The following is a 57,671-nucleotide window of genomic DNA, read 5'->3' as shown; positions in this document are numbered from 1 at the left end:
ACCGGTGATTAACGGTATGGTCTTTGTCCATCTTTCTCGTCCAGAACTTTCTATCGTAGAACATACTCCCAACGTCCATCATTTCTTTAGTAAACGTGGCACTAATGCCCCTCTCATCATTCCCGACCAACAAATGGAGGATTTTCGCTTCATGGTTGACCTTTCCGATACTTCTATATTAATGGTCAATGAACCGATTGCTCCGGGAACTATGGTAACTGTGGCAAAAGGAAGTATGCAGGGTATTCGTGGCGAAATGGTGAAATACGAAAGTAAATATTACATAGCTGTAAGATTGCAGGAATTGGGATGCGCATTGGTTAGTGTGCCGGTGAGCTATGTGAGACGCGGATGATAAGAATATTGTATTCGTTATATTCTTGGATCACTACACTGTATAAAGTGTGGATAATGATTTTAACAATGTTAAGGCTAAAAATCTATAATGCAACTTAAGGGGCGTATAAAGTTAACTTTAAATTTGGAGGATGTTAACTTTGTAGGCACAATCAAGTTAACTTTAACGTCTTGTTAAAGTTAACTTGATTATTCCCAATAAATTAATGTGAAATAAGGTGCTTTCACCTTTTCAAGATAGTGAATCTCTTTATTCATACTATAAATATATGTGGTATGGTCATGAAATTAAATAATTATCGTTTAACTTTCTTGGAAGAACCTACTGATGAACAGTTACACACTTTAAATGAAATAAGTAGCCATTACTGTACGTGAGGGGGCTCGTTGAGTCCAAAAGGAGATTGCAGACAGGGTATATGTTTATAACAATTCAATATAAGATCAGACGTCTCAATATTGTTTCGCATAATAAACGGAGTTCTTTTCAAACAATATGTATGAAGAAATACCTGATTAGGCAAATTCTTACTAAAATAAATTAGTGGTTAATGTTTTGTTTTGCGGTCATATCCTAGTAAAAATCAATTCTTGCATTTGAAATGAATGTGATAATTACTTATTAGGAAGTTCCAATATTTGGGTATATTTCTAAATCAAATTAGGAAGTTATGAACGAATCCAGACTATATGAGAAGAATCATGCAGTGAACGAATCAGCAGTGATATCTGAATCACTTTGTCGTAGTATGGATGATTTTATTGTATCTTTATCCAAAGATCTGATGCGGAATTGTTCGTCTCGCTATTGAGAAGCAATATACAGTTCGTCGTATTCCAAATTCACAAGTTGACGAGATAATCAATCAATAGATAGATGTGGTGTAAATACTCTTTTTCTCTGTTATAAAGGATTTTCTTTTGTTATTTATTATGATATTTCTCAAAATGAAGTTTTGAATGTTTTGGTCTTGGTTAGTCGTCAATCTTAGGAGTAATGTATCAAAGAATCACAGAGTTATAACGTATAGTATAATTGATATAAAATGAAGATTTTTGTGTTGTCATATAATTTTATTATGGAATGTTCCATATACATCTGTGTTTACTGAACGTTTTTTTATAAATACTAATACATTTTTCTTCCATAATTAACAGAAATGGATAACTTATAATGGTTGAAAATTCTCGTACATCCAAGAGCCTTAAAAATGTGAAAGTAGCTCTTATCTTTTATTTCATTAATTTGGTTTTGTCTTTTTTCTCTCGCAAATTTTTTTTAGACTATTTGGGAGCAGAAATATTGGGATTGAACACTACGGCTCAAAACCTATTAGGCTTTTTAAACTTGGCAGAATTGGGGATTGGTGGCGCGGTGTCTTATGCTCTTTATAAACCTCTTTTCTTAAATGATCTCCGTTCAATTAATGAAATTGTATCAATACAAGGATGGCTTTATCGGCGTATTGCAGTAATCATAACTATTGCGGCCTGTGTATTAATGTGTTTTTTTCCATTGATTTTTGAGAAAGCTAAAGTGCCTTTATGGTATACATATGCTTCATTTTGTGTGTGCTTATTCAGCGCCTTGCTTGGATATGTATTCAATTATAAACAGATAGTTTTAACCGCAGACCAAAAGGAGTATAAAATAACATTAAACATACAGGGTATCAAAGTAGTGAAAGTTATTATTCAATTATTATCTATAATTTATTTGGCTAATGGTTATGTCTATTGGTTAGTACTTGAGTTTCTGATGTCTGTTATCACCACTGTTGTTATTGAATATGTATTGAGATGTGAGTATCCATGGTTGTGTCCACAGCCTCGAATAGGAGGCGTGATGCGCAAGAAACACATAAATATTATAAAGAAAACCAAACAAATCTTTTTCCATAAGATAGGTTCTTTTGCATTTTCTCAATCTAGCTCTATTATTATTTATGCATACGCTTCACTTTCATTAGTGGCTATCTATGGTAATTATATGTTAGTAGCTACTGGGCTTCAAATGTTAGTAAGTTCTATTTTTAATAGTGTTAATGCTGGTATTGGTAATTTGGTAGCTGAAAATGACAGAGAACGTGCTATTTCTGTTTTTGATGAATTATTTTCGCTCCGTTTCTACATTGTAGCGGTAGTATGCTATGGCTTTTATATGCTGGTTGGCTCTTTTATATCCTTGTGGATTGGTGAGGAGTATGTATTGGATCATACTACCTTGTTACTAATTACTGCAGTCCTTTTTATTGATTTAGTACGTAATATTATAGATTCTTTTAACAATGCATACGGCCTTTTTCAAGATGTATGGGCGACTTTAGCAGAAGCCTGTATCAATATCGGCTGTTCCATTTGGTTTGGTTCTATATGGGGATTACCAGGTATTTTGACAGGTGTGTTATTGAGTCTAATACTTGTCGTTTTTTTATGGAAGCCTTATTTCTTGTTTGGGTGGGGATTTAAGATTTCCGTATGGCATTATTGGAAACTCTATTTTAAGTGTTTTGTTTCAGGGATGTTCGTGGCATGGATCAGTGCATTTTTGATATCTGTGTTACCGATAACTGCAGACCAAGATTTCACGACATGGATATTATGTGTTATTTTGGACACAGTTTTTTTTGGAATAACGTTGTTGGTTATTTTGTGTAGTATTAATCATTCAATGCGGCAAAGTATGGATCGAATATTGAACTTTTTTTTCTTAAAATAATAATCTATGAGAATTTTAGTAGACTTAACTTATATTGGAGAAGATGTTAGGAGTGGAATAGACACTTATTCTATACGCTTAATACGAGGGTGGATTGATTCGGCTGAGACTAATAAGCAGCATTTTAGCTTTATTGTTACTACTAATAATGTACATTCAATTAGGAATATATACCCTGAATTAGATTATATTATTTTAAATATGTGTTCTTTATGTTATTTTTCTAAATTGTCAACATTGATTAATCGATGTAGATGGCACAAATTAGTTAATAACTCCAATGCTGATAGAGTGTTTGTTCCTTTTCCTACTATTTTATCTTCTGGAAAAGTTAAGATAAGAAAAATTGTGACAATTCATGATTTGCAAGCAATGAAAATTTATAAAGGAATAAAGAAAATGCAACAATGGTGGATACTTAAGCAAGCGATCTTGACTTCTGATAAAATTATAGCAATTTCAAATTATACAAAAAAAGATATTTATAAATATTGCAAAAAAGTAGATTTTAATAAAGTCAGAGTAATTTATAACTCTGTAATTGTTGCTCCTAAGGCTTTGTCTATTGATGAAACTCTTACTCCTAATTATATTTTATATGTAAATTCTTTGACAGAACTTAAGAATATAAAGACCTTACTTTTAGCATTTAATGAACTTAAAAGTTTCATTACCAATGATTTATTGATAGTCGGTAAAAAGACATCGTATTGGGTAGCGGAAATTGTACCTTTGATAAAACAATTAGGTATTCAAGATCGAGTAATACATATTTCAAGGTATTTATCCGATGAGGAATTAAGTTTGTTATATAAGAAAGCCATAGTTTTTGTATCCCCTTCACAGCATGAAGGTTTTGGATACACACCTATTGAAGCAGCAATATGTGGTACTCCGGTAATTTGTACGGAAGCAGCAGCTTTACCTGAAGTCACTATGGGATTAGTAAATTATTATACTTTCCCGTTAAATTATATGCAATTAAAAGATAAGATAATGGAGATACTGAAAAATAAACCTTCTCAGGAGTTATTAAAAAATATATCTTGTACTTTTCAGAAAAGGTATGATAATATACAACAGTCTAAATGTGTATGTGCATATTTGGTAGAAGATATGTGTGAAGAATTCTAATATACTATACTTGTAAAGATATAAGATGATGAATAAAAAGATACGTCCGATTGCTATTTTTTTACCACAATTTTATCCTACTGCAGAGAATGATGAATGGTGGGGAATGGGATTTACAGAATGGACAAATGTAACGAAAGCTCGCCCTCGTTTTTTAGGGCATTACCAGCCACATCTTCCTGCTGATTTGGGGTTTTATGATTTAAGATTGGCTGAGGTTAAAGAATTACAAGCTAAAATGGCTCGAGAATATGGCATTTCAGCTTTCTGTTATTATCACTATTGGTTTAATGGGAGGCGTATTTTAGAGAAACCTATGGAGGATATTTTGAAAACGGGAAAACCCGATTTGCCATTTATGTTTTGTTGGGCTAATGAAAATTGGACAAAAGGATGGAGCAATAAACCTGATGATATATTGTTACAGCAGGATTATTCTTTGGAGGATGATAAAAATCATATTGCATATTTATTAAATGTCTTTAAAGATCCAAGATACTTAAGGATTGATAATAAACCAGTAATAGCGATCTATCGTTCTACATTAATTCCTGATGTTTCTGCAACGCTAAAGTTATGGCGAGATGAAGCAAAAAAGGAAGGAATTGAATTATATATTTGTAGATTTGAATCTTATGGGGTTAGTGGGGAGGAATATTTAGATGCAGGTTTCGATGCTGCAATAGAGTTTCAACCGCATGCTATGAATTCCAATTCATATATGAAGAACAGAAATATTCTTCCTCGTATGATTAATAAATTGGCAAGAAGATACTTAAAACAGAATTTATTACCAATTATTCTGTCTTATCCATCGTATGTCCGCTTTATGTGTAAACAATCTCAACCTACATATAAACGATACCCTTGTGTTATGCCTTCCTGGGACAATGCTCCACGTAAAAAAGGCTTTTTTTTAGCTTTTAAAGGGAGTACTCCAACTCTTTATTATAAGTGGCTAAAATCTGTTGTCAGCAATTTTGTTCCATATAGCAAGGATGAAAATTTGCTATTTATTAATGCATGGAATGAATGGGCAGAAGGTGCTCATTTAGAACCTGATCAAAAATGGGGAAGAGCTTATTTGGAAATGACTAAAAAAGTACTACAGGATGAAAATATTATTTGATCTTATATCTATCCAAAAATATCATAGCGGAGGAGGGGAATATGTAAAAAAAGTTCTTGATGAATTACTATCTAAAAGTGGCAATGTTATATTTGGACTATTTAATTCAAGACTTTCTTTTTTGGATAAGGACTTAGAGAACCTTAGAACAAAAATTCAGCTATTGGATATTAGTAAAAATACAATTTCAGAGTATGTTAGACTTTATGAGGTTGATATCTTGTTTGTTGGTATTATACAACGTTATATAGCATATAATCTTGAAAATATAGAGTGTAGAATTGTTTGCGTAATGCATGATATTGGTGATATGGAGTTTTTGGATAATAGAATACACTTTCTATCTCAATGCTCATTAAAGAACTATTTACGTTTAAGTGTGGATTATTGGTTTCCTCGCATAAAATATTCTACATTGCGTAGGACCATAAGTCGTTATCAAAAAATAGAATCATTTTTGCTGCAAGATAATGTTACTATAATTACCGTATCTCAATATACAGCAAACTCGATAAAATATTATTTTCCTAAAATAGGCAATAAGAAACATATTAATATTTTATATCCACCATCTAAACAATATATCCGAAAGAATATTATTGATAATAGTAAAATAGATATGATTTTAGCTTCAGGTAAAAAATATATATTATTTGTAAATGCAAATAGAGAAAACAAGAATTTTAATATTGTATTGAAATGTTTCAATAGAGTAAAAGAAATTTTTCCTGATATGCTACTAGTGGTAACAGGAAAAAATAGAGATATATCAAATAAGGATATTATTGGCTTAAACTATGTATCTACATCTGACATTGAAAACTTATATATGCATGCATGGGCTTTGATTTATCCATCATTGACTGAGGGTTTTGGATATCCTCCCATTGAGGCTATGAAATATGGAACGCCTGTTATTTCTTCTAATGTTTGTTCTATGCCAGAAATTTTGGACGATGCAGCTTTATACTGTTCTCCTTTTTATGTAAACGATTTATTTTATCGTATTAGACTTTTAGAGGAAAGATATCAATGGTATAAATTGAAAAGTGAAGAACAATATCAGAAGATATTAAAAAGACAAAAAGAGGATTTACATATACTTATTGACATGATTAGTAATTGAATTGTAATTACATCTTATAGTTTCTTAAGGATGATTTTAACAAAAGAAAATTCATGTGCTGTTATTGTGACATTTAATCCAGATTCTCTATTTGAAGAAGCAATTAAACGTCATATAGAATTATTCGGTTTTATTATTGTAGTAGATAATAATTCTAGTGACTTATCTTTTCTAAAGCATTGTATAGTAGATACTGTCTTGTTAAAAAAAAATATGGGAATTGCATATGCTCTTAATATTGGAATAAGAAGAGCACTATCTTCAGGATATAAGTGGATTTTTACATTTGATCAAGATAGTATTCCTATTCGTAATTTTTTATATTATTATAATGAAGTTTTTAGAGTTCTACCTGAAGACTTGGCAACTAATATTGGTTTAATATCTACAAAACATGTTCCTAATGTTCCCTTTTTATTAGATTCTAATTTGAAATTTAAACGCACTTGTTCTTTAATTACATCTGGCATGTTTCATAATGGAAGAGTTTTTGAAAGAGTGGGATGGTATGATGAGAAAATGTTTATAGATGGAGTGGATTTTGAATTTGCTTTGCGGTGTTCAGTTGCAGGTTTTGATACTATACGTATCCAAAATCCTATTTTGCAGCATAAATTGGGAGATCCGCAAAACAAATCTGTTATGTGGGGACTTTTCAATATAAAGACAACAAATCATAATGCAACAAGAAGATATTATATAATGAGAAATCATATATATATATTTAAGAAGTACGTATTTAAAAGACCTCTTTGGATTTTTAAGAAGAGTCTCTTTTGTGGAATTGATTTGATTGTTATGCTATTGGCTGATGATGATAAATGGGATAAAATTAAAAAAACATTAAAAGGGTTAGTAGATGGCTTTGTATTATAAGCGGAATATATTTTCAATAGGAATGTTGAAAAGATTTATTGGGGGAGCTCTGTTTTTTTATATGGTTTGTTTCCCTGGTTGTTATATGTTGTCTAAACTGCCTTTCATAATTTTACTATTGTGTATCTTTGTCTACAGGGTGATATGTAAGAAATTTAACATTTCAAAACCAGTTCTACTTATAGTATCTATAATTTGGATTAAAGGAGTATATGGCATCTTTATAGGAATTTTACATTCAAATGGTTATGTGTTAAATGTTGTTCCTATTAATTTGTTTTGGCCAGTGGTATACCTTGTTTATATATCTTTGGTAGACAACGAAAAGGAGTATTTGAATTTAGCTAAAATTTTGATTTACTCACACATATTTATAGTAATTTATATTTCGCTGTATATGCTATTCCAGTGGTTTGGATATTCTTTTATAGAGATTTATCCTGATGATTTGATTTTTAGTATATACAGCAATCAGAGCCATTTAACAGCTGGATATATTAATGCCCTTGTTTTTACAACCCCTATGCTTGTTATCTTTTTAATGACAAATTATAATTTAGGTTTTCCTCGTATACTATTGCTGGTATTACTATTGTTAACGTTTGTAGTTTTAATAATTTCAGGCAGGCGTATGTATATGCTAACTTGTATGATAGCGCCTTTTTTCCCTTTATTTCATAGAAAAATGTTAGGTAAATTAACTTATAGAAGAACCTTAAAATCTGTAATATATTTGCTGGTAATAGGAGGGATCACCTGTATGATATTACTTTCCTTTGTTTCTTTTGATGGATATATTGAACGTTTTGAACGTGCTTTTGATTCAGTTGAGGAACCTATTAAATTTAAACAGTTATCTATGCTCTTAAAGGAGTTTATGAATGCTCCATTATTAGGTAATGGCTTGGGTGCTATTCTCTATGAGCCTGCAAGATACGCTCTTAGTTCTTCCTTTGAACTTGGCTATGTTTTTGATTTAGTTACGTTAGGAATTATAGGGTGTATAATTTACTATATTGGAATTATATTGATATTATACTCTATAATAAAGGTGGTAAAGAAAAACCATAATGTAGTTTTATATTCATATTATGTAGGTTTGATAATTTTTCTTATAGGCCAGGCTACCAATCCTTTTTTGTCATCTTATGATTTTATGTGGCCTTTGTATATTGGGTTAATAGGAGTAAATATTGATATGCTAAAATGTTAAAGATTTAATATTAATTCGATACTATAATGAATATTCTTTTACTTGCTATTAACTACAATGCAGAAGAAGCATTGATGGACTATTTGTCTTCTGTAGGGAAATCTTTGGGTGAAGTAAATAATATTTCTCTAAAAATAATAATTGCAGATAATTCTAATATTCCATTAGAGTTATCTTGTTTTTCTGAGGCATTAGATATACATTATGTATTTACAGGAAAAAATATGGGATATTTAGGAGCTGTATCATATGCTATAAAGAAGGAACAAATAGTGTTAACAGAGTATGACTATTTTATAATATCCAATGTCGATATAATGATGGATGTGTCTTTTTTTAAGGTGTTTTCTACGCTTAGCATTGATAGTCATGTTGCATGGATCGCGAATGGAATATGGTCTAATGAGGAAAAAAGAGATCGAAATCCTAAAATATTAGAGCGATATACAAAGAAAAGACTCAATATAATATTATTGCTTTATAAATATCCAATTTTAGATTGGATATATATGAATACATTATATAGGAGAAAATCTTCAAATGTTGAATTTTGCCAGGGAACAGAAATTTATGCTGGTCATGGTTCATTTATGATATTAACTAAAAATTTTATTTCTAAATATGAAGAAATAGTATATCCAATATTTTTATTTGGTGAGGAAATATACTTAGCTGAACTTATTAAAAATATTGGAATGAAAGTATGTTATTATCCACAGCTAAGAGTATTTGATAATGAACATGTGTCTACAAGTAAGATGAAAAAGAAGTTTTATTATAAATGTAATAGGGAAGCAATAGAATATTTAATAAAAACATTTTATGAATAAGGTAGAAGTATTTGTTTATGGTCTTGTTAGAAAGTATCCGTTAATAAAAAAGATTATAAAGATTTTGTATCAAGGATTTTTTGATTTGCTACCTAGAAAAAAGAATATGTTTTCTGGAGATTACTCTTATAAAGAGGGCTTCTTTTTTGGTTTTCATGATATATCTCCTTTTAATGAAGATGAAACAATGATTCTAGCACACAAGCTTCCATTTGATTTATATATGCCTAATATTGGAGACAAAATGGAAATTGGTTATATTGATTTTAAAAATGGGAAATTAGGAGATTTTCATAAGATAACTGAAACTACAACTTGGAATTACCATAAAGGGTGTCGGCTTCAATGGTTAGATAGTGAACATATTATATATAATACAGAGAAGGAAGGTAAACTTGTTGCAGAAATTACCTCTCTTTCTACAGGAGAATCAAGATGTATTAATTATCCTATTGATTCTATATATAATTCAGAGACTGAATCATTCGCGACTTCATTTTGTTATGAACGATTAAATCGTTGTATGCCTGGATATGGGTATTCTGTTTTTAATAGTGATACACTTGAAGCTTATCCAAAGGATGATGGTCTTTTTTTAGTAGATTTAAAATCAGGGGAAAAGAAAATACTTGTATCGTTATACGAATTGGCTATGAAAGTAGGTAGTAGATATTTAGAAAGTTATTCTCATTTTGTGACTCATACTGAGTTTTCAAAAGATGGTAATTATATATCTTTCTTATATAGATGTGTACCAATTGGGAGTGAAGGCAAAGATTTACATAAAACCTTTATTGTAGTTTATGATCTACAAAGCTCTGTCTATATTGTCCTGCCAACTCAAGAATCTGGTTCACATTATGTTTGGAATTATAAAAATGAAATTATTGCATCTTGTATATTAAATGGCAAAAATTGTCATGTATTGTATAATTTGAATACTTTGGATGATTATAAAATTATTGCAGAAAATATGCTTAATTCGGATGGACACCAAACGTTCATTTCCGACAGCATATTTATAACGGATACTTATCCTGATAAATATAGAATGACAAAACTATACAAAGTGAATATCTGTAACAATGTGGTTGAACTGATAGCAAGTATATATTCTCCTAAGCAATTTCAAACTAGAGATGTGTTCAGGCATATTGCTTGTGACCTGCATCCCCGTGTTTCTCCCCAAGGGCAGTATGTATCTTTTGACTCTGCAACAACGGGAAAACGTTCTTTGTTTGTAATGGCACTCGATAAATGATTAGTTGGCTATATGTAAAATAGGGCTCTAAAACAGAGATTCTGTGATTTTAATAAAATATCTTTTTACTTATACTATTAAGATAATATTATATAGATCTTTAATTGATAGGCGAATAAGAATAGTTAATAAACTAAATGTTGTGATTTTATACATATTATCAATATATAAGATATGAATATAGCAATTGTCGGCACTGGTTATGTGGGCTTGGTGTCGGGTACCTGTTTTGCAGAAATGGGTGCAAAAGTGACTTGTGTCGATATAGACCAAAAGAAGATAGAAAAACTTCAAGCGGGAGAGATGCCTATTTATGAACCAGGATTAGAAGAATTGGTGAAACGTAATGTAGGATATGGGCGATTAAGGTTTACTACTGATCTAACTTCTGTACTTGATGAGGTAGAAATAGTGTTCAGTGCTGTCGGTACCCCACCGGATGAAGATGGATCGGCTGATTTAAAATATGTATTGGCTGTAGCTCGACAATTTGGTCAAAATATTAATAAGTATACTATTTTAGTAACAAAATCTACTGTTCCGGTAGGTACTGCACAAAAAGTAAAAGCTGTTATTCAAGAGGAATTGGATAAGCGTGGGATAAATATACCTTTTGATGTAGCTTCTAATCCTGAATTTTTGAAAGAGGGAGCTGCGATTAAAGATTTTATGAGTCCGGATCGTGTGGTTGTAGGTACTGAAAGTAAGCGTGCTGAAGAGGTAATGACGAAACTTTATCAGCCTTTCTTACTTCAGAATTTTCGTGTGATTTTTATGGATATTCCCAGTGCTGAGATGACAAAGTATGCAGCCAATGCTATGTTGGCCACTCGCATTTCATTTATGAATGATATTGCGAATCTGTGTGAACTGGTGGGAGCAAATGTACATAATGTGCGTCGTGGAATAGGCACAGATACGCGTATAGGGGCTAAGTTCTTGTATGCTGGTTGTGGCTATGGAGGTTCTTGCTTTCCTAAAGATGTAAAGGCCTTAGTACATACTGGTATAGATCATGGTTATCGTATGCGAGTGATTGAAGCGGTGGAAGAAGTGAATGAAAGTCAAAAAGAAACTGTATTTAAGAAATTGCAAAAGATGATGCCGAAAGGTGAAACCTTGCAGGGTAAGATTATCGCAGTACTTGGTTTGGCTTTTAAACCCGAGACGGATGATATGCGCGAAGCACCGGCATTGGTTGTGATTGATAAATTGTTGAAAGCAGGTGCAAAGGTTCGTGTTTTTGATCCTATTGCTATGACGGAATGCAAGCGTCGAATAGGTGATATTGTTACTTATACTGATAATATTTATGATTGTGTAGATGGTGCTTATGCTATGCTTTTGATGACTGAGTGGCGACAATTTCGTTTACCTTCGTGGAATGTGATGAAGAAAGTTATGACTGGAAATATCATAGTGGACGGTCGTAATATTTACCATCGCGAAGAACTTGAAACGGAGGGATTTGTGTATACTGCTATTGGTGAATAGTTATAATCAATGAAAGTAAGATAGTTTTTCATAGGTTTTGGATGCCATTAATTTTTTTATGATAATTTGTATATGGAAGACTACGGTTTAGTTTCAATCATTACTCCTACGTGGAATTGTGCAGTATTTATTTGTGAAACAATTAAGAGCATAGAGGCTCAAACATATACTAACTGGGAACTTCTCATTCAGGATGATTGCTCTACGGATGGAACGGATAAAGTGATAGCTCCGATAGTCGATAGAGATATCCGCATTAAATATGAATGTAATCTACAGAATAGTGGTGCAGCTATTACTCGTAATAATGCATTGAGAAGAGCTAAGGGGCGTTGGATTGCCTTTTTGGATAGCGATGATGTGTGGTTACCAGAGAAGTTAGAGAGACAGTTGAAGTTTATGGTGGAGAATGATTATGCGTTCACTTATCATGAATATACGGAGATAACAGAAGAAGGAAAGGAACTTGGGGTATATGTGAGCGGACTTAGAAAAGTGAATGCTCTTGATATGTTTGCTTGTTGTTGGCCCGGGTGCCTATCTGTAATGTATGATGCTGAGAGAATAGGGCTTATTCAGATTAAAAATGTACAGAAGAATAATGATACAGCTATGTGGTTAAAAGTGATAAAAAAAACTCCATGTTATTTGTTAAAAGAAAATTTGGGCTGTTATCGCAGACGTAAAGGAAGTATTACTCCCCCAACATTGAATAAGCGTATTTGGGCTCATTATCCGTTATTTCGTGTAGCTGAAGATATGAATCCAATAAATGCTACTTTTTGGACATTGGCGAATGTAGTGGGCAATGCTTGCAAAAAAATATTCTATGTAAAAAAATATTGTCCGCTTTCGTATGATGTACACAATGTTTCCTGCCATATGGATAAGTGATTTGTGCTTATCTTATTCTGTTTATGATACCAAGTTTCATAAACGGAATTTTATTATTCCAGTAATATAAACTTATTAATCATGAAAATACCATTTTCTCCTCCTTACATTGATGACACTGTCATCAATGAAGTGGTTGATTCCTTGCGCTCCGGTTGGATAACCTCCGGGCCTAAAGTAAAAGCTCTAGAAGAAGAAATCAAGTCTTTCTCCGGTGCAAAAGAAGTACTTTGTGTCAATTCCTGGACTTCGGGAGCCATTATGATGCTTCGTTGGCTGGGAGTAAAAGCGGGTGATGAAGTTATAGTTCCGGCTTATACATATAGTGCTACGGCATTAGCTGTGTTGCATGCAGGCGCCAAGCCTGTAATGGTAGATTCGGGTACAGATTTCAATATCTCGGTGGATGCTGTTCGCAAAGCGATTACTCCACATACAAAAGCGATTATTCCTGTGGATATTGCAGGTTTTCCTTGTGACTACGATAACATTATGCAGTTGGTAAGCACACCTGAAGTACAAGGGATATTTAAGGCTGAGAGCCCGGTACAAGAAAAGCTGGGACGCATCCTTGTAATGAATGATGCGGCTCATTCATTGGGGGCATATTACAGTAGGAATCAGCGTACCGGCTGTGAAACGGATATTGCTATTTTCTCTCTTCATGCCGTAAAGAATGTGACGACTGCCGAAGGTGGTGCTATATGTTTGAACTTACCTGTACCTTTTGATAATGGAGAGTTATATAAAGAACTTCGTATGATGAGTCTGAATTGCCAGACTAAGGATGCTTTTTCCAAATCAAAAGCCGGTGGCTGGCGTTATGATATTGTAGGCTTGGGTATGAAAATCAATATGGCTGATGTGAATGCAGCTATTGGGCTTGCGCAGATACGAGAATATCCGAAGCTGTTGGAAGAAAGAAAAAGAGTATTCAATACATATACCAAAGCTTTTGCAAACTGTGATTGGGCTATTGTTCCGCCTTCGATAGAAGGGGAGAAAGAGAGTTCTTATCATATCTATGCCTTGCGTATCAAAGGTTTTGCAGAAGAACAGCGTGACCGGATGATTGACGAAATAGCCAAAAACGAAGTGGCTGTGAATGTACATTTTATCCCGATGCCTATGTTATCATTCTTTAATTCTTTGGGATATGATATAAAGAATTATCCTCAAGCTTACGAAAACTTTAAGGGAGAAATCTCTTTACCCATATATCCGCAACTGAACGAAGAAAAGCTGGCTTTTATCGTGGATACAGTGAAAGCGGCATATCATAAAGTGGCAGGTGGCAAAATAGTAGAGTGACACGATTGCAAGGCTATGATTCGTTTTTTTGATATTCTTTTTTCTTTTTTGGGAATACTTCTGTTGTCTCCGGTTTTTCTTATTCTTTATCTATCAATCTGTTTGGAAAGTAGAGGAGGAGGGTTCTATCGTCAATTACGTGTAGGACGCTATGGAGAGGACTTCTATGTTTATAAGTTTCGTTCAATGCGTATAGGGGCTGATAAACAAGGATTGATTACTGTAGGAGGCAGGGACTCGCGAATAACCCGTATCGGTTACTTTATACGGAAGTATAAGCTGGATGAGTTACCTCAACTATTTAATGTTCTGAAAGGAGATATGAGCCTGGTAGGGCCACGTCCTGAGGTACGCAAGTATGTTGACCTCTATACGGAAGAACAACGTGAGGTATTGTCTGTGCGACCGGGAATAACGGATTATGCTTCGATAGAATATGTTGATGAGAATACGATATTGGGACAAGCGGATGATGCGGATAAAGCTTATGTAGAGTTGATAATGCCTGATAAAATTAAGTATAATATGAAGTATATCAACAATCATTCTCTGAAAGAATATTTCAAGATAATTTTCTTGACATTCTGGAGCATTGCACGTTGATTGAGTTTGATTGAAAGATGATATCTCTCATTTAATTTTGAAATTTTAAAGGAACTCTCGGTTGCTGAATACAGCCGGGAGTTTTTTTTACTCTATTGTTCCTTTTACAATCCTTTTGTAAAGGATATGTATTGATACGTTGGCAATTTTATTGGAATAACCGTTCTTTGGCGACGTTAAACCAATAAAAAAACAACAAAATTTATGGCAGTAGTAGCTTATTTAAGAGTAAGTACAGAAAAGCAATTTTTGGAAAACCAGAGAGAGGAAATTACACGTTTCGCAGAGAGAAACGGTATGAGTATTGACAAGTGGTACACAGAAACAGTTAGTGGGAGTGTAAGTAGTAAAGAACGTAAATTATCAGGGCTTTTGGACAAAATGCGCCCCGGCGATTCTTTAATTGTTACGGAAATATCAAGGCTGAGCCGTACATTACTTGAAATTATGACAATCCTTAATTCGTGCATAAAAAAGGAAGTGATATTGTATAGTACGAAGGAGGGGTATGTGTTTCAGAATGATATCAATAGTAAAGTCTTGGGATTTGCATTCGGTTTGATGGCTGAGATTGAACGTAATTTGATTTCGATGCGGACTAAGGAGGCATTAGCCCGTAGAAAACAGGAAGGAAAACGGTTGGGGCGTAAAAAGGGATATATGCCCAAAATGAGAATACTTGCCGAGAATAAGAGAGAATTGTTGAAGAAGCGGAGAAGAGGAACATCCTGTTCTGAACTCGCCCGGCAAATGGGAGTGTCCAGAACAACTATGTTCCGCTTCTTGCAACATAAAAGGTAAGTCGGTAGTTGCCTGACCGGAATATACTGTAATCCACCGCAGATTGCACAGATTGCCACAGACCGATTTAAGGACTACTGATGATAGTGCTGAATATATGGTCTGCATAAATCTGTGTAATCTGTTGTGGATTATGTGTTTTGAATTCCCCGCTTGTGCAAGTTCCTTAGCTCAAAGGACAGCATGATGCGGAAGAATCCTATAATGAGGAATGCAAATGAAATCATATAGACTGCATAGATAGCCCCTACTGCCGGCTGCCACAGAATAATAAGCGAGCATATAATGGCAAGAATGCCGAATGCGATATACCAGCCCCAATCCTTTGTTCCATACCTTTTTAGGTCCATGGCGTAACCTGCCGATGAAAATCCCCTAAACATCAGCCAGAAGGCAATGATAAACGGGATGACTTCCATACTCAATAGCGGATAGGCTATCAGATAGAATCCTAAAATCATATCAATGATACCTCCTGCGAGATACCATCCCCAACTGGATACTCTTTGGCGGTTACTTACCGCAAAGGAAATTTCCAACAGACCGCTAACCAGCATAGAAACACTGAATAAGATACTTAATGCCTCATATCCGCTAAAGGGAGAGAACATTAAACTTAAAGCCACTACAACATACAAGATACCGAGAATAAGTGAAATCCACCAGTTCTTTACCTCCTGCTTCAGTTCATCAAAAATTGTTTTCATGTGAATCTTAATTTAAAAATGATTATTACAAGTTCGTTGGGGAGATAACAATCTGCGGATTGAAAAGTTTTATTGAACTTTTTATGCGGTCTGTTTGTTACTATACCATATAAATTGATAAAACTATGGCTACAACAAAATTTAAAGGACAACCGGTGAAAGTGATCGGTGAGTTTATAAAAGTGGGAGCAGTTGCTCCGGATTTCGAGTTAGTAAAAACTGATTTGTCTTCTTTCGCATTGAAAGAGCTGAATGGCAAGAATGTAATCCTTAATATTTTCCCAAGTTTGGATACCGGCGTATGCGCTACTTCCGTGCGCAAATTCAATAAATTGGCTGCCGGTTTGCCGGATACGGTAGTATTGGCTATTTCAAAGGATTTGCCTTTTGCGCATGCACGTTTTTGTACGACGGAAGGTATTGAGAATGTAATTCCATTGTCCGATTTCCGTTTCTCGGATTTCGATGAAAACTATGGTGTACGTATGGCAGACGGACCATTGAGCGGTTTGTTGGCCCGTGCAGTGATAGTTGTCGGCAAGGATGGAAAGATTGCCTATACAGAACTTGTTCCGGAAATTACGCAAGAACCGGATTATGATAAAGCAATTGCAGCGGTAAAGTAAGCCCAAAAGGCTTACTTTACCGCTTTTTCTGTTTTACTCCTTTATAGATGAGGAAACCTATAATCAATACTGCCACCGCTATAATAACATAACCGATTTCATGGCTGTATTTCGTTGCTAATACATAGACATCATTGGTGGTCTTTATGTCTGTAAACCGATATATAAAATAACCCAGCAGAGCCAGTATTGTATTCCATATCCCGGCGCCCAGTGTGGTATAAAGCAAGAATGGCCCTAACTTCATGCCTGCCAGTCCTGCCGGAATACTGATGAGCTGCCGTACTGCGGGAATGAGACGTCCGAAGAATGTGGATGCAGCGCCATGCTTTCTAAAATACTCTTCGGCGTGGTGCACTTTCTCTTCATCAATAAGGCACATATGGCCGAAGCGGCTATTGGCAAATTTATAGACGATGGGACGTCCTAACCAGCGTGCAAGGTAATAATTGATAAGTGCGCCGAGGTCTGCACCGATTGTTGCGAAAATAACGACAAGAAAAATGTTCATACTGTCATCGGTCATTGCTTTCCATGCAGCCGGTGGCACTATGACTTCCGAGGGGAATGGGATAAACGAGCTTTCAATAGTCATGAAGATAGTGACTACCCAATAATTCAGATTCTCTAATACCCATTTAATGAGCTCTGCTGATGATTCCATATTCTATACTTGTGATTAATGGTTTGTTTACATTTTTATTGTAGTGCATTCAGGATATTCTTCATAGCTTTAGCCAAATCCTTTTGTTCTTCACTTTCCAGCAGTTTCTCTATTTCCTTTAAATCTTCCAATTGGAACGGACGTTTGCAGAGTTGGTTGTATTTCTGGAAATTTTCTTTATCCTTAAGCAATAAATACAGGGCGGCCAGCTTTTCGTTGATGTTCTCAAACAGGGGATCTAACTCGCTGACGTGTTCAAAAGCCAGTCGGGCATAACTCAATTGCCCGAGTTCCAAACTATATATGCCAATTTCATTCCAAGTATCGGCATACGGTGCATACTCCAAAGCCAGGGCCCATTTCTTTACGGCTTTGTCAATATCGCCGTCTTCCATATACATACGCCCTTCAATCAGATACGGGTCTATATCTTCCGGATCTATTTCGTGGGATTTCTTGAAATACTGAGCGGCTTTGCGCTTCTTTCCTAATTTGTAGAGACACAACGCAGCGTGTGCATACAGAGAAGGCAGCACCATAGAATCGGCATCTTTACTTTGTATGGCCAGTTCAATATGTTGGTATCCTTCTGCCCAATGTCCTTTGGATATCTCGTTCAGCCCGATGAACATCTGAAGGAACTCGGGATTGATAGCCTTGTATTTCTCGGCTAAAGTGTAGTTTTCCAGTGCACTCTCTTCGTTGCCCAGCTGATAGAAAGCATGGCCTTTCATTATATAGGCATCGGCAAACTCTTCATCTGCCACGGTTGCATAATCGCAGGCCTCGATAGCCTTATCAAATTGCTGTTGCTCGAAATAGCAGCGTGCCAACCCGAACCAATAAGGGGCTGAATAAGGATTTTTATCTATCAGTTTATTATAGAACGTCTCGGCTTTCTCGTTCAATCCTTGCGCATGAAAACAGTCGGCTGTGGCGGCAAGAAACGCTTCTTCTTCGGCATACCTTTCCAATCCGGTGTCCAGCCATGACAGCGCTTTGTCCGGATAGCCCATATCGATATACATATAGGCTACATCTACAATATTGGCCAAATCCTCTTTATCCTCTATGGTGTCGAGAAGTTGTTCGGCTTCCTCTGTTTTACCTTCACCCAGAAGGATATTTGCTTTGAGCACCTTTACTTCCGAAGAATAATCTTCGGAGATTCGGTCTATAATCTGCTTGGCTTTATCCCTGTCCTGCGCATCTATGAGGAGATAGGCTTGCTCCACCAATAGAGGAGTACTGTCGGGATGTATGTTTAGACCGTATTCTACGACTTCGACAGCTTGTTCGTCTTTTCCACGCATGGCATACCAGTCAGCGAGGTCGGCTAAATCGTCTGCGTCCAGATAGATAGGTTTGTTGTCAGCTTTCGCAGCCTCATATTGTTCTGCAAGTTCTTGTAACTCCTTGTCTCTTCCGGACAGCAGGTTCTTTTTACTCATTAATTCTTTTAACTCCTTATATATTTAAGTAAGTGTTGCAATTTAATTTATATCAAGAGTATCTGTCATTCAGAGCGTAGCGAAGAATCTCTTCTCCGCGTGTACATCAAGAGAGCAGATTCTTCGCTACGCTCTGAATGACAGATGGTATAAGCTGATTATACTTATTCACTTATTTGTTGATTTTACCCCAAGTATCTTTCAAACCTACCGTGCGGTTGAATACCATTTTCTCCGGTGTAGAGTCGCGGTCTACATTGAAGTAACCGATGCGCTGGAACTGCAAGTAGGAGAGGGGCTTCATACCGGCGGCATATTTTTCGATATAGCAGCATGGCAATACGTTCAGAGAATCCGGATTTATCATCTCCTTCATGGCTGTCAGTGCGTCGCAGTTCTTTTCTTCACGAATAGCGGCCAACTCGTCACGCGGATTTTCCACTTTCCACAAACGGTCGTACAGGCGGACTTCGGCTTGCAGGCAGTGTGCGCAGCTCACCCAGTGAATTGTGCCTTTTACTTTACGGCTTGCTCCGGGCATGCCGCTTTTGCTGTCGGGATCATATTCGCAGTATACTTCTGTGATTTCTCCGGCATCATTTTTCTTGCAACCGGTACACTTCACGATGTATGCGCTCTTGAGGCGGACTTCCTGTCCGGGTGTCATGCGGAAGTATTTCTTCGGAGCATCTTCCATGAAGTCGTCGCGTTCTATCCACAACTCACGGCTGAACTCAATGTTGTGGCTGCCTTCTTCCGGACGTTCCGGGTTGTTGACAGCTTCCATTTCCTCAACCTGCCCTTCCGGATAGTTGGTGATGATGAGCTTCACCGGATTCAGTACGGCGGATATACGGGTGGCACGGGCGTTCAGGTCTTCGCGTACGGCGCTTTCCAGCAACGCAAATTCGTTGAGGGCGTCATAAGTGGTGTAACCGATTTTATCAATGAACTTATGAATGGACTCCGGTGAGTAACCGCGACGGCGGAAACCGCAGATAGTCGGCATACGGGGATCATCCCAACCGTTGACAAGGCCTTCTTTTACCAAAGTCAGCAGGTTGCGCTTGCTCATGAGCGTATAGCTCAGATTGAGCTTATTGAATTCGTACTGATGAGGACGGTGGTCGTTCAAATCCTTTCCTTCTTTGACCCAGTCTACGAAGAGGTCGTACAAGGGACGGTGGGGGACAAACTCCAGCGTGCACAGAGAGTGGGTCACACCTTCAAAGTAGTCACTCTGTCCGTGAGCGAAGTCGTACATCGGGTAAGCCTTCCATGTAGTGCCTGTACGGTGGTGCGGATGTTTCACTACACGATAGATGATAGGGTCGCGGAAGTGCATATTGGGGCTTGCCATGTCAATCTTGGCACGGAGCACCATGGCGCCTTCTTCAATCTCTCCGGTGTTCATTTTTTGGAACAAGTCGAGAGTCTCTTCAATGGGGCGGTTGCGATATGGGCTTTCCACACCGGGCTGGGTAGGCGTACCCTTTTGAGCGGCAATCTGTTCGGATGTCTGTTCGTCGATATAGGCTTTGCCTTCTTTGATGAGGCGGATGGCGAAGTCCCACAACTGTTGGAAATAGTCGGAGGCATAGTATTCGTTACCCCACCGGTAGCCCAACCATTGAATATCTTCCTTGATGGCTTCTACGTACTCCACATCTTCTTTGGTAGGGTTGGTGTCATCGAAACGCAGGTTGCAGATACCGCCATGCGCGGCAGCGATGCCAAAGTCCAGGCAAATGGCCTTGGCATGTCCGATGTGAAGGTAACCGTTAGGTTCCGGCGGGAAGCGTGTCTGTACTTTTCCGTCATTTTTACCTTCTTTCAAATCGTTCTCTACTATTTGTTCAATGAAGTTCAGGCTCTTCTTTTCGCTTGTTTCTTCCCTCTTAATTTCTGCCATAATGCTATTGTTATTCGTATAGTGGCGCAAAGATAGCGCAAAATAATGAAGAATGAATAATGAAGAATGAAGAATTTCTCACCCCTTATTCTTCGTTCTTCATTCTTCATTATTCATTTACAGGAATGTATCCGCTCTTTTTGATAATTTCTTGACCAGTGGGCGACAATACGAACTGTAAAAGCGGATCTGTGAGACCGGCGTTTTTCTTATTGTAATAATAGTATAGCGGACGCACGATGGGATAGGTTTTATTGATGGCGTTTTCCAGCGTGGGAGTGGCAAAGTGCTTATCATCGTACGATACGGCAAGGGTCTTGATGCGGGGAGATACGTAGGCGAGTCCTACATATCCGATAGCTCCGCGCGTTTGGCTGACAGACTGTATGATGGCTCCGGTGGCAGGCATAGAAAGGCTGCTGCTCATATAATTCTTGTTTTTCAGTACGCTTTCCTTAAAGAATTCGTATGTGCCCGAAGAGGTTTCGCGCGAGTAGACCACTATCTTTCGGTCGTCTCCGCCTACTTGCTTCCAGTTGGTGATTTTGCCACGGAAAATATCTTCCAGCTGCTTGCGGGTGAGTTGTTCTATCGGGTTGGAGGGATGTACTACAACCGCCAGTGCATCGTAGGCTATGGGTACTTCCACCAGTTCCTCACCGGCGGCTTTCGCTTTCATTTTCTCACTGAATTTGATGCTTCTGGAAGCCATTGCTATATCAGTCGTCTTATCCAGCAGGGCGGAAATGCCTACTCCGGTTCCGCCGCCGGTGACGGTGACGCGTGCATTGGGATTCAATGTCATAAAGCGTTCGGCTGTTTGTTGCGCGATGGGGAGAACGGTGTCGCTGCCTTTGATGCGCTGGCCTTGAACGTCGGTGGCGGCAAGTGCCAGCACGAGGATAGTCGGAAATAAATGCTTCATCATAATTGTTGCTTTTTTTATCTTGCTGCAAATTAAAACAACGCATATTACAATATTGTTACATACACCGGGTTCTTGTTCGTTGTAACACGTTTGTAATATGTTTGAAACATTTCTTTCAAACGATAGTCACACTGCCTTAATATCTACCCCGTTTCTTTGTACGCAGAAAAAATAGGCAATATGAAAAAAGTTTTTGAAAAGATAGTAGAGGGCATATTGGCTTGTAGCGGCTTTGTAACAAGTCTTACGATTGTGCTTATCGTCTTATTCCTCTTTTCCGAAGCGGTGGGGCTGTTCAATAGCCGGGTAATCGAAGAAGGATACGTATTGGCATTAAATAAAGACAATAAGGTAAATGAACTTACTCCGGTTCAGATAAAAGATTTGTTTGATGAAGAGATAACAAACTGGCGGGAAGTCGGTGGGGAGAATCTCCCTATCCGGCTTTTTCGTTTGGAGGATGTTACACAGTACTATACGGAAGAACAGTTGGGAGCGTCTTATGAGAATGCAGGAGCTTGCATTACGGATTTGGTGGAACGTACGCCGGGCATCGTGGCGTTTGTGCCGCAACAGTTCATTGTCCGCCCCGACTCCGTTCATTTGCTGCAGGACAATACCATTTCGCTGAAGGATGTCTTTGCGGGAGCCGAGTGGTTTCCTACGGCGACACCGGCTCCGCAGTTCGGCTTTTTGCCGTTGATAACGGGTACGTTGTGGGTAAGTCTTTTCGCAATCCTCATAGCCTTGCCGTTCGGACTGGCGGTGGCGGTTTATATGTCCGAGGTGGCGAACCATAAGATACGGAACATGATGAAGCCGGTGATAGAACTGTTGAGCGGTATCCCTTCCGTGGTCTACGGCTTTTTCGGGTTGATTGTAATAGTGCCTTTCTTGCAGAAGGTATTCGACTTGCCTGTCGGCGAAAGCGGATTGGCGGGAAGCATTGTGCTTGCCATTATGGCGTTGCCCACCATTATTACGGTGACGGAGGATGCCATGCGCAACTGTCCGCGTGCCATGCGCGAGGCGAGTCTGGCGCTTGGGGCTTCACAGTGGCAGACCATTTATAAGGTAGTGATACCTTATTCCATATCGGGCATTACGTCCGGAGTTGTTTTAGGCATCGGCCGTGCAGTCGGTGAAACCATGGCGGTGCTGATGGTGACGGGAAATGCCGCTGTAATTCCCCATACCATTTTGGAACCTTTGCGCACGATTCCCGCCACCATTGCCGCCGAACTGGGTGAAGCGCCGGCGGGCGGAGCGCATTACGAGGCGTTGTTCCTCTTGGGAGTTGTATTATTTTTCATCAGCTTGTTGATAAACTTTACGGTAGAAGCTGTATCTTCGGGCAAAAGAAAGTAAAAAGGATATGATAAGCAGAAAACATCTTTCGCAAAACATTGCATTCGGACTGTTCCGTTTGCTGAGCCTGAGTGTGGTAGGAATCCTCTTCGCCATTCTCGGTTTCATTATATATAAAGGTATAGGAGTCATCAATTGGGAATTCCTGACGAGCGCACCTGCGGACGGTATGACTTCAGGCGGTATCCTGCCTGCCATTGTCGGTACTTTTTGCCTGATGGCAGGTAGTGCGTTGTTCGCTTTTCCGGTGGGGGTGATGAGCGGCATCTATATGAACGAATATGCGTCTAAGGGATGGATTGTACGTTTCATCCGTGTCATGACGAATAATTTGAGCGGCATCCCTTCCATTGTATTCGGACTTTTCGGTATGGCGTTGTTTGTCAACTATATGGATTTTGGCGACAGCATTCTGGCGGGTTCGCTCACATTGGGACTGTTGAGCCTGCCTTTGGTGATTCGCACCACCGAAGAGGCTTTGAAAGCGATACCCGACAGCTTGCGCGAGGGTAGCCGCGCCTTAGGAGCCACCAAGCTGCAAACCATTTGGCACGTAATTCTTCCGATGGGAATGCCCAATATTATCACCGGCCTGATTCTTGCTTTGGGACGCGTGTCAGGAGAGACTGCGCCTATTCTCTTTACCTGCGCCGCCTATTTCCTGCCGCAACTGCCCGGCAGCATATTCGACCAGTGTATGGCGTTGCCCTATCATCTGTATGTCATCTCTACCAGCGGTACGGATATGGAAGCCCAGTTGCCCATTGCTTACGGAACGGCTTTGGTGCTGATAATCATCATTCTCTTGGTGAATCTTCTGGCAAACGCTTTGCGGAAATACTTCGAGAAGAAAATCAAAACGAACTAAATAAATAAAATCATGAATGGCATGATGAATAAAATAGAAACGCGTGATGTAAATTTCTGGTATGGCAACTTCCATGCACTGAAAGGTATCAGCATGGATATTGCAGAGAAATCGGTTGTGGCTTTTATCGGTCCTTCCGGTTGCGGCAAATCCACTTTTCTCCGCTTGCTGAACCGTATGAACGATTTGATACCCGACACTCGCCTGACGGGGGAAATCCTTATCGACGGGCAAGATATATATAAGAAAGGTGTACAGGTGGACGAACTCCGCAAAAATGTAGGTATGGTATTTCAGCGTCCCAATCCTTTTCCGAAAAGCATCTTTGAGAACGTGGCTTACGGATTGCGTGTAAACGGTGTTACCGACAGTGCGTTTATCCGCCGGCGGGTGGAGGAGAGCCTGAAGGGGGCTGCCCTTTGGGATGAGGTGAAAGACAAGCTCAAAGTATCCGCCTACGCCCTTTCCGGCGGGCAGCAACAGCGCCTTTGCATAGCACGTGCTATGGCAGTGTCTCCGTCCGTCTTGCTGATGGATGAGCCGGCATCTGCCCTCGACCCCATTTCGACGGCTAAGGTAGAGGAGCTCATTCACGAACTGAAGAAGCAATATACCATTGTAATCGTTACCCATAATATGCAGCAGGCAGCCCGCGTAAGCGATAGTACGGCTTTCTTCTATATGGGCGAAATGGTGGAGTTCGGTGATACTAAAAAGATTTTCACCAACCCCGATAAGGTGGAGACACAGAACTACATAACGGGACGTTTCGGATAGCGGCGTGTTCCGTGCGTTGGTACAAGCAGTTTCGCACGTTGGTACAAGCAGTTTCCTACGTTGGTACAAGCAGTTTCGCACGTTGGTACGAGTAGTTTCCTACGTTGGTACAAACAGTTTCCCCGGTTGGAATAATTTATATGATATGTAATTGATAATTTTTAAATAGAAGGAATATTATGGTAAAGTTTATCGAATCAGAGCTCGTCTTGCTGAAAAAGGAAATAGACGAAATGTGGACCTTAGTGTATAATCAGCTTGACCGTGCAGGAGAAGCCGTACTGACCTTAGACCGCGAATTGGCACAACAAGTATTGGTGCGCGAACGTCGCGTTAATGCCTTTGAACTCAAAATAGACAGTGACATAGAAGATATCATCGCTCTTTATAATCCTGTTGCCATCGACTTGCGTTTTGTGCTTGCCATGCTCAAAATCAATACGAACTTGGAACGTCTGGGCGACTTTGCCGAGGGGATAGCCCGCTTTGCCATCAATTGCAAGGAACCGGTGCTGGATGGCGAACTGGTAAAGGAATTGCGTTTGGAGGAAATGATAAACCAAGTGTTGTCCATGCTCGAACTTGCCAAGAAAGCCCTTCAGGAGGAAAGTCAGGAAATGGCGACAGCCGTATTCGCCAAAGATAACCTGTTGGACGAAATCAATGCGAATGCCACTGCGGCTCTTGCCGGTTATATCGGCAAGCACCCCGATAGTGCACTTTCTTGTCTGAATCTGGTTAGCGTATTCCGCAAACTGGAGCGTTCCGGCGACCACATTACGAATATCGCCGAAGAGCTTGTATTCTTTATTGATGCAAAAGTACTGAAACACAGCGGGCGTACGGACGAAAACTATCCGGATGATAAGAAGTAGATAACTTTTTAGGATATTTTTAGTGTTTAATGGAAAATAACCCTATATTTGTCCACTGAAAACGATTGCAGATGTAGAAAAGTGCTTTGAAATGATAATAAAATCAAAAGATTTTTAGAAAAGATGTTATATGACATGTTTTTTAATTTGGTTAGTATCTCGAAAAGCGGCTATCTTTGCAACGTTATCCTGAAAACAATCTTTTTACCTTAAAAAAAAACTAATACCTATTGAAAACTGAAAAAGGAGGCTTTGTGAAAAGCTTCCTTTTTTTCTTTTATAACCATTCGTCCCCGCTCATATACGGTTCCTTCCCACAATAAATCCCCACCCACTTACCGCTATCTTCGCAGACGGCCTGTAAGTGGAGTGAGGAATACAAACAAAACAAACAATATCTTTTTCAGAAAAGATATTATTTTTCTTCTATCTTTTTCAAGACATTATTTTTCCGGTCAAGGCATTTGCAGTGTAATCTCCCTATCCGAACAAAGAATGATGTTGAACTTCTCTATCACTTTCTTGAAGTCCACTTCCACCCGTTCGCACGTATTGTTTACAAATTGCTTGGCTTTCACATAGCCTTTCTGCAGTTGCTTTATGATTTCTGCGGAGCGTCCATAGGCATACCAACGCCCTTCTTCTTCGTAGATATACATTCGTTGCGTGTCTTCTGATTCGCGGGATAAGATGTACTGCATATTCATAATAATTTGGTTTTAAGAGAATTTGTTTCTTATGTTGTTATTAAGGCAACCTTACGGTAATGGTCTTTCTGATTTTCCCGCTGGTCACGTAGAAGTCAAAGTCCGACGTCACTACTCCGGTATCAATGTATATCCATACGCTCGACACTTTTCTGTCGGCATCGGAGGTCGCTTTTCCACCTGTAGTGCCGGGGCTGAACGTAACGCCTGCCGGAGCGTCCACTATCTTCCAGCCTTCGGAGTAGTTGTTGGTAAGAATCTTCAGTTTGGCAAAGCAGATTCTTCCGTTGTCGGCAAGCTGCATGGTGGCGGAGTTTACACCGAGGAAAAACCGGTCGTCGGTGGTGATGTCCAGAATGTCGCTTTCGTCTGCACTGAGTGTCATGACAACGGAATTGAATGCCCGGTTGTCCGCTTCGCCGCTCAGGGCTGCCTGACGTGTTCTTCCGGCATAATTTACGTTCTGCAAGGCAAATACATATTTGTAGTTGCGTGTCAGCCGGTCTATCTCATCAGTCTGTTCGGCTTTAATCATGTCCAGCCGGTAGTAACCTTCCGCACCGTAGTATTTGCCGCGAATCAGTACCGAAATCTTGTTCGAAGCGTCGTTCACGGTTTCCGCCACATAAGCGGAAGCTATTTCCTGCCGATTGGGTTCACTGCTGTTCACGGTAGGGGATACCTTGATGCTGCCAACGATAGGAGAGGTCGCAGGAATGCCTTGACCGGCTACGTAGCCTTGCGCGCGGGTGTTCAGCACTTCAATCTCCAAGAACTCAAATTCACTCTTGCTCTGCGTGGAGTTGTATTGCACTTCTACTTTGGCGAGTGAGCGGAGCAGATTGACCTTGACGTCGTAAGTGCGGTTCCGGCTGATGCCGTCGAACTCTTGGGTTTCGCCGTACATGGGCATATAGGTCAGGTCGGCTGCGGTAAAGATGAGGCTTTGCAGGGCGGCGTCTTTTGCCATTCCTGTACTCAGTGCCGATACGTCTGTATTGGCTACCAGTGCCAGGCCGACTTGTCCGGTACTTTCTTTCACTGCAACGTAGAATTTTCCTTCACTTGCATTCTGATACTTGCTTGTAATGTCCGTTATTTCGGCCAGCGTACCATTTTCAAATGCCAGCAAGTGCAGAGAGTTGATAGTCTCATCATTGCCGATGGCTCGTGTAGCTTCAGGCAGCCGGGCGCTGGGGACAGACAAACTAAGCATGACTTGTGCATTTGCTGTTTCGGCGGTAGAGCAATCTCCGATGTCGTCTGTCACACAAGAGGCAAATCCGGCGATGAAGAGCAGACTGTATATTATTTTTCGTAAATGCTTCATAGTTCTTATTGTTTTTAGTTTGTTCCATTTATCCTTATCAGCCGCGTTGCTGAGTTACTGTAATGCTCTTTTCCGTTCCGTCACTGAATCTGATAACCAAGACTGCCGAGCGCGCTCCGCCTGTATTTCTTTCGGCTGCGGTGAAAGTAATGGTCTGCGCACTTCCTGTTCCGCCTTCGTCCGGTGTCATGGTGAACCAAGATGCTCCCGGGTCTATGACTTCCCATGTTTCTGTGATAGATACCAAGGTTGCAGTTATTGTTGCTCCTGCATAATTTCCTAAGGTGATGGATTCGGGAACCTTGATGGCGTTCTGTATGCTCGATTTCTCATCCTTTATGCAGCGTACAGAGCCTGCGTAGCTTGGCTTGGCGTACAAATTGTTACTGCTTTCTATCAATCTGTGTATATGGCGTCCATTGCCACTGCTGCTGTTCGGTTTACTTGTATCTTCCGCTCCATGCAAGAATAAGGCTCCCGGGCGGGTGGTACCATTCGCATTGATGGAAGAATTGGTCCATACAATACTGTTGACTGTTATACTATATTGATTGTCAATGTGTGCAAATTTATTCATGTTGCCGTCGTATACACCGGATATTGGCAGCCAAGTGGCTCCGGATATTGATTCCGCATTATTCTTTTGACCATAATATTCCCCCCAATACCTATAATAGTAAGTTGGCACTCCTGTTGGTTTAGCACCTCCATTACCAGTGCCTAAGCTGACCCAAAAACCGTACGAGTCTGTATTAGATGGATTTATGTAATTGGGGCTTTTGTTGTTGACATTGTTCGGCCAATATACATTATTTTTATCCCAGTTTGTATTTTCGCTACTGGACCTTCCGGATTTAAACACCACTGAACCTACCGGCGGCACTCTGTATCCTACCGGGCACGGGTCATAGATAGTCTTGTTTCCCGCATCTCTTTCACCATTTGAATCAAAGCCTTTATCCGTTCCCCACAAGAGGGCATAATCTGTACCGGTGAGTGCGCTTCCGCTTAATGTGGTAGGTGCTTTTTGGGCATCTTCTACGGACATGGAGGTTCTACTCCCCCATGGGAATCCGTTAAGATTGGAAGTCGTCATTCTGCTTGCATTCTCAGCTATCGCACCTGCTCCGATGAACGGGTCTTTGCGCCCCCATTGATAGAGCAATCCCAAAGAGGCAAGTCCCGGTTTGGGGCTGAGTGCTCCCAAGTTACGATCCATAAAGGTGTAGCCGGTACTCCATAATTCAAGATGGGAAGCTATTTCTCCGGCATCAACGATACCGTTTCCGTTATTATCCATATCCGGACATATCCACAGATGCCATGACCATAGCAATACGCCATTTGCGTCGAATGCACCTATCAGGGCGTTTCCGCCTTTCAGATTGGGTTGGTTGCTGCCGGCTATGTTGCTGTTCCGCTTGCTGAGGTCTATTTGGTATCTTACGATGCCATCTTCGCTAATCTTGGTTTTTCCGTTTTTCGTTTCCAGTTTCACCAGTCCGGTAGCGGTTTCCCATATAATCTTCACATCGGCAGGGGCTATGTTGGGCTCTTGGTCAGCCAAGGGTTTGCCATCGGATATCATGCCGTCCTCGCCATTTCCTTTTACGGTTACGGGCAGGTCTTGCCAGATGTGTGTGCCGTCGTCCGATACGACGTAGCAATTGGCTGTTCCTTTACCTTTTTGGCGTACCATGATTACTTTGCGCAGGTTTCCGGAGGTGATGACGAAACTGCCGCGGCGTTGCCCGCCTTTGTTCTCATGAGGAGTAATGAGCACTCCGTTGCCGTCTGCCGTCTTGGCTACGGTGTACCAGCTGCCTGCTTGCGAGCCGGTTTCTATATCCCAACCGTTGTTATGGGTGGTGGTTACGTTTATTCTGTTTCCGCTTTGGTTGTTGGCTGCCATAAGCACGCCGCCCGCATCTACTTTCAGTGTGTACTGCCCGCCTATGCCACGCATAAATTCGGTAGTCCATGCGGTGATTGTCACTTCCATGCCTACCACTACATGGTCCAGCGCTTCGTCCGGTTCGTCCGTGCCGGGACGTGTCACGCCTGTGATGTCGAAGTTGTAGATGTGGTTGCGGATAGCGTTGTAGTAGGTGCTGCCTGTGTTCTTCTCTTTGAAATCCACACGGTAGTAAGTCTCCGCAGCGCTGCCCTTATAGTAACCGCCTACTACGAGGCACATCGGTTCTTCGCCGGTGTTGTCCGATTCGGGTACGTATATCTTGTTTTCAATGCTGTAATCGGCATCGGCGTTGAATACTATTCCGTTGGGCCGGCCGTCTTTGTATCGCGGCATATAAGATACGTTTGTCGGTATGGAAGGCGCAATGATGGTGGGCGAACCTTCGCTGTTGGGTTGCGGTGCGTGTAATGAGCCTGCCAGTCCGCCGGTGCGTGCGTAGTACACGCGTACGCTCTTCAACTTGAAGATGTCTGTTTGGTCTTCGGCTTTTACGCCTTGTCCTTTGTTCACCGTTACGTTGATTTTGGATACGGCTCTGTACAATCTTACATCACCGCTCACAATCTTACCCTCTTGGGTGGCGATGGTGATTTCACCCCACATGGGGATGGAACGCCGGCTGACGTCCCAAGCAGAAGAGAATCCGTATTCCAAGTCTTGAAGGATGTTGCTCTTGTCTCTGCCTTCTGCGGAGTTCACGATGCTTATGAGGTCGGAACCGTTCTCCTGTTCTTGCAGGTTGGCCAGTATCAATACGGTGATTTCCGTGTTTACGGCCTCTGTTTTGTTGATGGTGGCGATGAATGTGCCGGCATTGCTCAGTGAATTGTCGAACTTCTCGATACAGGTTCCGTTTGCACTGAAAGCCAGTGCGTATATGTCTTTGATGGCAGTCTCATATTCGGAGTGCGCCGCTTCGTCGGGACCGTAGATAAGCCCGCGGGTTGTACCGTTGTCCGTAGGGATGCTGAGTACTAAACTAAGACCGGTCTGCCCGTTGGCAGGATTGTCCACCAGTTGGTCGTCTGCACAAGACGCAAGCTGCATCTGGAGCAGGAAGAGTGCTGCTATGTAGTATAACCAGGTTTTCATTGTCTGTTTGTTTTAGAGGTCAAAGTTGTTAATCTGTACTATCCAGTCGTTAATTTGGATAACGGTCTTAATCATTCTCAGGTTTCCGTCTACAAAAAATATCATCCCGAAACTGTCTTCGCGGTCCAAGTATTCGGAAAGGGGCATATCTATGAAGCCTTGCTCTTTCAGAAGGGCTAAGTAGCCGATGAGCTTGTTGCTTGGAAGCAGTTCTTCGCCGGTCTCGGTGTCCACAATCTTGAGTCGGGGATTCTGGGTGGTGAGCAGGCGGGCGACGCTTATCTCGGCAACGGCGGCGGGATATTCGGTTTCGGTGGAGCCGTCGGTACTGAGGGCTCGGGTTTTGATGCTGGAGTCTTCGGTGACGTACGGTTCGTAGGTCAGCAGGTTGTCATTCAGCAGGGAGTTGTCATAGTTCATGTGGCCGTTGTCATCGTAGATGGCATAGTTGAAGCGGCTCTTGTTGATGGCGCGGGTCACGGGCTTGTCGGTGCTGTTCACTTGGGCTATGACGATGCGTATGGTATTGGTATTCTTTACGAGATCCATGGTGGTTACCACTTGCCGGCGTGCGCGGGTGGTGGCGGTTATTTGTTCGGGGAAAGTAACGTTGGCTATCCGGTCGTGGAACAAAGACGGCAGTGCACGTTTCACGATGTATTCGCCTTCTTCGCCTTCGGCGCGGGTGTTGTCTATGTTGCGGCGTGTCAGTACGGTGAGGTCTTCACGGGTGGAGACGCCGGGGGTGAGCAGGGGTACGGCGAACGATTGGTCGTCCAGTCCCGCCCAGGTGATGAGGTCGTAATTGCCGGGTTCCATGTCTACTGTCATGGCATACTCCCCGGAGGCGAGACGCTCGCCTTCTTCCGTTTTCTGGTAAGCGAGTGTTCCGTCTTCATTGAAAGCATAGAGCGTCACGGTCTTCACTTCTTTGGAGAAGGCGTCCACCTTCTTCATGTTGTAGTCATACTTGAACTTTACTTGGTATTCGATGCTGCAATCGCCTTTGTCGTAATCCAGGATTGAGTCGCAGGATGCCATTGCACCAGCCAATACTGTAAGTTGCAGTATGCTTCTTGCTGATTTCTGTATGGTAGTGAATAATCGTTTCATGCTTTCTGTTTTTAAGGCTTTGATAGAGAATGTTTTGTTTGGTATCAATCTTCAGAGGAAAGAAAGAGAGGGGCGGGGATTCCACCCCTTTCTTTCTACCGGTTTCTTAAGGATTAAGGTTATGAATATATTATAAGAGAGAGTTCCTTTAATTAGAGGTCAAATGAATTGTCGTTGACTGTCCATTCCTCAATAATCAAATCCAACTTCATCATGGTCTTGTCTGCCGCCGGAATAATAGTGGGGAAACCGAGCTTGCTTACACTGTTAATCGCAAGTTTATAAACATTGTTGCGTACGATAACGTTATTGCCTGCTGCTCCGGTATAGATAGGCTGTCTGTAATAGCACATACCACCTTCGTATTTGTAGATATTGATTCCGCCAAACTCGGCAATGCTGCTATCATCGGTTAATTTTAATCCTGTGCCGAAAGCTTCTTTTAATCCTGCGAATGAATATACGGTATTGTTCCAAACATATACATTGGCATCCTTGACAGCTTCGGTGTCGTTGATGCCGTCAGCAACAATCTGGGCTTTGTAAAGGATAGAGGTAATGCCTGTGCCGTTAGCCGGATTTACGTCTGCATTGTAGTTCTCAAAACAGTAAGTGATTTGAGCGTCGTCTGCAACAGCGTTCATCGGGAGATATTCAAATGCTTTAAATTCACCTGTAAATACAGATGTTTCAATAAATTCAGTGACTTTCTTATCGCTTTGCTCAACAATGTTGGAAGCACTGGTAAGGTTGGTGAATGCGTAACCCTTGAAGTTTACTTTTACTGTTTTATCGAGGGCATTGTCATTGGTTGCAGGCTTGGTAACATCCCATGATGCGGTAGCGGTTTCTTCCTTCAGTTTGGCGGCAATACGGGTTACGGTAACGGTTACGGTAGTAGTCTGCTTTTCTATTAAGTTTGCTACAGCCGGAGTCTCACCGTACATAATGAATGAGTTCTCAGCGTCAGGAACAACACTGCTTGTCAGTTCCTTCAATTTTGCTTCTACGGCTGCCGGTGCCATAACCTGATTATTGATAGTGCCTATTAATGCTAATGCGGCTGCATCCGGATTCATGATGACGTATGCTTTGACTTCGCCGGCAACTACTTCAAACGGAGTGGATTGGTAGTATTTACCGTCACTGCTTGGGTTTGCTTCTGATGATACCGGAGCAAATTCATCTCTGGCTATCGTTTTGGCTATGGCTTTGTCTGTGCCATTCGTATAAGCCACGAATAATAATGCCTGGCTGAAGGTTTGCTCTTTGGCAAGCCCGGCTTCTGTTGCTCTGGTTGCTGCACCGGAGGGCTGATAGGAAAAGCGGAATTGCATTACCGCATTCTTTTCTGCATTGTTGCCGCCGTCTGCAATCGGGTCGTTCTCGTTGCTGCAAGATATCATTGCCATTGCAGCCAGTGTCGCTAAAAATAAACTTCTGAGTTTCATAATCTATAAGTTTTTAGTTGGATAATTATATGCTTTGTCTTTATCTTGTGAAGCCTTGCATTTACGGGCTTCTGCTGAGGGAACATTATTACTTATATATAATAATGTGGAGCAATTCATGGAGAGCGGGTCTCTGCCGGATTGGTGTGGTAGGATGGAAGTGTCTTATCTGATAAGAACAAGGGCTTCCGTGTGGTGGTCTCTTTATTTTTTCGATATTGTCCGGGTTTTGTTTGTTATATACTCTATTATTTCAATTGTTTTGTTTTTCCTTTTGGGGTATTACAAATATAGCCGCAAATACATTTGGTGCCCGTTGGCGTTCTGGTCAAATAAAGAGGGTGTTTTTGTAAAAAATAAAACCGTTTTTTCGGGGTGGGTATTTTAATCAACGATGAATAATTCACAATTGCTCGCCCGCTGCAGGGGGTGGTGTTTTCAATGCCGGTGTGAGAAAGAAATGAGAACCGGATATGGTGTACATTAGATTCTGATAGGATGCACATCGGAATCTTGTATGATGTACATCATAATCCGGTTTGATGTATATCATATCCGTTTCAGTAGGAATAAAAAAATGAGGTTGTGTCAAAATGTAAAAGTCCTATCAGTCTGTCATTCTGAACGTAGTGAAGAATCTCTTCTCTGCATACATAAGAGAGGAGATTCTTCGTCGCAAGCTCCTCTGAATGACAGACTGATAGGACTTTTACATTTTGACCTCAACCTCAAGTTAAAGGGGTGCTATCAGTAGTTGAGTTTTGCCAGTTCTGCCAGATTAATGTCGGCTTTTTCGGCCAGTCCGGCTTCTTTGGCTTTGTCGAAGTATTGCTTGGCGGTATCCGGATCGCCTTCCAGCATGGCCACCACCCCTAAATTGTTGATTGTTTCAGCCAGATTCGGATTGGCTTTAGCCAGATACTTTTTGGCTGCCGTAAGGTCACCGCCACGTTGCAGTTCCATAGCTGCGGCATTGAGATTGGCGGTAGCGTCATCCGGGAACATGAGTACTGCCACCCGGAAAGTATGGTTGAATTCTTCACTGCCCGGTTCGCAGGTCTGCGCCAAGTTATAGAGCTCTTGCAGGCTCAGCTGTTGCGGACGGGTTTTGATAATCTCACGCGTTTCGTCCACGTCGAATCCGCGTACTTCATAGGAGATGATATAGTCGGAATGACGCAAGGCGGGATAACATTCTCTTAATAGGAAACGATAGTTTTCGCCGCCTACGAAGCGGGCGATACGTTGCTCTTTGGCATCCATGTCGTCTTCTTTGAGGTCGATGATTTGCAGAATTTCATCCTTCTGCGCTAAGGAAGACTTCTCAATGAACTTGCGGAAGCCCGCCCAGTCCTCGGGGGTGGAAGTCATGGACAATTGTTTGTCGGGGAAGTCGTAGTGTCTCCGCACATGGTTCAGCAAAGTTTGGGTACGTCCTCGGGCCAGCCGGGTATTGTTGGCATAACTGCCTTCGGGCGAAGCATATCCGTCGATACGGATGCCGGTAACGACGATGTTGCGGTCGGAGCGGACCGTGTCGATGGTACTGCGTATTTTTTCCAATTCCACTTTGTTGTTACGGTAGGTGGGATAGATGATGGTTTGGTTCACAGGGTAGTCCAGGAAGGCACGTCCTTCCAGTGCACGACGTTTCACGGGTTCCGCTTTTGGGGTGATGTAAGCAATGGCGGGTTGTACTTTGGCGGGGGTGAGGTTCAGCGTGGTGATGGGATCCAGACTTTCGGCTTCCACCAAGTCCCGGCAACCGCAAAGGTCGGCATCCATTACAAGATTGGCGTTTTTCATCCAACGCTCGTAGGGTATCTGTACCAAATAGTTGACCCGTTGCTCGGTGTGGCGTTTCCGGCGGATAAGGGCATAGGCGTTTTGGGGTACTGTGTTATTGCGTTCCTGCACCAGCGCGCGTCGCCGTCCGTAAACCACCACCGGAGGAAGTAGTTTACTCTGTCCGTCGTGTTCCAGTATCGGGGTGAGCGTGGCGGCACGGTTGGAGGAAATCTTCATGTTTTCCTGCATAATGATGTCCATGGATATGGTAAGACGGTTGTCGTTGCCACGAGTCACGGACTCTTTCTCGATGCGTACTTGGTCTTTGTATACAACGGTGGACTGCGCCTGGGATTTAAATCCCGGCAATGTCGCTAATAATATAAGGTAGATTACTTTTTTCATATTGTCTGTAGAGTTTGTTTATTCAGAATAAATAGATGAGACTGGCGGCTGCCTTGGTGGGACCTAAATAGTTCTTATGTCCCTCGTCTATTTTGTCTCCGCAATCCACGCAGGGATATTTTTCGTATTTGGCCCGGACGTAGCCCACACCGATATTCAGTTCCACGTTCCAGTGTTTTCCCAGAATCCATTGATAGCCGTAGGAAATGCCGGCGCCGTAGAAGTGCCCTTTGAAGCGGTGGTCTTCCAGTTCTTTCCAGAGTCCGAAAGGCATCTTGATGCCCGCCGCCTGATAAATGCCGCCATGGGCATGGATACCCACGAAATGCCCGTTGAAGCGGTCGCAAAACCAATACCTGTACTCGGGTTGGAATGCAAACATCTTGAACATCTTGTAATTGTTCTTTTCCCAAGGATTGTAGTTGAGGTACAAATCCAGAGTCGTTTTCTTGCTTAAACCTATCTCAGCTCCTAAATTGATGGTTTTGGTGATGTCCATCAAAACATTCGTTTTTATTCCCACCACTTGCCCATATAATAAGGTGGAGGCAAACAAGCAAACGGATACTAACAGTTTTCTTCTATTTTCCATATCGAGGAGGTTTTGTTTTGTTTAGCCTAAAGGTAGTCTGATTAGCCGAAACCGCTCGTTGGCGTATTCATCTTTATTCGTTGGTGATTCTTGCAATTGTAATTTCATGACATAGGTGAATTTTGCATGGTGGGTGTTTCTTTCTTTTAAAGAGGGTAAATCATTCCGGCTGGGGCGGCGGTGGATTTACACCTTATGGGTGAATGAAATACGGGCGGTGGTATTTGGATAAGTTGTATATTTTGTGATAAACGCTTGTATAGTGCGTGTTTCATTCAAAAAAGAGTGGTGATTTGTTCAAAATTCATTGGGAAAAGTTTGATTATCTGAATAATATACCTATGTTTGCGGCATATATAATGAATAGCGGTCCCCTGAGGAATACAAACAAAACGATTTTCAGGTTTTAGATTAAACAAACTAACAAACATTTTAGGAGGACCCTTTATGAAGAAGATTTATTCTTTAATATTGTCAATGGTCATGATGTCGGGATTGGCATCATGCACTGCAAGCCAAAATGATGAAGACCTAACGGATACAACTTCTGTATTCCGGTCTGCAATGGATATTTACGGAGTAGAATATGCTTCGGATAATATCTCCGATAAAAACAATATCCCTTCCATACTTGCCGAAGATATGTGTGCCGTGCTTGAGACTCTGCGGCTGAATAGCAATACGCAGCAGAACTGCATCCGCACTTCGGACAATTCTTATGAGAAAGTTATAATGAACGGAACTTACCAAGCCGTTACCCGCTCTTCGGGCAACGAGGATTTTGCATTGAGTGTGGCGTTAAAGTTCAGTATTGAAAAAGGGCAGGTATATTACTGGGGTACGGATTACTCTTATTCTTCCGGTTTGTTCGACTGGTCGGCACAAGGTTTGTCTCTTTCTCCCCAAAAGGATGCTGATGGCTATACTTATGAATTTGAGTCGGAAACTTTCCTTTATTTCAAGGTGAGCGATGAGGCTGATACTATTGTAAGAGTGCCGGTTGTCTTCAGGGGAAGTTATAATTTTCGGACAGAGCAAGGGCAATATTATTTCAAGTTGTTAAAATATAGTAGATAATACAGCATTATATTCGGCTGTATAAAGATGAGGAATGCAACAAAAACAGACAAACGCGAGTCGGGACTGGCAAATGCTTCCCGGCTCTTTTTTTGTTATCTTTAAATCTTGGCACTGTTTTTTTAGGATATAATTGTTTATTTATTAATAAAAATTGTATTATTATTAATAAAGTTTTATATCTTTGTTACAGATAACCATATGGCTATTGCGTTCTAATACCTACTATATGAAGAGAGGCTTGATAAAAAAAATACTGTTGATACTTTGCTTGTTCGGAGCCTCGTATTCAGTCAAAACTTATTCCGCTACCGGATATTCGGTACCTGTATCCATGAAAGATGGATTGAACAATAATACAGTTTATGATATTCATTATTCTGCCGATGGCTTTGTGTGGTTTGCTACAGACATGGGCATCAGCCGTTATGACGGGTTCAGGATACGTAATTTCCCGTTAATGTCTTCTAAGGGCGGGGATGCCTTTACTCCCGTATCCCGTGCCGTATGTGAAATTATGGAAGGAACGGACGGCCTGTTTTATCTTCGGCTTTTGGAAGGGGGAATGGTTTGTTTCGATTCTGTCAAAGAGAAGTTTCTGCCGGTTTCTTTTAACGGAATATCGCATGATTTTGAACTTCTTTCTTTCTGTCCGGTCAGCCGGGGGCAGTTCTATTTGGGTACTACTACCGGACTATATTCGGGAACAATGAGACCGGATGAAAATGGTGATTCGGTTATTATCTCTTTGTCTGAGGAACAATCTGTAAAAGGAGCGGTTTCTCAATTGACCTCTACGGAAGAGGGGGTCATCTTTGCTTGTGTGAATCGTACAAAGGTAGTGGCTTTCGATATCAGCAGTGCAAAGGCCGAGTACCTTAAAAACGGAGGAAGGCAAGAGATTTCTAAACTTTACTGGTGGGACAACTATCTTTGGATTTGCTTTTCCTATACGGATATAGAACTGTATAATCTAAAGCAAAAGTCATTTCACCGTCCCGTATTGCCGGATGAGTACAGGAACTTCCTGTTAGGCACTTGTATAACAGATGTCGTATCTTCCGGAACAGGTGATTACTTTGTGGCTACTTGGAACGGCCTGCTTTCACTGAACTTTAAGTCGACGGACTTGGGCAGGGCTGCTTGTTCTTTGGATTATCTGAATCAACAGGCTCCCCACCCAATGAAACAGAAAATCACAAATCTGCTTTGGAATGAAAAGTGGGGAATGTTGTGGGTAGGCACGTTCGGAAACGGATTGTTCAAAATGTATAAGCACGATAAAACATTCTATTCTTTAGATAAAACATTCAACTCGGAGGTTGTGAGGATTGAGGAAGATCAGAAAGGATACGTATGGATATTGACGGATAAGGGAGAATTGCTGAGGAGCACCTCAAATAATATTACGATAGAGACTTCCTTTCTGCCTTGGACTAAAGGATTGAAACGGGATGAAACTTATCGGATGTACAAAGACAGGAACGGTATCTTGTGGTTGGGTGATACACATGGCGGTGTGGTAAGCATTAATCCTTTTACGGAAGAAGTGACCGTCTTTGCGTTACTCCCTCAAAAGGCAACCGATTTTTCGGAAGCTGTATATGCTTTCTGTCTGGACTCCCGGAATCGTATGTGGGTGGTTACGGCATCTCGTTTGCTTCTTTTTGATTATAAAAAGAATGAAAGCCGGATAGTACACCTTGAATATGAAGGGCGGAAGATTAAGAAAGTGAATTCAATAGAGGAAGATAAGGAAGGCAATATCTGGCTGGGAACGGATATCGGACTCAAGCGTATGGAGGTAGTGGGAAAGGCTGTCTATTTATTTGGCGATTATGAACAAAGCGCCGGTTTGGAAGTCTCTCCGGTCTATTCTATCTATGTAAACAGCTATAATCAGATACTGGCTTCTTATACAGATAAGGTAGTCCGCATTGACGGACGTGAGAAGAATAAGGTGGAAAAGGTGTTTACCTTGCTTAATGGTTTATCCAGCAGTCATGTGTTTTGCATGGTAGATGATAACAACGGAAATACATGGGTGGGGAGCAACTCCGGGGTGATGACTATCCGTAATGATCAGGATATACTTTATAACTATGCTTCTTTCGGTTATTCCAAAGATGTTTGCAGGTTGCACAACGGTCTTTTGTTGTGGGCAAGTTCTTTGGGACTGAGCCTTTTCGATCCGCAGGTAGTAAAGGTGGAGAGACATAATGGCAATCTGAAATTGTCGGAGGTATGGATAAACGGTGAAGCTGTATCTGTGGGAGAGAAAGTGAACGGACGGGTAGTGTTGTCCGTGACCCCGAACAGGCAGAACGATTTTGTGCTGGGCGCAGGGAGTAACCGGTTTACTTTTTATTTTTCGGACTTAAAATACGGCATCATGCAGTGCAAGCAGGCCTATCGCTTACAGTCTGATGAAGAGTGGAAGATAGGACGCTTGGAAGATGGAGTTTCTTTTAAAAATCTGTCTCCTGATGATTATGTGTTGCAGGTGAAGCTGATTTACCCGGATGCCAGCGAAAGCGAAATAACTGAAATCCCTTTTTCGGTGAGGACTTATTGGTGGAATTCTTTCTGGCTTAAGCTGTTTGGTGCGCTTAGTGTATTGCTGCTGTCGTACGGCATCTATAACTATATAGTACGCAAGGGAAAGAGACGGAATATACACCGTGCCCGTGAGCGGGCGTTGAGAGAGAAACTGAATCTGGTGCGAGTAAGGCGGGAGAAAGAATCTGAAATAGAAATGATGAGAAATCAATTGCTCAGAAGGTTTGTGGAAGAATTACGCACTCCGTTGTCCTTGATTATGGCTCCTCTGAAGGAGATGTCGAGAGAACAGAATTTGCCCGCAGGTACTTTGTCGAAATTGCATGTGGCGTATCGCAATTCATTAGGTATGCTTGATGCTTGCGACCAGTTGCTGGCTATCTATACTCAGGGCTCTCTGTCTGATAAGTTGAAAGTTGCACCCTATGCTGTAGACAGGTTGGTGGATAAGGCTATATTTGCAGTAAGTGAGTTGATGAGGATTAACAGAATAGATTTTAAGTGTGACAAGAGGATTAAAAAGGACATGGAAGTATGGGTGGATCGCGAGCGTATAAATTTTGTGTTACGCAACTTGCTGACAAATGCTTTTAATCATATACGCTTTTCGGGAGTGGTACGTCTCTTGTTGCAGGAGATAGTACGTGACGGCGTGCGCTACTGCATAATCACGGTTGAAGATAATGGAAAAAGCCGGGTGAGTACAGTGGATAAAGGATTGCGCCCCGGCCTTGCGGATGTTGAGTTGGGCTACGGTGTAATGGAAAAAATCCTTCAGCTTCATCATGGGGCTATTACTTTGAAGAGCTCCGAAGGAGAAGGGACGGAAGTTGTTGTGGAACTTCCTGCCACTAAGGAAATTCTTCAGGGTGATTCGAATATCCTGTTTATAGAGCCGGAAGCTGAGGATGTACAAGAAGAAAAGGATTCGTTAGCGCCCGAACAATTACAGGAAGTGCCTGTGCCCGTGCCGGAAGATACGGTTAGACGAATGGCATCGGTATCCGAACTGTCGGCAACACCCCCTGTCTGTAAAGAGAGGAAAACGCTTCTTATTATAGAAGACCACAAGGATATTCGTCTTTACTTGAAGATTCTTTTCGGTAAAGAATATGATTTATTGATTGCTACGAACGGGCAGGAAGGTGTGGACATGGCAATCAAAGAACTTCCGGACTTGATATTGTGCGATATAATGATGCCTGTGAAAGACGGTTTTGAATGTTGCCGCGAAGTGAAAGAGAATCTGGATACTTGTAATATACCTTTCATCATGCTGACTGCCAAAGTAGAAGATGAAGATGTAATTCATGGTTTGGAATTGGGAGCGGACGACTATATACTGAAGCCCTTCACACCGGGTATTTTGCAGGCAAAGGTGCGCAACCAGATAAACGCGCGCATGAGCCTGAAACAGATGTACACTAATTTGCTGATGCCTCCGGGAGATAATGTCGGCGAAGTGGATGACGTGGAAGAGAAAGTGAAGAAAGAAGATCCGTTTATAGCTTCTGTAGTGAAGATTATAGAGGACAATATGTGTGAGGCCGATTTCAGTGTGAGGAAACTGGCTCAGGAATTGAACATGAGCCAGCCTACCCTTTACAGGAAGGTGAAGCAAAGTACGGACTTTACCATTATAGAATTGATTCGCGGCGTGCGTATGCGCAAAGCTGCCGTATTACTGAAACAGAAGATGTATGCAGTGCAAGAGGTCGCCGAAATGGTGGGCTATAATGATATTCCTACTTTCCGCAAACACTTTGTAGATACATTCGGGACGACTCCTTCTACCTATCCTAATTCGGAGAATACATAAGTTACTATTTCCCATTTTCTTTTAAAGTGCATAGTATAATAAGAACCTTTTTTCTATCTTTGCGATGAAGAATTTGTAAATAGTAAAACGTAAAATAGTAAGTACTGATATGTTTTCCGGAATAGTAGAAGAATGTGCCACATTGGTGGCTATGGTCAAAGACCAAGAAAATGTGCACTTTACTTTTAAGTGTTCATTCGTGAATGAGTTAAAGATAGACCAAAGTGTATCTCATAACGGTGTATGTCTTACGGTAGTCAGTATGACGGATGATACCTATACGGTGACGGCAATGAAGGAGACTTTAGACCGTTCCAATCTCGGCTTATTAGGTGTGGGTGATGAAGTGAATGTAGAGCGCAGCATGATGATGAACGGCCGTTTGGACGGACACATTGTACAGGGTCATGTAGACCAGACCGCAACTTGCATTGATATAAAGGATGCCGAAGGCAGCTATTACTTTACGTTTCAGTATGAGTTCGATAAGGAAATGGCGAAGCGCGGTTATATTACAGTAGATAAAGGCTCCGTAACAGTTAACGGTGTCAGTCTGACGGTGTGCAATCCTACTGATGATACTTTTCAGGTAGCCATTATTCCTTATACTTTTGAGCATACTAATTTTCATGCTTTCAAGGTAGGCAGTGTGGTGAATCTTGAGTTTGATATTATCGGTAAGTATATTAGTAGAATGATACAGTATAAGTGAATGAAAGATGATGAATGATTTTTTGCAATTGGTTGCTTCGCGTCAAAGTGACCGGGCTTATGATATGTCCCGTGCGGTAGAGCCGGAGAAGTTGGAACGTATTTTGGAAGCGGCCAGATTGTCGCCTTCGGCTTGCAATGCCCAGCCGTGGCGTTTTGTGGTAGTCACTGACCCGGAGCTTTCTGTAAAAGTAGGTAAAGCTACTGCCGGTTTGGGGATGAATAAGTTTGCCAAAGATGCTCCGGTGCATATTCTGGTAGTGGAAGAATCAATGAATATCACTTCCTTTTTAGGAGCCAAGATAAAGGATAAATATTTCCCATTGATAGATATTGGCATTGCTACTGCACATATCACACTGGCTGCAGAAAGCGAAGGACTGGGTTCGTGTATCTTGGGCTGGTTTGATGAAAAGGAAATTAAGCAACTTACCGGTATTCCTGCCAATAAGCGTCTGTTGCTTGATATAACGATAGGTTATCCGGCGAAAGATAAGCGGAAGAAATCGAGGAAGTCTAAAGATAAGGTTGTTTCATACAACCATTATTAATAGAAAGAAGCATTATAAGTCTTTCAGAAGTACTTCACTTGCGCTCTTGTAGTATTCTTCCCGTGCTTTCATCAGCGTTTCCCATTGTCCGTGGAATTCTTTGTCCTTATCTATCTTGAAGTCTTCGGAACCGTGAGTATCCAATTTGTCCAACAGAAGGGCAACGTTTAGTTTGTTGATGTCCATGGAGGGTTGGTAGGCAATGTCCTGACTCTTGGTATCGGTCACTACTTCGTGCAGAAGATTAATTTCCTGCAATTCATAAAGGGTTTGATTAGTCAGACGTATAGGGATTTGGCACTCTTCGGATATATCTTCCGCTGTGTAGGGTGGCTCATTCTTCTCAAAACGCTTGGCTACAAGGGACATGATGAGAATAGAAATGAAGTCACGGTAACGGCGGCTGATATTGCGCGCATCCTTGTCAAAGCTGAAATTCCGTATGTTTTGTCCGGCATAAGTCAATTCTGCCCCGAATAGGCAGATGGTCCATGATATTTGCAACCATAACAGGAACATGGGGAGTGCTGCGAAACTGCCATAAATGGCATTATAGCGGGATACCCACAACTGGCTGCTGATGTAGAGGAACTGAAAAGCCTGATGTGCCGTACCGGCCAGAATCCCCGAAATCAACGCATGTTTGAGTTTTACTTTCGTATTGGGCATAAAGGCATACAACGCTGTAAACATGAACCACGTCAATACAAACGGTATAAGGCGGATTAGGAATTTGCCGATAGGGGCGAGTAAGGTGAAGTCGGCTACATTCTTCAGCATGGTGCTCATGAAGATGGAAAGACCGCCTGATACTACCAATAGAATAGGAATCAGCAAAAGCATGGAAAAATAGTCTGTGATTTTGCGGTACATACTCCTTGCTTTCTTAACCTGCCAAATGCGGTTGAACGTGATTTCCATATTATTGATAAGATTGAGTACTGTCCACAACAACATGATTAAGCCCACTCCGATGAATATGCCGCTTTTGGTTTGCGACAAATAGGAATTGACAAACTGGAAGATAACTTCCGTGGTTTCCGACGGTCCGCCGAATCCGTTGACTATTTGGCTCTCCATTAAATTATCGAAACCGAATCCGCGTGCAATGGCAAATACAATGGCCAGAATGGGTACAATGGCCAGTAATGTACTATACGTCAAAGCGGATGCTTTATTTACAAGTCTGTCTTTGGTAAAGCGGTTGATGCAAAGATAAATGGTCTTAATGATATTGTATAAAGAGAAAGTCGTTTTGGTGACTTCATCTTCCGTTATACGCCAAATGTCGTATGTCAGGAATTTCCAAAGGGTGGCGATACGCTTGTTCATGATAAATTGAAAAATGAGAGTTGAGAATTGAAAAATGACAGTATGCCGAAAGAGCATTATTTCTCAATTCTCAACTTTTAATTTAAAATAAAAAAACAGTCAGTCTGTAAGCCGGGTTCTGTTCCTCGATTGAATTCATAATATAAAAATTAAATCAAGGTGTCTGTCATTTATCTGAGCCGTATGTTACCATACGAGCTTTAGCGGTCTACCCTCCGACATGGAGCGAGCAACTCTCATAACGTCGGTTTACATGACCTTACAACTCCTAAGACGTACAGCTCTTGTGTCGCCACAAGACTGGTAGGCTCTTACCCTACCTTCTCACCCTTACCATAATCCAAAGAATATGGCGGTTATTTTCTTCTACATTACTCTACCCTCACGGACAGCTTTCTGTTAGGAAGTAGGATGCTCTGTGTTGCCCGGACTTTCCTCATACGCGCGAGGCGCAAGCGACAAACCGACCAACTGCTTTATGCTGCAAAGATAGGAATTTTTTTGGTGATTGATGGTTGGTTATCGGTGATTTGTTTGTTTTCAGCAGCTTATTTGTGCAGTTTCTTAAAAACACTGAAAAAATGTATCTCTTTTAGAATAAATTATTAACTTTGCTAACATTAATAATTCCCCAATTTATATAGTCCATGAAAAAGTTAGCCTTGCTCTTTATTTTATTTCTTTCAATCATTCTTCCTACTGTCGCTTCAGAAGTTGGAGACCGCAGTATACCGGTAGAAATAGCTCAACTCACTGACAGCCTGAAACAACAATTCGCACCGGATAAACGTGTGGCTTTGCTGGATGTTGATTATTCTTTTGCGGGTAAAAACGTAATGTTGCGTGGAGTTACTACTTCGACAAAAGCAAAAGTGGTTTTATTGAAGGAACTGGCGAGGAAAGGATATATCGTGATGGACTGCCTTCAAGTGCTTCCTGACGAAGGGGGGATGGAAGGTAAGACATATGGTATTATTAACGTATCTGTGGCGAACTTGCGTGTAGCTCCCGATTTTTCGTCGGAGATGATGACGCAAGGGTTAATGGGGATGCCTGTGCGTGTGTTGCAGCGTGATGGCTGGGTACGTATTCAGACCCCCGATGATTATATTGCATGGGTACATCGTGTAGGTGTATATCCTGTCACTAAAGAGGAAATGACCGCATGGAATGATGCGGAAAAGATTGTGGTAACTGCTCATTACGGTTTTGTTTATTCCGAACCGAGTCAAAATTCACAGACGATTTCGGACGTTGTAGCGGGTAATCGCTTGAAATGGGATGGAACTAAAGGAGCTTTTTATAAAGTGGTTTATCCTGACGGTCGTGAGGGATATATCTCCAAATCCATAGCAATGCCTGAAAAGAAATGGCGGTCCGGTTTAAAGCAGGATGCAGCCAGCATTATCCGTACTGCGTATACAATGATGGGAATACCTTATCTTTGGGCGGGTACTTCATCAAAGGGCGTGGATTGTAGCGGATTTATGCGTACTATACTTTTTATGCATGATATTATCATTCCGCGTGATGCTTCCCAGCAGGCTTACGTAGGTAAGCATATCGATATTGCGCCTGATTTCTCTAACCTGCAACCGGGTGATTTGATATTCTTTGGTCGCAAAGCAACTTCGGAGCGCAAAGAACGTGTTGTACATGTAGGAATGTACATCGGTGACAAGCGCTTTATCCATTCTCAGGGAGATGTACATATCAGTAGTTTCAATCCGGCCGATGAATTGTTTGATGAATACAACCTCGGGCGGTTGTTGTTTGCTACGCGCGTGTTACCCTATATAAATAAGGAGGAGGGATTGAATACAACAGAAGTGAATGAATATTATAAATGATGTGTAAACCCTAATAATATGCAGAACAGAAGGGATTTTTTAAAGACTGCCGCCTTTGCCGCTTTGGGTTCGGGTATGGCTATTAATCGTGTATTGGCCGGTGAAGGCGCGATGCCTGTGTTCAATATCAATAAAAGCGGTGCTACTCCTAAAATGAAACTGCGTTTCTTTCCGTATGAATTGAAGTTGCGCCATGTGTTTACGGTAGCTACTTATTCGCGTACCACTACTCCTGATGTACAGGTTGAATTGGAGTATGACGGTATCATCGGCTACGGCGAAGCTTCCATGCCTCCTTATTTGCAACATGAATTGGGTACGATGGATAGTGTGATGGCTTTCCTGAAGAAGGTGCAGGATGTTATCGGACAGTTTTCCGATCCTTTCCGGTTGGAAGATATTCTTGGCTATATAGATAGTCTTTCTGCAGGAGACGCAGCTGCAAAGACGGCTGTGGATATTGCTTTACACGATTTGGTGGGTAAAATGTTGCAGGCTCCATGGTATAGAATATGGGGGTTAGATAAAGAAAAGACACCATCTACCACCTTTACCATCGGTATTGATACTGCTGATGTGGTACGTGAAAAGACCAAGGAGTGTGCCGAACAGTTTAACATACTGAAAGTGAAATTGGGGCGTGATAATGATAAGGAAATGATTGAAACCATTCGCTCTGTGACGGATCTTCCCATTGCTGTCGATGCCAATCAGGGTTGGAAAGACAAGTACCATGCACTTGATATGATTCATTGGTTAAAGGAGAAAGGAATTGTTATGATAGAACAACCCATGCCCAAAGAACAGCTGGATGATATTGCTTGGGTAACCGGACAAAGCCCGTTGCCGATATTCGCGGACGAGTCCATCCAGCGTTTAAAAGATATAGTAGGGTTGAAAGATGCTTTTAGCGGTATCAATATCAAACTGATGAAATGTACCGGTATGCGTGAAGCATGGAAAATGGTGACGTTGGCACGAGCTTTGGGTATGAAGGTGATGGTGGGGTGTATGACTGAGACTTCATGTGCTATTTCTGCAGCCTCGCAATTTTCTCCTGCGGTGGACTTTGCCGATTTGGATGGTAGTTTGCTAATTGCCAATGACCGTTTCAAAGGTATGGAAGTTGTAAAGGGGAAGGTTACATTACCGGATTTACCGGGCATCGGAGTTGTAAGAATTTAAATGAATTATCAACGATTGATTTTCATCATGAAGAAGCTGTTATATATCGTATTTTTGTTTGTCATTGCTTCTGCCTGTAGTACAAAGCAGGAAAATACTTCCTATAATTGGGAAGATGACTTGCACCAACGGCTGCTTACGGATTTTTGTCTGACTGAATCTCAGGTTAGAGATTATATCAGAAAATATATTCCTGATGTAACGGATGAGCAAATGCGGCAATGGGAAGCATCTGATGCTTTGGAGTGTATGATTTTGGATGGTGAAAAACGCTATTTCCGTAATGCCGGTCCTAATTTGTTCCGTGTAGACTCAGCTTGTTATAATATAAAAATAGCCAAAGAGGGCACAGCATTGAGTGGGAGTGAGAAAGTGAATAAAGAAAACTTGCCCGAAATCATTGCCGCTGTAAAGAAGGATGGCAAGACTATTGTCGCTCCTAAGCGTATGCGTGTTACTTACACATTGACTGTAGATACCAATGCAGTGCCTGCCGGAAAACTAATTCGTTGTTGGTTGCCCTATCCTCGTAAAGATCAGGCTCGTCAACTGGATGTGAAGTTTGTTTCTGCCAGTGAACCGGAATATGTATTTTCTCCTCAGGAGTGTCGGCATAGCACGCTCTATATGGAAAAACGTGCAGTGAAAGGTGAGCCTACCGTATTCTCTGAAACATTTGAATATACATCTTGTGGAGAATGGCGCAATTTACAGGCTGAAGATGTTTTGCCTTATGATACTACTACTACCTTTTATAAAGAATATACTTCCGAACGAGAGAAACACATTGTCTTCTCTCCACGTTTGCGAGCGTTGGCTGCCAAATTGACAGCAGGCGAAACGAATCCTTATTTAAAGGCAAAACGTATCTTCCGCTGGATTAACGATAATTTCCCTTGGGCATCTGCACGTGAGTATTCCACGATTGAAAATATTCCGGAATATGTATTGGATAATCATCACGGTGATTGTGGCCAAGTCAGCCTTTTATTTATTACATTATGTCGTATCAGCGGTATTCCTGCGCATTTTCAAAGTGGATTTATGATGCATCCGTATGCCTGGAATCTGCACGATTGGGCGGAAATATACTTTGAGGGTGTGGGGTGGATACCGGTTGACCAGTCATTTGGAATACCGACTTTTGCCCGTAATGCCGATGAAGAGTATTTCTTTTTTGGAGGCATTGACTCTTGGCGTATGATTGTGAATAATGATTACGGTATGCCGTTGGTGCCCGAAAAGAAATATCCGCGTAGTGAAACCGTGGACTTTCAGCGTGGTGAAGTAGAGTGGGAGGGTGGAAACTTGTATTTTCCACAGTGGAGTTATCATATGGATATTGACTACCTGAATTACTAATAAATGAAGAATGAAGAATGAAAAATGAAGAATGAAGAATTTGCCTTGCGGTATCATTGCGCAGCCATAATTCTTCATTCTTCATTTTTCATTCCTCATTCTTATATATCTTCTCTGTCAGTCTTTTAACAGATAGCAATCGTACATAAATGCTAATTTGTCAGTCTTTGTCGTTAACCGCTGTTAAGTCCTAAATATTCACTGTTAAAAGAGAACAAAAAAGAGTGACAAGCGGAATAACTGAATGATTTTTGTCGTTATTTTAACGTCAGAATGTTAAACGGGATTTGAATATTAACAATTAAAGAGAATAGAAAATAGTATGAAACAGACAACAAAAAACTTCCTTGGAGTTGCAGCTATTGTAATTCTTAGTTCAGGAGTAGCTGGTGTTACAACCTATAGAATGCTGAATAAAGAAAAACCTGCTACATTTAGCGAGTTGTTCCAGCAGAACCCGAATAATCTGCAATTGGCGGCTTTCCATGCAACAGATGCCCAGCCTGTGGATTTGACACAAGCTGCAGAGAGTTCTCTGCACGCTGTGGTACATATACGTGCTACACAGTTGAGCAAGACACAAACGGTACAAGACCAGCCGGATATTTTTGACTTTTTCTTTGGAGACGGTCGTGGACGTCAACGTCAGATACAAACCCAGCCACGCGTAGGTTTTGGTTCCGGAGTTATTATTTCCAAAGATGGATATATTGTGACGAACAATCACGTAGTGGAAGGTGCTGACGAAATTACTGTCAAATTGAATGATGACCGTGAACTGAAAGGACGTATTATCGGTACCGATCCCAGTACGGACTTGGCCCTGATTAAGATTGAAGGAGATGATTTCCCGACTATTCCGGTTGGCAACTCCGATGAGTTGAAGGTAGGTGAATGGGTATTGGCAGTAGGTAATCCGTTCAACTTGAATTCTACCGTTACAGCCGGTATTGTCAGTGCAAAAGCTCGCTCTATAGGTTCTACCGCTTCTAACGGACAAGCTGCAAACATCCAATCTTTTATCCAGACAGATGCAGCCATCAATCAAGGTAATAGTGGAGGTGCACTGGTGAATGCCAAAGGTGAGTTGGTTGGTATCAACGCCATGCTTTATTCGCCTACAGGCGCTTATTCCGGTTATGGTTTTGCCATTCCTACCAGTATTATGACAAAAGTAGTAGCCGACTTGAAACAGTTTGGCACAGTGCAACGCGCATTGCTTGGAATAAAGGGTAGCGATTTGAGTACAGACTTGCAGATGGACGAACGTTGGACTGAAGAGCTGAAGAAGAAAGCAGATGAACTTGGTGTGAAAGAAGGCGTTTTCGTTGCCGAAGTCGTTGAAGGCGGTTCAGCAGCAGGTGTATTGAAGGAAAATGACGTGATTGTAGCGTTGAACGGCAAGAAGATTCATAAGTTCTCGGATTTACAGGAAATCTTGGCTAAGCATCGTCCGGGTGATAAGGTGAAAGTAACTGTTGTTCGTGATAAGAAAGAAAAGGAATTTGAAATCACTCTGAAGAACGAACAGGGAACTACGAAAGTGGTAAAAGATGCCGGAATGGAAATTTTGGGCGCAGCCTTCAAGCCTGTGTCTTCTGAACTGAAGAAACAGTTGAATTTAGGCTATGGCCTGGAAGTTACCGGCGTTACCAATGGTAAGATGGCCGATGCGGGTATCCGTAAGGGTTTCATTATCCTGAAAGCTAATGGCGTGCCGATGAAGACGGTGGATGATTTGGAGAAGACAATGAAAGAGGCAAGAAAATCTCCGGAGCAAGGATTGTTCATCACCGGTATGTTCCCGTCGGGAAAACGAGCCATGTATGCCGTTGATTTAACTCAAGAATAACAAAAGAAGGTAAATAGGTAAGAAGATTGTAATATTAGCAAACAAAGACGAAAAAGAGGGTGTCGGCAAATATTTGTCGACACCTATTTTGTTATATAGGTAAGATATAAATAAGGTGAAAAAGTTCCGGCAAGTTTGTTTGTAACAAATAATTTGTCGTAACTTTGCAACCCAAATCTGTATTATAAGAATGAGACAATTAAAAATTACCAAAAGTATCACTAACAGAGAGAGTGCTTCTCTTGACAAGTATTTGCAGGAAATCGGTCGCGAAGACCTCATTACAGTCGAGGAGGAGGTAGAGCTCGCTCAGCGCATCCGCAAGGGTGACCGTGTTGCATTGGAGAAATTGACACGTGCCAATCTGCGTTTCGTTGTATCTGTAGCCAAACAGTACCAGAACCAGGGTTTGAGTTTGCCCGACTTGATTAACGAAGGCAATTTAGGACTGATTAAGGCTGCCGAGAAGTTCGATGAAACACGTGGTTTCAAGTTCATCAGTTATGCAGTATGGTGGATACGTCAGTCCATTTTGCAGGCTTTGGCAGAACAGTCGCGTATTGTACGTCTTCCCTTGAACCAAGTGGGTTCGCTGAATAAAATCAGTAAGGCTTTCTCTAAGTTCGAGCAGGAAAACGAACGTCGTCCGTCTCCCGAAGAACTTGCTGATGAACTGGAAATCCCTGTTGATAAAATATCTGATACGTTGAAGGTTTCGGGCCGCCATATTTCGGTGGACGCACCTTTCGTTGAAGGAGAAGACAACAGCTTGCTCGATGTGTTGGTCAATGATGACTCTCCTATGGCCGACCGCTCTTTGGTGAACGAGTCTCTTGCGAGGGAAATTGATAGAGCTCTTTCTACGTTAACCGATAGAGAAAAAGAAATCATACAGATGTTTTTCGGTATCGGACAGCAGGAAATGACATTAGAGGAAATCGGCGACAAATTTGGGCTCACACGTGAGCGCGTCCGCCAGATTAAGGAAAAAGCAATCAGAAGATTAAGACAAAGTAATCGTAGTAAATTGCTCAAATCTTATTTGGGATAAATAAGAATATCAGTTTCTGACAAATAAAAGAAATTAAGAAAACCGGTTTGTCCAATGTGGATAGCCGGTTTTTTTATTATCTTTGCCCACATTAAATAAATATATAGAAGTTATGAAGTACGTAAAAATAGTATTTGCAGTAATGTTCGTATTTACTCTCTGTACGGCATTTACAATGAAAAGTCATAAGCCTGTTTATGCTTTTGGTATAGCGGCGTCTTTCAATGACTCAATAGTATATTGTACGGAGATTCAAGTTTTGGATAGTACAGCTTTGGATAAGAATGGTTTTCTGCCCAAACGTGATTTATACAGTTATCAGTTGAAGAATTATTTGGAATACGATTTGAAGAAGCCTGATTATACATGTATGGTTTATTTCAGTGAGAGTAAGAAAAAACTGGAAAAGGAAGCTGTGAAAGTAAAAGCGAAATATAAGAAGGGCACAATGGTGCTGCAAGCTATTGAATCGGGTAAGTTCAGTTTTAAAAAGCCGGAAGAGTAATTGTTGAATCCGGAATTATACCAATGATTATGAGACTGAAGTTCTATACCTTGCTGTGTATATCTTTTCTTATTTTGTTTACAGCTTGTAATCAAGATGATGACCCTGTACCTGCGGAAAAAGTTACACGGACAGTATTGGCGTATATAATGGCAGATAATAGCTTGTCTGGTTTTGCATCATCTGATATTGATGAGATGATGAAAGGTATGTCGACGGTTGATGCATCGTTATATAATCTTTTAGTATATGTGGATGATGCGAGTAGTGAGAATTCTCAATCTTATAGTTTTCCTACGCTCTATCGTTTGTCAAAAGATAAAAGAGGAAATGTGACAAAAGAAATTATAAGGGAATATAAGGAGCAAGTATCGACAGATCCTTCTGTTATGCAGGAAGTTATGAAGCGTGCGTTTACAGAGTATCCGGCAGAGAGTTATGGGTTGGTTGTTTGGTCACATGGAGAAGGATGGATACCCAGTCCTTTGCCGATTGTAAAGAATGCTTCTACGCGTTGGATAGGTCAAGACGGTGGGCACTATTTGAATATAACTGATATGGTTTCTGTATTTGAAGCAGTAGGGTGTCATTTGGATTTTATCTTATTTGATGCTTGTTTCGGACAGTCTATAGAAGTGGCATATGAACTGCGTAATAATGTTAGTTATATTATCGGTTCACCAACGGAAATACCGGGACCGGGTGCTTCTTATGATAAAGTTGTACCGGCTATGTTCGCTTCAGAGAATGTGGGAGTAAAGGTTGGTAAAGCGTATTATGAGCCTTACGAAGCTAAATACACGGGCTATTCTACCAGTAATGATAATTGGACTGGTGGTGCTTCTGTTTCCGTTATAAATTGTGCCGCATTGGAAAATCTGGCATCCATAACAAAACAAACTCTCACCGAAGTGGAGTGGGATATACTTTTAAACAGTGATTTATTTAATTATGATAAGCGTAGTAAATACAGTCCGTATTATATAGGGTATTATGATATGAAACAGCTGATGCAACAATTGTCCGCCAATGTAAGTGCATGGACTTCTGCAGCTGATGATGCTATCGTTTATTGGAAATCAACACCGAAGAACTTTTCAGGTGTTATACAATCTATGTTTCCGCTTCCGTTGGAAACTACCTGTGGCGTCTCTCATTATATACCATACCCTACTACCTCTGCTGCAGCTGCTGCATATCGTTCTACTGCATGGTATACTGCTGCCGGTCTTGATAAGATAGGGTGGTAATATACTTCTGTAATCGTACACAAACTCCTGAAAGATTATTATTATAACGCCTTTCTCTCATATATTGTAAAAAGAGAAAGGTGTTTTTTGTATCTTTCAATATAGGAATAGGAGACTGCGTTTGTTTGTGTATAACACTTTTATTCCTTTAAAATTTGGCTATTTAACATTATTTTCCTACGGAAACTATTTTGTATTGGAAATTATTGCTTACTTTGCAGTATCGAACTAAAAGAAAGAAGTATGAAATATGTAATTATTGGTGGCGTTGCAGGTGGAGCCACAGCTGCTGCCCGGTTAAGAAGAGTAGACGAACAAGCTGAAATCATTTTATTGGAAAAGGGGCAATACATTTCGTATGCCAATTGCGGATTGCCTTATTATATAGGTGGTGTTATTGCTGAACGTGAGAAGTTATTGGTTCAGACTCCCGAATCTTTCGGTCAACGCTTTCGCATTGATGTGCGGGTGGAGAATGAAGTCATTGCTATTAATCCGGAAAGCAAAGCATTGACTATCCGTAAAGTTGACGGAAAGGAATATGAAGAAACTTATGATAAGCTTCTGCTTTCTCCGGGAGCTAACCCCGTAAAGCCTCCTTTGGAAGGAATTAATTCTGAAGGTATCTTTACGCTTCGCAATGTGGAAGATACTGACCGAATCAAAGCTTATATCACAGATAAAAGAGTGAAACGTGCAGTAGTTGTGGGAGCCGGTTTTATCGGACTTGAAATGGCGGAAAATCTTCATCATGCAGGTATTGCGGTCTCTGTTGTAGAAATGGGTAATCAGGTTATGGCTCCTATCGACTTCTCCATGGCTGCGCATATCCATCAGCATTTAGTTCAAAAAGGAGTTTCTCTTTACTTGGAAGAAGGCGTTACACATTTTCAGCGCACAGGACAAGGCATTACTGTTTTTCTGAAAAGCGGAAAAACGATTCCTGCCGACATGGTATTACTTTCTATCGGTGTGCGCCCGGCAACTGTATTGGCACAACAGGCAGGTTTGAAGTTGGGTGAAATGGGTGGTATCTGGGTAGATGAGCACTTGGAAACTTCTGTTAAAGATATCTATGCTGTGGGTGATGCCATCGAGTATCCTCATCCGCTGACCGGAAAGCCGTGGCTCAACTATCTGGCTAATCCGGCCAATCGTCAGGGACGTATTGTTGCCGACAATATGGCATTGGGTAATACCACATCTTATGAAGGCGCTATCGGTACGTCCATAGCCAAAGTATTTGATATGACAGTGGCTTCTACAGGGCTTGCTGCAAAGCGTTTGAAACAATGGGGAATGGAGTATCAAAGTTCGGTGACCCATTCCGCTTCTCATGCCGGTTATTATCCCGATGCACTGCCTTTGACCCTGAAGCTGACCTTTCATCCGAAAACCGGAAAACTTTATGGAGCGCAATGTGTAGGTTATGAGGGAGTAGATAAACGCATTGACCAGATAGCGGGATTAATTAAACATGGAGGAACTGTTTATGATTTAATGGAGACAGAACATGCCTATGCACCTCCTTTCTCATCGGCAAAGGATCCGATTGCCATAGCCGGATATGTGGCTTCCAATATTATCAGTGGTGCAATGCCGGTTATCTCATGGCGTGAGCTGGCTGAAAAGAAAGGTGAAGTGATGCTGATAGATACCCGTACACCTGAGGAGTTCTCATTTGGCACTATTCCGGGAGCCGTCAATATTCCACTGGATGAGATGCGTAATCAGTTATCCAGAATACCGCTGGATAAACCCGTTGTACTTTTTTGTGCAGTAGGCTTGCGTGGCTATTTGGCGCAACGTATTCTGATAGGACACGGTTATCGTAATACGGCTAACTTGATAGGTGGATACAAAACCTATTCAACGGCGGTGGCTCCAGTTCCAACCCCTGAAGTATTCTCGGAAGCACTGTCTACGGCTTCTGTCTCGTCTCAATCAATACAGAATTGCGCGACAAAAGAGCCTTTGAAAGTTAATGCTTGCGGATTACAATGTCCCGGACCTATCATGCAAGTAAAAAAAGCTATGGATAGCATTGCCCCGGGTGAGCGGGTGGAAATAGTAGCGACCGATGCGGGTTTCGCACGCGACGCTTCTGCCTGGTGTGCTACTACGGGCAATAAGCTGATAGAGAAAAAAGAAGAAAAGGGGCGTTACACAGTGTTGCTTGAGAAAGGTGATGAGGCTTGTGCTTGTCCATCGTCTCTTCCGGCAGCAGGTGGAAGGGGAAAAACTTTAATTCTTTTTAGTGATGATTTAGACAAGGCTTTAGCTACTTTTGTACTCGCTAACGGTGCGGCGGCAACCGGACAGAAAGTGTCGATATTCTTTACCTTTTGGGGATTGAATGTATTGAAAAAAATGCAGAAGCCCCGGACGGAGAAAGATGTTTTCGGAAAGATGTTCGGTATGATGCTTCCGTCCAGCTCATTGAAATTGAAACTGTCTAAGATGAATATGATGGGGTTGGGTAGCCGGATGATGCGTTTTCTTATGAAACGGAAAGGTATAGATTCTTTGGAATCGTTACGTTCTCAGGCATTAGCACAAGGTGTCGAGTTTATTGCTTGTCAGATGTCTATGGATATGATGGGAATTCAGCGCGAAGAATTGCTGGACGAGGTTACCATAGGTGGTGTGGCAACTTATATGGAGCGTGCGGACAAAGCGAATGTGAATTTATTTATATAACAGGAATAATGGAAACTTTATGTAGAATCCGTGATATTTACCGGGCAATAGCCGAGTTTGAAGTAAAATTTATGCAAGAGTTTGACTTGTCGTTGAATGAGGGTATGCTGTTGTGTACCCTGCTCAATACTCCCAAACTCACTTCCAGCGAGATAGCGGAAACACTCGGACTGTCAGCTTCCAATGCTTCTAAAGTTATTCGTTCGGTAGAGGAGAAGAAGCTGATAACCCGCTTGGTAGGAAAAGCGGATAAGCGTCAGATGCACTTTGCCCTAACGCCGGAGGGGAAGCACCGTATTACAGTTATAAAAAACAGTACTCCCGAAATTCCGGTTCTGTTGCAGGAGATTGTTTAGAGAGACTTCTCGGTTTATTCGTGGTGGTACGGTCCGCCGTTTAATATCGTCATGGCACGGTATAACTGCTCCACGAAGATAAGTCTTATCATCTGATGTGAAAAAGTCATACGCGAAAGAGACAGTTTCTCGTGTGCCGCTTCATAAACTTTGGGAGAGAATCCGTAAGGCCCTCCAATAATAAAAACCAGCCGTTTGTTTACGGTGTTCATTTTGCGCTTCATATAGTCTGCAAACTCTATGGAGCGCATTTCTTTTCCACCTTCATCCAGCAATACCACTACATCTCCCGGTTGGAGAGCTTTTAGAATGAGTTCTCCCTCTTTTTCTTTTTGTATTTCCATGGAAAGGCTTTTGGTGTTTTTCAGCTCCGGGATAACTTCCATATCAAATGAGAGATAGCGCCGCGTGCGTTGTATATAGTCATTGATGGCTGTGATGAAGTGCTGTTCTACGGTTCGTCCTACAACGAGTAAAGTCGTTTTCATGTGAATTTGTTTATTTTCTTGCAAAAATAGTTTTTTCTTGTGATAATTTCATTTTTTAAGCATATCCAATTACCCTATACTATTACCGGAATGAAGTTAACTTAGCTGTATGTAATTAGTTAACTTCTTACTATCTATTAAGTTAACTTGATGGCATTTACTTAGTTAACTTCATTCCGGTAACGATATTAACTTCCCGTTTTCTTCTTTTCCTTCATGGATGCCGACACCGGATAACTTGAATTCCCGCCTTATGAAAAAAGAGCGTGCATTGCTGGCGAACTACGCACAAAATGAAAAATATATTATCGAAAAAAAAACCTTGTAATGTGTTGTGATATAGGGGAATATGCGCTGAAAATAGAAGTGTTTTTTAAACGTTCGTTTAATGTGCGCAAAGATACGTGTTGTTTTTGAAATGAGCAAAATGTTCAATAAAAATATTCTTATGAATCATAAAATCTATAAGCAATACATTGTTTATCAATCTATTGGCTAACTCCTTGTTCATCTTTATTTTTTGTTATTTTTTAGGTATTCCTTTCCCTATGTCTTTCTGAAATTTTGACGTTTTTTAAACGAACGTCTAAAAAACAGTTTTTGTGTTATAATCCGTTTGTTTACAGTAGTTTACCCGTACACT

46 protein-coding genes and 1 other RNA gene (1 of these 47 running past the window's edge) are annotated in these 57,671 nt (G+C 41.2%); 32 read left to right on the top strand and 15 right to left on the bottom strand.

Features of this window, described 5'->3' with window-relative positions:
• The 14 genes from KG118_RS16160 to KG118_RS16095 form a co-directional block, all read left to right on the top strand.
• Window positions 1-355: the 3' portion of a UpxY family transcription antiterminator gene (locus KG118_RS16160; RefSeq protein ID WP_117713044.1), read on the top strand. Its footprint begins 161 nt before the window's first position; the window shows 355 of its 516 coding nt (coding positions 162-516); its start codon lies off the left edge, out of view; its stop codon occupies window positions 353-355.
• 1,176 nt (window positions 356-1,531) lie between these two features.
• Window positions 1,532-3,076: a lipopolysaccharide biosynthesis protein gene (locus KG118_RS16155; RefSeq protein ID WP_117713043.1), complete on the top strand. Its 1,545-nt coding sequence runs from the start codon at window positions 1,532-1,534 to the stop codon at window positions 3,074-3,076.
• 6 nt (window positions 3,077-3,082) lie between these two features.
• A complete protein-coding gene (locus KG118_RS16150; RefSeq protein WP_117713042.1) occupies window positions 3,083-4,210 on the top strand; it encodes a glycosyltransferase family 4 protein in 1,128 nt (375 codons plus the stop codon).
• 25 nt (window positions 4,211-4,235) lie between these two features.
• Window positions 4,236-5,339 (top strand): glycosyltransferase WbsX family protein, encoded by a 1,104-nt coding sequence (locus KG118_RS16145; protein WP_117713041.1) that lies wholly within the window; start codon window positions 4,236-4,238, stop codon window positions 5,337-5,339.
• A complete protein-coding gene (locus KG118_RS16140; protein WP_117713040.1) occupies window positions 5,323-6,465 on the top strand; it encodes a glycosyltransferase in 1,143 nt (380 codons plus the stop codon). The genes KG118_RS16145 and KG118_RS16140 overlap by 17 nt, the downstream gene beginning before the upstream one ends.
• 30 nt (window positions 6,466-6,495) lie before the next feature.
• Entirely contained in the window at window positions 6,496-7,341 is an 846-nt protein-coding gene (locus KG118_RS16135) for a glycosyltransferase (RefSeq protein WP_117713039.1), read from the top strand.
• On the top strand, window positions 7,325-8,554 hold the full coding sequence (locus tag KG118_RS16130; RefSeq protein ID WP_147331380.1) for a hypothetical protein: 1,230 nt from the start codon (window positions 7,325-7,327) through the stop codon (window positions 8,552-8,554). Before KG118_RS16135 ends, KG118_RS16130 begins: the two co-directional genes overlap by 17 nt.
• Before the next feature lie 26 nt (window positions 8,555-8,580).
• The gene (locus KG118_RS16125; protein ID WP_117713037.1) at window positions 8,581-9,384 is read left to right on the top strand and encodes a hypothetical protein; all 804 of its coding nucleotides are present in this window, start codon (window positions 8,581-8,583) and stop codon (window positions 9,382-9,384) included.
• Window positions 9,377-10,645 carry a hypothetical protein gene (locus KG118_RS16120; RefSeq protein WP_117713036.1) on the top strand — a complete coding sequence of 423 codons (1,269 nt, stop codon included), beginning with the start codon at window positions 9,377-9,379 and terminating at the stop codon, window positions 10,643-10,645. The genes KG118_RS16125 and KG118_RS16120 overlap by 8 nt, the downstream gene beginning before the upstream one ends.
• 174 nt (window positions 10,646-10,819) lie before the next feature.
• The gene (locus KG118_RS16115) at window positions 10,820-12,139 is read left to right on the top strand and encodes a UDP-glucose dehydrogenase family protein (protein ID WP_117713035.1); all 1,320 of its coding nucleotides are present in this window, start codon (window positions 10,820-10,822) and stop codon (window positions 12,137-12,139) included.
• A gap of 72 nt (window positions 12,140-12,211) precedes the next feature.
• Window positions 12,212-13,033 (top strand): glycosyltransferase family 2 protein, encoded by an 822-nt coding sequence (locus KG118_RS16110; protein ID WP_117713034.1) that lies wholly within the window; start codon window positions 12,212-12,214, stop codon window positions 13,031-13,033.
• 81 nt (window positions 13,034-13,114) lie between these two features.
• Entirely contained in the window at window positions 13,115-14,344 is a 1,230-nt protein-coding gene (locus KG118_RS16105; RefSeq protein WP_117713033.1) for a DegT/DnrJ/EryC1/StrS family aminotransferase, read from the top strand.
• A 15-nt stretch (window positions 14,345-14,359) separates the two neighbouring features.
• The gene (locus tag KG118_RS16100) at window positions 14,360-14,947 is read left to right on the top strand and encodes a sugar transferase (RefSeq protein ID WP_117713032.1); all 588 of its coding nucleotides are present in this window, start codon (window positions 14,360-14,362) and stop codon (window positions 14,945-14,947) included.
• Between the two features lie 204 nt (window positions 14,948-15,151).
• Entirely contained in the window at window positions 15,152-15,748 is a 597-nt protein-coding gene (locus KG118_RS16095) for a master DNA invertase Mpi family serine-type recombinase (protein ID WP_117713031.1), read from the top strand.
• A gap of 131 nt (window positions 15,749-15,879) precedes the next feature.
• Here the strand turns inward: KG118_RS16095 and KG118_RS16090 are convergent, their stop codons facing one another.
• The gene (locus KG118_RS16090; protein WP_117713030.1) at window positions 15,880-16,455 is read right to left on the bottom strand and encodes an HdeD family acid-resistance protein; all 576 of its coding nucleotides are present in this window, start codon (window positions 16,453-16,455) and stop codon (window positions 15,880-15,882) included.
• Between the two features lie 125 nt (window positions 16,456-16,580).
• On the opposite strand from KG118_RS16090, the gene tpx reads away from it, so the two are divergent.
• Window positions 16,581-17,081 carry a thiol peroxidase gene (gene tpx, locus KG118_RS16085; RefSeq protein ID WP_117713029.1) on the top strand — a complete coding sequence of 167 codons (501 nt, stop codon included), beginning with the start codon at window positions 16,581-16,583 and terminating at the stop codon, window positions 17,079-17,081.
• A 16-nt stretch (window positions 17,082-17,097) separates the two neighbouring features.
• Here tpx and KG118_RS16080 read toward each other — a convergent pair whose 3' ends face one another.
• The 4 genes from KG118_RS16080 to KG118_RS16065 all read right to left on the bottom strand — a co-directional run bounded on the left by KG118_RS16080 (window position 17,098) and on the right by KG118_RS16065 (window position 22,036).
• Entirely contained in the window at window positions 17,098-17,745 is a 648-nt protein-coding gene (locus KG118_RS16080; protein WP_117713028.1) for a DedA family protein, read from the bottom strand.
• A 35-nt stretch (window positions 17,746-17,780) separates the two neighbouring features.
• Window positions 17,781-19,196 (bottom strand): tetratricopeptide repeat protein, encoded by a 1,416-nt coding sequence (locus KG118_RS16075; RefSeq protein ID WP_117713027.1) that lies wholly within the window; start codon window positions 19,194-19,196, stop codon window positions 17,781-17,783.
• Window positions 19,197-19,368: 172 nt separating this feature from the next.
• Window positions 19,369-21,108, bottom strand: a complete 1,740-nt coding sequence (locus KG118_RS16070) for a glutamine--tRNA ligase/YqeY domain fusion protein (RefSeq protein ID WP_117713026.1) — start codon at window positions 21,106-21,108, stop codon at window positions 19,369-19,371.
• A 109-nt stretch (window positions 21,109-21,217) separates the two neighbouring features.
• Window positions 21,218-22,036: a PstS family phosphate ABC transporter substrate-binding protein gene (locus KG118_RS16065; RefSeq protein WP_199598842.1), complete on the bottom strand. Its 819-nt coding sequence runs from the start codon at window positions 22,034-22,036 to the stop codon at window positions 21,218-21,220.
• Window positions 22,037-22,216: 180 nt separating this feature from the next.
• Here KG118_RS16065 and pstC point away from each other — a divergent pair, with 180 nt between their 5' ends.
• From pstC to phoU, 4 genes are all read left to right on the top strand, one after another.
• The gene (gene pstC / locus KG118_RS16060; RefSeq protein WP_117713025.1) at window positions 22,217-23,404 is read left to right on the top strand and encodes a phosphate ABC transporter permease subunit PstC; all 1,188 of its coding nucleotides are present in this window, start codon (window positions 22,217-22,219) and stop codon (window positions 23,402-23,404) included.
• A gap of 7 nt (window positions 23,405-23,411) precedes the next feature.
• Window positions 23,412-24,272 (top strand): phosphate ABC transporter permease PstA, encoded by an 861-nt coding sequence (pstA, locus tag KG118_RS16055; protein ID WP_117713024.1) that lies wholly within the window; start codon window positions 23,412-23,414, stop codon window positions 24,270-24,272.
• 21 nt (window positions 24,273-24,293) lie between these two features.
• On the top strand, window positions 24,294-25,049 hold the full coding sequence (gene pstB, locus KG118_RS16050; protein WP_369834721.1) for a phosphate ABC transporter ATP-binding protein PstB: 756 nt from the start codon (window positions 24,294-24,296) through the stop codon (window positions 25,047-25,049).
• Window positions 25,050-25,228: 179 nt separating this feature from the next.
• Complete coding sequence (phoU, locus tag KG118_RS16045) at window positions 25,229-25,924, top strand: phosphate signaling complex protein PhoU (RefSeq protein WP_117713023.1); 696 nt, start codon at window positions 25,229-25,231, stop codon at window positions 25,922-25,924.
• Between the two features lie 455 nt (window positions 25,925-26,379).
• Here phoU and KG118_RS16040 read toward each other — a convergent pair whose 3' ends face one another.
• From KG118_RS16040 to KG118_RS16010, 7 genes are all read right to left on the bottom strand, one after another.
• Window positions 26,380-26,631, bottom strand: a complete 252-nt coding sequence (locus KG118_RS16040) for a hypothetical protein (protein WP_117713022.1) — start codon at window positions 26,629-26,631, stop codon at window positions 26,380-26,382.
• 40 nt (window positions 26,632-26,671) lie between these two features.
• A complete protein-coding gene (locus tag KG118_RS16035; RefSeq protein ID WP_117713021.1) occupies window positions 26,672-27,961 on the bottom strand; it encodes a hypothetical protein in 1,290 nt (429 codons plus the stop codon).
• A gap of 37 nt (window positions 27,962-27,998) precedes the next feature.
• Window positions 27,999-31,031, bottom strand: a complete 3,033-nt coding sequence (locus tag KG118_RS16030; protein WP_117713020.1) for a BACON domain-containing protein — start codon at window positions 31,029-31,031, stop codon at window positions 27,999-28,001.
• 12 nt (window positions 31,032-31,043) lie between these two features.
• Window positions 31,044-32,144 carry a FimB/Mfa2 family fimbrial subunit gene (locus KG118_RS16025; RefSeq protein ID WP_117713019.1) on the bottom strand — a complete coding sequence of 367 codons (1,101 nt, stop codon included), beginning with the start codon at window positions 32,142-32,144 and terminating at the stop codon, window positions 31,044-31,046.
• A 152-nt stretch (window positions 32,145-32,296) separates the two neighbouring features.
• Entirely contained in the window at window positions 32,297-33,595 is a 1,299-nt protein-coding gene (locus KG118_RS16020) for an Mfa1 family fimbria major subunit (protein WP_117713018.1), read from the bottom strand.
• A 747-nt stretch (window positions 33,596-34,342) separates the two neighbouring features.
• Window positions 34,343-35,788, bottom strand: coding sequence for a DUF3868 domain-containing protein (locus KG118_RS16015; RefSeq protein ID WP_117713017.1), 1,446 nt, complete (start codon window positions 35,786-35,788; stop codon window positions 34,343-34,345).
• A gap of 22 nt (window positions 35,789-35,810) precedes the next feature.
• Window positions 35,811-36,380 carry a DUF3575 domain-containing protein gene (locus tag KG118_RS16010; protein ID WP_117713016.1) on the bottom strand — a complete coding sequence of 190 codons (570 nt, stop codon included), beginning with the start codon at window positions 36,378-36,380 and terminating at the stop codon, window positions 35,811-35,813.
• Between the two features lie 447 nt (window positions 36,381-36,827).
• On the opposite strand from KG118_RS16010, the gene KG118_RS16005 reads away from it, so the two are divergent.
• The 4 genes from KG118_RS16005 to KG118_RS15990 all read left to right on the top strand — a co-directional run bounded on the left by KG118_RS16005 (window position 36,828) and on the right by KG118_RS15990 (window position 43,097).
• Complete coding sequence (locus KG118_RS16005) at window positions 36,828-37,457, top strand: DUF5033 domain-containing protein (RefSeq protein WP_117713015.1); 630 nt, start codon at window positions 36,828-36,830, stop codon at window positions 37,455-37,457.
• Window positions 37,458-37,686: 229 nt separating this feature from the next.
• Entirely contained in the window at window positions 37,687-41,835 is a 4,149-nt protein-coding gene (locus KG118_RS16000) for a response regulator (RefSeq protein WP_117713071.1), read from the top strand.
• Between the two features lie 109 nt (window positions 41,836-41,944).
• The gene (locus KG118_RS15995) at window positions 41,945-42,547 is read left to right on the top strand and encodes a riboflavin synthase (RefSeq protein ID WP_117713014.1); all 603 of its coding nucleotides are present in this window, start codon (window positions 41,945-41,947) and stop codon (window positions 42,545-42,547) included.
• A 10-nt stretch (window positions 42,548-42,557) separates the two neighbouring features.
• A complete protein-coding gene (locus KG118_RS15990; protein ID WP_117713070.1) occupies window positions 42,558-43,097 on the top strand; it encodes a nitroreductase family protein in 540 nt (179 codons plus the stop codon).
• Between the two features lie 12 nt (window positions 43,098-43,109).
• On the opposite strand, the gene KG118_RS15985 is transcribed toward KG118_RS15990, so the two are convergent.
• Both KG118_RS15985 and rnpB read right to left on the bottom strand, forming a co-directional pair.
• A complete protein-coding gene (locus KG118_RS15985; protein ID WP_117713013.1) occupies window positions 43,110-44,429 on the bottom strand; it encodes a YihY/virulence factor BrkB family protein in 1,320 nt (439 codons plus the stop codon).
• A 91-nt stretch (window positions 44,430-44,520) separates the two neighbouring features.
• An RNA gene (rnpB, locus tag KG118_RS15980) (RNase P RNA component class A) lies at window positions 44,521-44,904 on the bottom strand.
• A gap of 172 nt (window positions 44,905-45,076) precedes the next feature.
• On the opposite strand from rnpB, the gene KG118_RS15975 reads away from it, so the two are divergent.
• The 9 genes from KG118_RS15975 (at window position 45,077) to KG118_RS15935 (ending at window position 56,540) form a co-directional block, all read left to right on the top strand.
• A complete protein-coding gene (locus KG118_RS15975) occupies window positions 45,077-46,279 on the top strand; it encodes a C40 family peptidase (RefSeq protein ID WP_117713012.1) in 1,203 nt (400 codons plus the stop codon).
• Between the two features lie 18 nt (window positions 46,280-46,297).
• Window positions 46,298-47,464 carry a dipeptide epimerase gene (locus KG118_RS15970; protein ID WP_117713011.1) on the top strand — a complete coding sequence of 389 codons (1,167 nt, stop codon included), beginning with the start codon at window positions 46,298-46,300 and terminating at the stop codon, window positions 47,462-47,464.
• A 27-nt stretch (window positions 47,465-47,491) separates the two neighbouring features.
• Window positions 47,492-48,826, top strand: coding sequence for a transglutaminase-like domain-containing protein (locus KG118_RS15965; RefSeq protein WP_117713069.1), 1,335 nt, complete (start codon window positions 47,492-47,494; stop codon window positions 48,824-48,826).
• Between the two features lie 322 nt (window positions 48,827-49,148).
• A complete protein-coding gene (locus tag KG118_RS15960) occupies window positions 49,149-50,678 on the top strand; it encodes a Do family serine endopeptidase (RefSeq protein ID WP_118323884.1) in 1,530 nt (509 codons plus the stop codon).
• Between the two features lie 190 nt (window positions 50,679-50,868).
• Window positions 50,869-51,729: a sigma-70 family RNA polymerase sigma factor gene (locus KG118_RS15955; protein ID WP_002561589.1), complete on the top strand. Its 861-nt coding sequence runs from the start codon at window positions 50,869-50,871 to the stop codon at window positions 51,727-51,729.
• 112 nt (window positions 51,730-51,841) lie between these two features.
• The gene (locus KG118_RS15950; protein ID WP_117713009.1) at window positions 51,842-52,234 is read left to right on the top strand and encodes a hypothetical protein; all 393 of its coding nucleotides are present in this window, start codon (window positions 51,842-51,844) and stop codon (window positions 52,232-52,234) included.
• Window positions 52,235-52,263: 29 nt separating this feature from the next.
• A complete protein-coding gene (locus KG118_RS15945) occupies window positions 52,264-53,484 on the top strand; it encodes a clostripain-related cysteine peptidase (RefSeq protein ID WP_117713068.1) in 1,221 nt (406 codons plus the stop codon).
• 243 nt (window positions 53,485-53,727) lie between these two features.
• Window positions 53,728-56,184: an FAD-dependent oxidoreductase gene (locus KG118_RS15940; RefSeq protein ID WP_117713008.1), complete on the top strand. Its 2,457-nt coding sequence runs from the start codon at window positions 53,728-53,730 to the stop codon at window positions 56,182-56,184.
• Window positions 56,185-56,192: 8 nt separating this feature from the next.
• The gene (locus KG118_RS15935) at window positions 56,193-56,540 is read left to right on the top strand and encodes a MarR family winged helix-turn-helix transcriptional regulator (protein ID WP_117713007.1); all 348 of its coding nucleotides are present in this window, start codon (window positions 56,193-56,195) and stop codon (window positions 56,538-56,540) included.
• 14 nt (window positions 56,541-56,554) lie between these two features.
• Here KG118_RS15935 and rlmH read toward each other — a convergent pair whose 3' ends face one another.
• A complete protein-coding gene (rlmH, locus tag KG118_RS15930; protein ID WP_117713006.1) occupies window positions 56,555-57,028 on the bottom strand; it encodes a 23S rRNA (pseudouridine(1915)-N(3))-methyltransferase RlmH in 474 nt (157 codons plus the stop codon).
• Window positions 57,029-57,671: the final 643 nt, after the last annotated feature.

Source organism: Bacteroides propionicigenes (assembly GCF_018390535.1).
Taxonomy (GTDB): domain Bacteria; phylum Bacteroidota; class Bacteroidia; order Bacteroidales; family Bacteroidaceae; genus Bacteroides; species Bacteroides propionicigenes.
Note: the sequence above shows the minus strand (reverse complement) of the source record. Positions and strands in the feature narration are given on the sequence as shown.

What these genes read in the sequence shown, in the direction of transcription:
- KG118_RS16155 (WP_117713043.1), top strand. Translation starts at nt 1,532, where the DNA reads ATGGTTGAAAATTCTCGTACATCCAAGAGCCTTAAAAATGTGAAAGTA.
- KG118_RS15960 (WP_118323884.1), top strand. Translation starts at nt 49,149, where the DNA reads ATGAAACAGACAACAAAAAACTTCCTTGGAGTTGCAGCTATTGTAATT.
- KG118_RS15935 (WP_117713007.1), top strand. Translation starts at nt 56,193, where the DNA reads ATGGAAACTTTATGTAGAATCCGTGATATTTACCGGGCAATAGCCGAG.
- KG118_RS15995 (WP_117713014.1), top strand. Translation starts at nt 41,945, where the DNA reads ATGTTTTCCGGAATAGTAGAAGAATGTGCCACATTGGTGGCTATGGTC.
- KG118_RS16010 (WP_117713016.1), bottom strand. Translation starts at nt 36,380, where the DNA reads ATGGAAAATAGAAGAAAACTGTTAGTATCCGTTTGCTTGTTTGCCTCC.
- pstC (WP_117713025.1), top strand. Translation starts at nt 22,217, where the DNA reads ATGAAAAAAGTTTTTGAAAAGATAGTAGAGGGCATATTGGCTTGTAGC.
- KG118_RS16130 (WP_147331380.1), top strand. Translation starts at nt 7,325, where the DNA reads ATGGCTTTGTATTATAAGCGGAATATATTTTCAATAGGAATGTTGAAA.
- KG118_RS16095 (WP_117713031.1), top strand. Translation starts at nt 15,152, where the DNA reads ATGGCAGTAGTAGCTTATTTAAGAGTAAGTACAGAAAAGCAATTTTTG.
- phoU (WP_117713023.1), top strand. Translation starts at nt 25,229, where the DNA reads ATGGTAAAGTTTATCGAATCAGAGCTCGTCTTGCTGAAAAAGGAAATA.
- KG118_RS16040 (WP_117713022.1), bottom strand. Translation starts at nt 26,631, where the DNA reads ATGAATATGCAGTACATCTTATCCCGCGAATCAGAAGACACGCAACGA.
- KG118_RS16135 (WP_117713039.1), top strand. Translation starts at nt 6,496, where the DNA reads ATGATTTTAACAAAAGAAAATTCATGTGCTGTTATTGTGACATTTAAT.
- KG118_RS16075 (WP_117713027.1), bottom strand. Translation starts at nt 19,196, where the DNA reads ATGAGTAAAAAGAACCTGCTGTCCGGAAGAGACAAGGAGTTACAAGAA.
- KG118_RS16005 (WP_117713015.1), top strand. Translation starts at nt 36,828, where the DNA reads ATGAAGAAGATTTATTCTTTAATATTGTCAATGGTCATGATGTCGGGA.
- KG118_RS16110 (WP_117713034.1), top strand. Translation starts at nt 12,212, where the DNA reads ATGGAAGACTACGGTTTAGTTTCAATCATTACTCCTACGTGGAATTGT.
- KG118_RS16030 (WP_117713020.1), bottom strand. Translation starts at nt 31,031, where the DNA reads ATGAAAACCTGGTTATACTACATAGCAGCACTCTTCCTGCTCCAGATG.
- tpx (WP_117713029.1), top strand. Translation starts at nt 16,581, where the DNA reads ATGGCTACAACAAAATTTAAAGGACAACCGGTGAAAGTGATCGGTGAG.
- KG118_RS16070 (WP_117713026.1), bottom strand. Translation starts at nt 21,108, where the DNA reads ATGGCAGAAATTAAGAGGGAAGAAACAAGCGAAAAGAAGAGCCTGAAC.
- KG118_RS16000 (WP_117713071.1), top strand. Translation starts at nt 37,687, where the DNA reads ATGAAGAGAGGCTTGATAAAAAAAATACTGTTGATACTTTGCTTGTTC.
- KG118_RS16120 (WP_117713036.1), top strand. Translation starts at nt 9,377, where the DNA reads ATGAATAAGGTAGAAGTATTTGTTTATGGTCTTGTTAGAAAGTATCCG.
- KG118_RS15950 (WP_117713009.1), top strand. Translation starts at nt 51,842, where the DNA reads ATGAAGTACGTAAAAATAGTATTTGCAGTAATGTTCGTATTTACTCTC.
- KG118_RS16015 (WP_117713017.1), bottom strand. Translation starts at nt 35,788, where the DNA reads ATGAAAAAAGTAATCTACCTTATATTATTAGCGACATTGCCGGGATTT.
- KG118_RS15985 (WP_117713013.1), bottom strand. Translation starts at nt 44,429, where the DNA reads ATGAACAAGCGTATCGCCACCCTTTGGAAATTCCTGACATACGACATT.
- KG118_RS15940 (WP_117713008.1), top strand. Translation starts at nt 53,728, where the DNA reads ATGAAATATGTAATTATTGGTGGCGTTGCAGGTGGAGCCACAGCTGCT.
- KG118_RS16105 (WP_117713033.1), top strand. Translation starts at nt 13,115, where the DNA reads ATGAAAATACCATTTTCTCCTCCTTACATTGATGACACTGTCATCAAT.
- KG118_RS15965 (WP_117713069.1), top strand. Translation starts at nt 47,492, where the DNA reads ATGAAGAAGCTGTTATATATCGTATTTTTGTTTGTCATTGCTTCTGCC.
- rlmH (WP_117713006.1), bottom strand. Translation starts at nt 57,028, where the DNA reads ATGAAAACGACTTTACTCGTTGTAGGACGAACCGTAGAACAGCACTTC.
- KG118_RS16145 (WP_117713041.1), top strand. Translation starts at nt 4,236, where the DNA reads ATGATGAATAAAAAGATACGTCCGATTGCTATTTTTTTACCACAATTT.
- KG118_RS16080 (WP_117713028.1), bottom strand. Translation starts at nt 17,745, where the DNA reads ATGGAATCATCAGCAGAGCTCATTAAATGGGTATTAGAGAATCTGAAT.
- pstA (WP_117713024.1), top strand. Translation starts at nt 23,412, where the DNA reads ATGATAAGCAGAAAACATCTTTCGCAAAACATTGCATTCGGACTGTTC.
- KG118_RS15955 (WP_002561589.1), top strand. Translation starts at nt 50,869, where the DNA reads ATGAGACAATTAAAAATTACCAAAAGTATCACTAACAGAGAGAGTGCT.
- KG118_RS16125 (WP_117713037.1), top strand. Translation starts at nt 8,581, where the DNA reads ATGAATATTCTTTTACTTGCTATTAACTACAATGCAGAAGAAGCATTG.
- pstB (WP_369834721.1), top strand. Translation starts at nt 24,294, where the DNA reads ATGATGAATAAAATAGAAACGCGTGATGTAAATTTCTGGTATGGCAAC.
- KG118_RS15945 (WP_117713068.1), top strand. Translation starts at nt 52,264, where the DNA reads ATGAGACTGAAGTTCTATACCTTGCTGTGTATATCTTTTCTTATTTTG.
- KG118_RS16115 (WP_117713035.1), top strand. Translation starts at nt 10,820, where the DNA reads ATGAATATAGCAATTGTCGGCACTGGTTATGTGGGCTTGGTGTCGGGT.
- KG118_RS16035 (WP_117713021.1), bottom strand. Translation starts at nt 27,961, where the DNA reads ATGAAGCATTTACGAAAAATAATATACAGTCTGCTCTTCATCGCCGGA.
- KG118_RS16025 (WP_117713019.1), bottom strand. Translation starts at nt 32,144, where the DNA reads ATGAAACGATTATTCACTACCATACAGAAATCAGCAAGAAGCATACTG.
- KG118_RS15970 (WP_117713011.1), top strand. Translation starts at nt 46,298, where the DNA reads ATGCAGAACAGAAGGGATTTTTTAAAGACTGCCGCCTTTGCCGCTTTG.
- KG118_RS16090 (WP_117713030.1), bottom strand. Translation starts at nt 16,455, where the DNA reads ATGAAAACAATTTTTGATGAACTGAAGCAGGAGGTAAAGAACTGGTGG.
- KG118_RS15975 (WP_117713012.1), top strand. Translation starts at nt 45,077, where the DNA reads ATGAAAAAGTTAGCCTTGCTCTTTATTTTATTTCTTTCAATCATTCTT.
- KG118_RS16150 (WP_117713042.1), top strand. Translation starts at nt 3,083, where the DNA reads ATGAGAATTTTAGTAGACTTAACTTATATTGGAGAAGATGTTAGGAGT.
- KG118_RS16140 (WP_117713040.1), top strand. Translation starts at nt 5,323, where the DNA reads ATGAAAATATTATTTGATCTTATATCTATCCAAAAATATCATAGCGGA.
- KG118_RS15990 (WP_117713070.1), top strand. Translation starts at nt 42,558, where the DNA reads ATGAATGATTTTTTGCAATTGGTTGCTTCGCGTCAAAGTGACCGGGCT.
- KG118_RS16065 (WP_199598842.1), bottom strand. Translation starts at nt 22,036, where the DNA reads ATGATGAAGCATTTATTTCCGACTATCCTCGTGCTGGCACTTGCCGCC.
- KG118_RS16100 (WP_117713032.1), top strand. Translation starts at nt 14,360, where the DNA reads ATGATTCGTTTTTTTGATATTCTTTTTTCTTTTTTGGGAATACTTCTG.
- KG118_RS16020 (WP_117713018.1), bottom strand. Translation starts at nt 33,595, where the DNA reads ATGAAACTCAGAAGTTTATTTTTAGCGACACTGGCTGCAATGGCAATG.